This window comes from Micromonospora palythoicola, assembly GCF_036689795.1.
GTDB lineage: Bacteria > Actinomycetota > Actinomycetes > Mycobacteriales > Micromonosporaceae > Micromonospora > Micromonospora palythoicola.
This window is the reverse complement of record NZ_JBAGKI010000011.1, coordinates 57,672-113,665: the sequence shown is the minus strand read 5'-3', so window position 1 is coordinate 113,665 and position 55,994 is coordinate 57,672. Positions and strand designations below refer to the sequence as shown.

At 71.4% G+C, this 55,994-nt stretch carries 47 protein-coding genes, 2 pseudogenes and 1 riboswitch (1 of these 50 only partly in view); of the genes and pseudogenes, 26 read left to right on the top strand and 23 right to left on the bottom strand.

Annotated elements, in window-relative coordinates:
* Positions 1–279, top strand: a pseudogene (locus V5O40_RS07620) (hypothetical protein); the annotation flags it as partial.
* A gap of 10 nt (positions 280–289) precedes the next feature.
* Here the strand turns inward: V5O40_RS07620 and V5O40_RS07615 are convergent.
* From V5O40_RS07615 to V5O40_RS07595, 5 genes are all read right to left on the bottom strand, one after another.
* On the bottom strand, positions 290–1,237 hold the full coding sequence (locus V5O40_RS07615; RefSeq protein WP_332904812.1) for a TerC family protein: 948 nt from the start codon (positions 1,235–1,237) through the stop codon (positions 290–292).
* Positions 1,238–1,424: 187 nt separating this feature from the next.
* Complete coding sequence (locus V5O40_RS07610; protein WP_332904811.1) at positions 1,425–2,531, bottom strand: potassium channel family protein; 1,107 nt, start codon at positions 2,529–2,531, stop codon at positions 1,425–1,427.
* 52 nt (positions 2,532–2,583) lie between these two features.
* Entirely contained in the window at positions 2,584–3,636 is a 1,053-nt protein-coding gene (gene pseI, locus V5O40_RS07605; protein ID WP_332904820.1) for a pseudaminic acid synthase, read from the bottom strand.
* Positions 3,627–4,751: a glycosyltransferase family 2 protein gene (locus V5O40_RS07600; RefSeq protein WP_332904810.1), complete on the bottom strand. Its 1,125-nt coding sequence runs from the start codon at positions 4,749–4,751 to the stop codon at positions 3,627–3,629. The genes pseI and V5O40_RS07600 overlap by 10 nt, the downstream gene beginning before the upstream one ends.
* A gap of 127 nt (positions 4,752–4,878) precedes the next feature.
* Entirely contained in the window at positions 4,879–5,910 is a 1,032-nt protein-coding gene (locus V5O40_RS07595) for a hypothetical protein (RefSeq protein WP_332904809.1), read from the bottom strand.
* 293 nt (positions 5,911–6,203) lie between these two features.
* Here V5O40_RS07595 and V5O40_RS07590 point away from each other — a divergent pair, with 293 nt between their 5' ends.
* The 4 genes from V5O40_RS07590 to V5O40_RS07575 all read left to right on the top strand — a co-directional run bounded on the left by V5O40_RS07590 (position 6,204) and on the right by V5O40_RS07575 (position 10,664).
* On the top strand, positions 6,204–7,526 hold the full coding sequence (locus tag V5O40_RS07590; RefSeq protein WP_332904808.1) for an acyltransferase family protein: 1,323 nt from the start codon (positions 6,204–6,206) through the stop codon (positions 7,524–7,526).
* Between the two features lie 111 nt (positions 7,527–7,637).
* The gene (locus V5O40_RS07585; RefSeq protein ID WP_332904807.1) at positions 7,638–8,189 is read left to right on the top strand and encodes a hypothetical protein; all 552 of its coding nucleotides are present in this window, start codon (positions 7,638–7,640) and stop codon (positions 8,187–8,189) included.
* A 193-nt stretch (positions 8,190–8,382) separates the two neighbouring features.
* Positions 8,383–9,141 carry a hypothetical protein gene (locus V5O40_RS07580; protein WP_332904806.1) on the top strand — a complete coding sequence of 253 codons (759 nt, stop codon included), beginning with the start codon at positions 8,383–8,385 and terminating at the stop codon, positions 9,139–9,141.
* A 277-nt stretch (positions 9,142–9,418) separates the two neighbouring features.
* A riboswitch (cyclic di-AMP (ydaO/yuaA leader) is annotated at positions 9,419–9,559 on the top strand.
* 223 nt (positions 9,560–9,782) lie between these two features.
* A complete protein-coding gene (locus tag V5O40_RS07575) occupies positions 9,783–10,664 on the top strand; it encodes a C39 family peptidase (protein ID WP_332904805.1) in 882 nt (293 codons plus the stop codon).
* 264 nt (positions 10,665–10,928) lie between these two features.
* Here V5O40_RS07575 and V5O40_RS07570 read toward each other — a convergent pair whose 3' ends face one another.
* Both V5O40_RS07570 and V5O40_RS07565 read right to left on the bottom strand, forming a co-directional pair.
* Positions 10,929–11,129, bottom strand: a complete 201-nt coding sequence (locus tag V5O40_RS07570) for a DUF397 domain-containing protein (protein ID WP_332904804.1) — start codon at positions 11,127–11,129, stop codon at positions 10,929–10,931.
* Positions 11,120–11,932 carry a helix-turn-helix domain-containing protein gene (locus tag V5O40_RS07565; protein WP_332904803.1) on the bottom strand — a complete coding sequence of 271 codons (813 nt, stop codon included), beginning with the start codon at positions 11,930–11,932 and terminating at the stop codon, positions 11,120–11,122. Before V5O40_RS07565 ends, V5O40_RS07570 begins: the two co-directional genes overlap by 10 nt.
* A 261-nt stretch (positions 11,933–12,193) precedes the next feature.
* Between V5O40_RS07565 and V5O40_RS07560 the strand changes: the two genes are divergently transcribed.
* Positions 12,194–12,385: a hypothetical protein gene (locus tag V5O40_RS07560; RefSeq protein ID WP_332904802.1), complete on the top strand. Its 192-nt coding sequence runs from the start codon at positions 12,194–12,196 to the stop codon at positions 12,383–12,385.
* Between the two features lie 229 nt (positions 12,386–12,614).
* On the top strand, positions 12,615–13,424 hold the full coding sequence (locus tag V5O40_RS07555) for a class I SAM-dependent methyltransferase (RefSeq protein ID WP_332904801.1): 810 nt from the start codon (positions 12,615–12,617) through the stop codon (positions 13,422–13,424).
* A gap of 109 nt (positions 13,425–13,533) precedes the next feature.
* Here the strand turns inward: V5O40_RS07555 and V5O40_RS07550 are convergent, their stop codons facing one another.
* Positions 13,534–14,184: a DUF4360 domain-containing protein gene (locus tag V5O40_RS07550; protein WP_332904800.1), complete on the bottom strand. Its 651-nt coding sequence runs from the start codon at positions 14,182–14,184 to the stop codon at positions 13,534–13,536.
* A gap of 472 nt (positions 14,185–14,656) precedes the next feature.
* Here V5O40_RS07550 and V5O40_RS07545 point away from each other — a divergent pair, with 472 nt between their 5' ends.
* Positions 14,657–15,304, top strand: a complete 648-nt coding sequence (locus tag V5O40_RS07545) for a DUF4360 domain-containing protein (RefSeq protein ID WP_332904799.1) — start codon at positions 14,657–14,659, stop codon at positions 15,302–15,304.
* A 92-nt stretch (positions 15,305–15,396) separates the two neighbouring features.
* On the opposite strand, the gene V5O40_RS07540 is transcribed toward V5O40_RS07545, so the two are convergent.
* From V5O40_RS07540 to V5O40_RS07525, 4 genes are all read right to left on the bottom strand, one after another.
* Positions 15,397–17,094, bottom strand: a complete 1,698-nt coding sequence (locus V5O40_RS07540) for a CDP-glycerol glycerophosphotransferase family protein (RefSeq protein ID WP_332904798.1) — start codon at positions 17,092–17,094, stop codon at positions 15,397–15,399.
* A 33-nt stretch (positions 17,095–17,127) separates the two neighbouring features.
* The gene (locus V5O40_RS07535) at positions 17,128–18,633 is read right to left on the bottom strand and encodes a bifunctional cytidylyltransferase/SDR family oxidoreductase (protein ID WP_332904797.1); all 1,506 of its coding nucleotides are present in this window, start codon (positions 18,631–18,633) and stop codon (positions 17,128–17,130) included.
* Positions 18,634–18,783: 150 nt separating this feature from the next.
* Positions 18,784–19,584 (bottom strand): ABC transporter ATP-binding protein, encoded by an 801-nt coding sequence (locus tag V5O40_RS07530; RefSeq protein WP_332904819.1) that lies wholly within the window; start codon positions 19,582–19,584, stop codon positions 18,784–18,786.
* 7 nt (positions 19,585–19,591) lie between these two features.
* Positions 19,592–20,488, bottom strand: coding sequence for an ABC transporter permease (locus V5O40_RS07525; protein ID WP_332904796.1), 897 nt, complete (start codon positions 20,486–20,488; stop codon positions 19,592–19,594).
* A 219-nt stretch (positions 20,489–20,707) separates the two neighbouring features.
* On the opposite strand from V5O40_RS07525, the gene V5O40_RS07520 reads away from it, so the two are divergent.
* The 9 genes from V5O40_RS07520 to V5O40_RS07480 all read left to right on the top strand — a co-directional run bounded on the left by V5O40_RS07520 (position 20,708) and on the right by V5O40_RS07480 (position 30,690).
* Positions 20,708–21,307 carry a TetR/AcrR family transcriptional regulator gene (locus V5O40_RS07520; protein ID WP_332904818.1) on the top strand — a complete coding sequence of 200 codons (600 nt, stop codon included), beginning with the start codon at positions 20,708–20,710 and terminating at the stop codon, positions 21,305–21,307.
* A 191-nt stretch (positions 21,308–21,498) separates the two neighbouring features.
* Entirely contained in the window at positions 21,499–23,994 is a 2,496-nt protein-coding gene (locus V5O40_RS07515; RefSeq protein WP_332904795.1) for a DUF6077 domain-containing protein, read from the top strand.
* Between the two features lie 101 nt (positions 23,995–24,095).
* The gene (locus V5O40_RS07510; RefSeq protein WP_332904794.1) at positions 24,096–25,853 is read left to right on the top strand and encodes a CDP-glycerol glycerophosphotransferase family protein; all 1,758 of its coding nucleotides are present in this window, start codon (positions 24,096–24,098) and stop codon (positions 25,851–25,853) included.
* Positions 25,854–25,954: 101 nt separating this feature from the next.
* On the top strand, positions 25,955–26,302 hold the full coding sequence (locus V5O40_RS07505; protein WP_269738969.1) for a hypothetical protein: 348 nt from the start codon (positions 25,955–25,957) through the stop codon (positions 26,300–26,302).
* Positions 26,303–26,404: 102 nt separating this feature from the next.
* Positions 26,405–27,061 carry a response regulator transcription factor gene (locus V5O40_RS07500; RefSeq protein WP_210824448.1) on the top strand — a complete coding sequence of 219 codons (657 nt, stop codon included), beginning with the start codon at positions 26,405–26,407 and terminating at the stop codon, positions 27,059–27,061.
* A 10-nt stretch (positions 27,062–27,071) separates the two neighbouring features.
* On the top strand, positions 27,072–28,526 hold the full coding sequence (locus tag V5O40_RS07495; RefSeq protein WP_332904793.1) for a sensor histidine kinase: 1,455 nt from the start codon (positions 27,072–27,074) through the stop codon (positions 28,524–28,526).
* A 95-nt stretch (positions 28,527–28,621) separates the two neighbouring features.
* On the top strand, positions 28,622–29,587 hold the full coding sequence (locus tag V5O40_RS07490) for an ABC transporter ATP-binding protein (protein ID WP_332904792.1): 966 nt from the start codon (positions 28,622–28,624) through the stop codon (positions 29,585–29,587).
* The gene (locus V5O40_RS07485) at positions 29,584–30,435 is read left to right on the top strand and encodes an ABC transporter permease (protein WP_332904791.1); all 852 of its coding nucleotides are present in this window, start codon (positions 29,584–29,586) and stop codon (positions 30,433–30,435) included. Before V5O40_RS07490 ends, V5O40_RS07485 begins: the two co-directional genes overlap by 4 nt.
* A gap of 15 nt (positions 30,436–30,450) precedes the next feature.
* Entirely contained in the window at positions 30,451–30,690 is a 240-nt protein-coding gene (locus V5O40_RS07480; RefSeq protein ID WP_269738965.1) for a helix-turn-helix transcriptional regulator, read from the top strand.
* A 9-nt stretch (positions 30,691–30,699) separates the two neighbouring features.
* Here V5O40_RS07480 and V5O40_RS07475 read toward each other — a convergent pair whose 3' ends face one another.
* From V5O40_RS07475 to V5O40_RS07460, 4 genes are all read right to left on the bottom strand, one after another.
* Positions 30,700–31,662, bottom strand: coding sequence for a TAXI family TRAP transporter solute-binding subunit (locus V5O40_RS07475; protein ID WP_332904790.1), 963 nt, complete (start codon positions 31,660–31,662; stop codon positions 30,700–30,702).
* Between the two features lie 80 nt (positions 31,663–31,742).
* The gene (locus V5O40_RS07470; protein ID WP_332904817.1) at positions 31,743–32,399 is read right to left on the bottom strand and encodes a hypothetical protein; all 657 of its coding nucleotides are present in this window, start codon (positions 32,397–32,399) and stop codon (positions 31,743–31,745) included.
* Positions 32,400–32,560: 161 nt separating this feature from the next.
* On the bottom strand, positions 32,561–33,355 hold the full coding sequence (gene yaaA / locus V5O40_RS07465; RefSeq protein ID WP_332904789.1) for a peroxide stress protein YaaA: 795 nt from the start codon (positions 33,353–33,355) through the stop codon (positions 32,561–32,563).
* A gap of 8 nt (positions 33,356–33,363) precedes the next feature.
* Positions 33,364–34,989: an ArnT family glycosyltransferase gene (locus V5O40_RS07460; protein ID WP_332904788.1), complete on the bottom strand. Its 1,626-nt coding sequence runs from the start codon at positions 34,987–34,989 to the stop codon at positions 33,364–33,366.
* A gap of 114 nt (positions 34,990–35,103) precedes the next feature.
* Here V5O40_RS07460 and V5O40_RS07455 point away from each other — a divergent pair, with 114 nt between their 5' ends.
* Entirely contained in the window at positions 35,104–36,144 is a 1,041-nt protein-coding gene (locus V5O40_RS07455; protein ID WP_281580523.1) for an App1 family protein, read from the top strand.
* A 147-nt stretch (positions 36,145–36,291) separates the two neighbouring features.
* Here V5O40_RS07455 and V5O40_RS07450 read toward each other — a convergent pair whose 3' ends face one another.
* Entirely contained in the window at positions 36,292–36,828 is a 537-nt protein-coding gene (locus V5O40_RS07450; RefSeq protein ID WP_332904787.1) for a hypothetical protein, read from the bottom strand.
* A gap of 330 nt (positions 36,829–37,158) precedes the next feature.
* Here V5O40_RS07450 and V5O40_RS07445 point away from each other — a divergent pair, with 330 nt between their 5' ends.
* Positions 37,159–37,461: a hypothetical protein gene (locus V5O40_RS07445; protein ID WP_332904786.1), complete on the top strand. Its 303-nt coding sequence runs from the start codon at positions 37,159–37,161 to the stop codon at positions 37,459–37,461.
* A gap of 63 nt (positions 37,462–37,524) precedes the next feature.
* Here V5O40_RS07445 and glgB read toward each other — a convergent pair whose 3' ends face one another.
* The gene (gene glgB, locus V5O40_RS07440; protein ID WP_332904785.1) at positions 37,525–39,627 is read right to left on the bottom strand and encodes a 1,4-alpha-glucan branching protein GlgB; all 2,103 of its coding nucleotides are present in this window, start codon (positions 39,625–39,627) and stop codon (positions 37,525–37,527) included.
* Complete coding sequence (locus tag V5O40_RS07435; protein WP_332904784.1) at positions 39,615–41,753, bottom strand: alpha-1,4-glucan--maltose-1-phosphate maltosyltransferase; 2,139 nt, start codon at positions 41,751–41,753, stop codon at positions 39,615–39,617. Before V5O40_RS07435 ends, glgB begins: the two co-directional genes overlap by 13 nt.
* Before the next feature lie 177 nt (positions 41,754–41,930).
* Here V5O40_RS07435 and V5O40_RS07430 point away from each other — a divergent pair, with 177 nt between their 5' ends.
* From V5O40_RS07430 to V5O40_RS07415, 4 genes and pseudogenes are all read left to right on the top strand, one after another.
* Positions 41,931–42,602, top strand: a complete 672-nt coding sequence (locus V5O40_RS07430; RefSeq protein WP_332904783.1) for a nucleotidyltransferase domain-containing protein — start codon at positions 41,931–41,933, stop codon at positions 42,600–42,602.
* Positions 42,602–43,347: pseudogene (locus V5O40_RS07425) on the top strand (nucleotidyltransferase domain-containing protein). Before V5O40_RS07430 ends, V5O40_RS07425 begins: the two are co-directional and overlap by 1 nt.
* Positions 43,348–43,481: 134 nt before the next feature.
* On the top strand, positions 43,482–43,721 hold the full coding sequence (locus V5O40_RS07420; protein ID WP_281561905.1) for an AbrB/MazE/SpoVT family DNA-binding domain-containing protein: 240 nt from the start codon (positions 43,482–43,484) through the stop codon (positions 43,719–43,721).
* Positions 43,711–44,166 carry a type II toxin-antitoxin system VapC family toxin gene (locus tag V5O40_RS07415; protein WP_332904782.1) on the top strand — a complete coding sequence of 152 codons (456 nt, stop codon included), beginning with the start codon at positions 43,711–43,713 and terminating at the stop codon, positions 44,164–44,166. Before V5O40_RS07420 ends, V5O40_RS07415 begins: the two co-directional genes overlap by 11 nt.
* Before the next feature lie 5 nt (positions 44,167–44,171).
* Here V5O40_RS07415 and glgA read toward each other — a convergent pair whose 3' ends face one another.
* Positions 44,172–45,371, bottom strand: a complete 1,200-nt coding sequence (gene glgA, locus V5O40_RS07410; RefSeq protein ID WP_332904781.1) for a glycogen synthase — start codon at positions 45,369–45,371, stop codon at positions 44,172–44,174.
* Positions 45,372–45,466: 95 nt separating this feature from the next.
* On the opposite strand from glgA, the gene glgC reads away from it, so the two are divergent.
* Both glgC and pgm read left to right on the top strand, forming a co-directional pair.
* The gene (gene glgC / locus V5O40_RS07405; protein WP_332904780.1) at positions 45,467–46,699 is read left to right on the top strand and encodes a glucose-1-phosphate adenylyltransferase; all 1,233 of its coding nucleotides are present in this window, start codon (positions 45,467–45,469) and stop codon (positions 46,697–46,699) included.
* A 58-nt stretch (positions 46,700–46,757) separates the two neighbouring features.
* Positions 46,758–48,404 carry a phosphoglucomutase (alpha-D-glucose-1,6-bisphosphate-dependent) gene (pgm, locus tag V5O40_RS07400; RefSeq protein ID WP_332904779.1) on the top strand — a complete coding sequence of 549 codons (1,647 nt, stop codon included), beginning with the start codon at positions 46,758–46,760 and terminating at the stop codon, positions 48,402–48,404.
* Positions 48,405–48,422: 18 nt separating this feature from the next.
* Here pgm and V5O40_RS07395 read toward each other — a convergent pair whose 3' ends face one another.
* The 3 genes from V5O40_RS07395 to V5O40_RS07385 form a co-directional block, all read right to left on the bottom strand.
* The gene (locus tag V5O40_RS07395) at positions 48,423–49,352 is read right to left on the bottom strand and encodes an NAD(+)/NADH kinase (protein WP_332904778.1); all 930 of its coding nucleotides are present in this window, start codon (positions 49,350–49,352) and stop codon (positions 48,423–48,425) included.
* Positions 49,353–49,445: 93 nt separating this feature from the next.
* A complete protein-coding gene (locus tag V5O40_RS07390) occupies positions 49,446–52,550 on the bottom strand; it encodes a M14 family metallopeptidase (RefSeq protein ID WP_332904777.1) in 3,105 nt (1,034 codons plus the stop codon).
* A 144-nt stretch (positions 52,551–52,694) separates the two neighbouring features.
* Entirely contained in the window at positions 52,695–54,572 is a 1,878-nt protein-coding gene (locus V5O40_RS07385; RefSeq protein WP_332904776.1) for a polysaccharide biosynthesis protein, read from the bottom strand.
* A gap of 375 nt (positions 54,573–54,947) precedes the next feature.
* Here V5O40_RS07385 and V5O40_RS07380 point away from each other — a divergent pair, with 375 nt between their 5' ends.
* Positions 54,948–55,994: the 5' portion of a hypothetical protein gene (locus V5O40_RS07380; RefSeq protein ID WP_332904775.1), read on the top strand. The gene runs 228 nt beyond the window's last position; the window shows 1,047 of its 1,275 coding nt (coding positions 1–1,047); its start codon is at positions 54,948–54,950; its stop codon lies beyond the right edge, outside the window.

Below are 55,994 nucleotides of genomic sequence, written 5' to 3'. Positions count from 1 at the left end.
GGTTGCGGGCCCAGCGACTTCTGGGGCGGGTGGCCCGGGGTGGTGTGTGTGCCCAAGCCCCCCGCCGGGCGGGGGGCCACGTGGGGCCACCGGCACGGCCTGGAGGTGCCGCCCGGCACCGCCTGGCTGTGGCGCACCCTGCCGTTGGACGACCTGGTCGTCACCGTCGCCTTCACCCCCACCGCCCGCGCCGACCTGACCGCCCACGCCGACCGCGCCGGCCCCGCCCGCCGAGATCCGCGCACTTTCCCCGATGCTGCGGTGTCCGACGCCGGCTGAGACCGCACCATCACCGAAGTTGTGCGGGCTCCGGCGTTTCCGGGCGCGAGCTGGTGCTGCGCAGGCTCCAGGCGATCGACACCGCGATCGTCGCCACGATGACGCCCAGGGTGACCGGGATGGGCAGCTTGCCGACCGGGGTCTCGGACAGGATGAGCTTGACCCCGGCGAAGGCCAGCAGCACCGCCAGGCCGTAGTGCAGGTGCACGAAGCGGCGGAGCAGGCCGGCGAGGCAGAAGTACAGGCTGCGCAGCCCGAGGATCGCGAACGCGTTCGCGGTCCACACGATGAACGTGCTGGTGGTGATGGCCAGGATCGCCGCGACCGAGTCGATCGCGAAGATCAGATCGGTGGTCTCGACCGCGATCAGCACCACGAACAGCAGGGTCGCGGCCCGCCTGCCGTTGATCCGGGTGAAGAACCGGTCGCCGTGGTAGGCCGGATCGGTCGGCAGGAGACGGCGTACCAGGCGTACCACCGGGTTGCGGTCCGGCGGGGTCTGCTCGCCGTGCCGGAACGCCATCTTGTAGGCGGTCACGATGAGGAACGCACCGAACAGGTACGCGGTCCAGAAGAACGTCTCCAGCAGTTCCGCGCCGACGAAGATGAACACGAACCGGAACACCAGCGCACCGATGACGCCCCAGAACAGGACCTTGTGCTGGTACGCGGCGGGAACCGCGAAGTAGGCGAAGATCATCGCGAAGACGAACACGTTGTCGATGGACAGCGCCTTCTCGATCAGATAGCCGGCGAAGTAGGTGCCGGCCACGTCACCGCCCTGCCACGCCCACAGGATCACCCCGAACAGCAGGCCGGCGGCGATCCAGATGCCCGACCAGGTCGCGGCCTCGCGGAAGCCGATGACGTGGTTGTCACGGTGCAGGAACAGGTCGATCGCCAGCATCACGGCGATCGCCAGCATCAGCAGGGCCCAGACCCACCAGGAGACAGACACCGGGAAGACCTCTCGTCCGGCCGGACGCGGCGTCCGGCGTCGCAAGACGAAGGTCTCCCCGGCCACCGGTGTGGTGGCCGCGTCACCGGGGCCCGGATCGGCCGGGCCCGTACTGACGGTGGCGCGCAGTGCGTCGGGTACTCCCCCTCGAACTACGTACCATTATTCACGAAGCATGCTTCGTGCGTCAAGGCTGCTCCGGCTCGTCCGGTCGGGCCACCCCGATCGGTGGTCCCTCGCGGGTGGCCCCGAGCACCGACCAGCCGCGCAACGCCGCGAGGAAGGGCAGTGACCGGGAGAGCACCTCGTCGACGAACCGGTCGCCGTCCGGTGGCCGATCGAACCGGGGCCCCAACTCGTCCACCAGCCGCGCGTGCACGCGGCGGAGAACCTCGTCGGGATCCGCGTCGGCCGCCGCCGGCTCGCTGGCCGCCAGCAGCAGATGACGGCCCAGGTAACGGCTGGCGATGGTGTCCTGAAGGCGCAGCAGGGCATACGCCAGTTCCTCCGCCCGGGGGCGCAGGCCGCGCCAGGCATCGCACCTGGCGGCCAGCAGGGCCGCGACGGTGACCGCGGCGATCTGCTCCAGGGCGGGTTCGATGTCGTAGTCCCGGCGGCGGGGCCGGTAGGTGAGGGCGACAAGCGGATACCGACGGACGGTGTCGTCGACCTCGCGCAGGCTCGCCGCCCAGGCCGTACACCGCTCGCGGGCCACGTCGACCCCCTCGTCGGTCAGGCTCCGGGCGAGCAGGCCCACCCCGTCGGTGCCGCGAACCTGGTCGTGGATGGTCAGCGCGAACCGGTTACGGACCGTCAGCCCGGTGATCAGCTCGATGAGATAGGTGGCCAGCGCGGCGAAGAAGCCGAAGCCGAGGGCGGCGGCGGTCACCGCGAACAGCTTCTGCGCCCCGGTGTCCGGGGTGAGATCGCCGAAGCCGAGCACGGTCAGCAGCCCGGTGGCGTAGTAGAGGGCGTCGACGAAGCCGGCCGGTCCGTAACCGGTGACCCGGTGGTAGCCGTCCAGATTCGGCCAGACGACGAGCGCGACCCCGAGCACCAGCGGCCCGAGCCAGGCGAGGAACGTGCCGGTGACCAGGACCGGCCCCGCCCAGACCAGCGGCGTGCGGCGCGGCGTGCGGCGTCGGCCACTGGTCAGCGACGAGGCTCGCCAGACCAGCCGCCGGACCGTACGGGCGATCGGTCCCTCCGCGTCCGGGTGCAGCACGGTGAGCCAGACGTCGACCACCACCACGGCGATCAGTGCCAGGCCCGCCGCCACCGCTACCAAGGTCATACGCAGAGGTATACCCGTCCGCCGGTGATCGGCACGACGCGCCCCGGCACCGTCAGACGAGGTCCCAGCTCAGCGCGGTGCCACGGGCCACGTCGGCGGTGAACCGGCGGCCCAGCACCCGGTCGATCTCGACCGGGGGGAGCCCGCCGGCCGGCCGGATCGAGCGGACGTTGTGCACGGTCACCTCGTCTCCGGCCCGCACGTCCGCCACCACGTACAGCGAGCGCCGGAAACGCAGGCCCTCCTGCTCGGCGGGGGTCGGCCCGACCGCCGTGCCGCCCAGTGCCGCGTACGCCCGCTCCGACTCGACCACCAGAGCGGCCAGCTCGGTCGGGTTGAGGGAGAAGTCGGAGTCCACCCCGCCGTCGGCGCGGTCCAGCGTGACGTGCTTCTCGATGAAGCAGGCGCCGAGCGCCACCGAGGCGACCGGCACCCCGATGCCGGGGGTGTGGTCGGACAGGCCCACCGGGACGCCGAAGGCGTCGGCCAGCACCGGGATGCGGCGCAGGTTGCTGTCGGCCGGCGGCGCCGGGTAGGAGGCGGTGCAGGCCAACAGGACGATCCCGCCGGCGCCGCCGTCGCGGGCGGTGCGCACGGCGGCGTCGATCTCGGCGAGGGTGGCCATCCCGGTCGAGATGACCATCGGTTTGCCGGTGGCCGCGACCAGCCGGATCAGCGGCAGGTCGACCAGCTCCGACGAAGCGATCTTGTACGCCGAGGCGTCCAGTTCCTCCAGCAGGTCCACCGCGGTGGCGTCGAACGGGGAGGAGAAGACGGTCAGCCCCAGGGCGCGGGCCCGCTCGAAGATCGGGCGGTGCCACTCGTACGGGGTGTGCGCCTTCTCGTAGAGCCGGTACAGGTTCTGCCCACCCCACAGCTCGTGTCCGCCGGAGATGCGGAAGTCCGGCGTGTCCACGTCGATGGTGATGGTGTCCGGCCGGTACGTCTGGAGCTTCAGCGCGTGCGCCCCGCTGGCCGCCACCGCATCCACGATGGACAGTGCCCGGTCCAGGTCGCCGTTGTGGTTGCCGGACATCTCGGCCACCACGAAGGGGCGCTCCCCGGTGCCGACCAGATGCGATCCGATCTTGAACGTCATTCCGATCCGTTTCCGTGCGTGCTTACCAACGTGCGGTCTCGGGCCGGGCCGTCCGCTGCCGGGCCCGTTCCGTCCGTCAGGGGATCCCCACCGGTGCCGCCCCGCAACCGGCCGGCGAGCCGGTGGGCCCGGCGCAGCGCCGCGTACGCCAGGTAGCTGTCGCGGCCGACCAGCCGGTGCTTGAGCCCCGCCACCCCGCTCGGCCGGGGGTAGCCGCCACCGGGCAGGTACCTGCGGTAGTGCGCGGCGACCCGGCGGAAGAAGTCCCGGCGCAGGTGTGGATGCAGCCGGTCGTCGTTGCCGACGACCACCAGGAAGTGGTTCACCATCAGGTCGAACAGCTCGGCGTGCCAGCGCCCGTCGGGATGCCGGTGCCGCAGCCAGGCGAAGAGGCGGTCGTACTGCTCGAAGGAGTCGAAGTGCCGGCCGCTGCGCGTCGAGGTGATCGCGCCCTGGCGACCCTGGCGGTACAGATAACAGACCCGGTCCAGCACGCTGATCCGCTCCGCGCCGACCAGCAGCGGATGACTGAACGGGATGTCCTCGTACCAGCCGGGGTGGAAGCGCAGCCCCAGCTCGGCCATGAACTCCCGGCGTACCACCTTGTTCCAGGCGGTGTGCTGCACCCGCAGCAGTTGCGGTCGGTCGGCCAGCCGCACCACGCCGGGGGTGCCGCGCAGCAGCCGGCTGCTGGCGTCCACCTCCTCGCGTCCGCACTCGTGCACCCGCAGGTGGTCGACCATCATCACGTCGGGGCGGTCCACCCGCAGCCGGCCCAGCACCGCCGGGATCGTGCCGGCCGGCAGCCAGTCGTCGCTGTCGACGAACCAGACGTACCGGCCGGTGGCGACGTCCAGGCCCGCGTTGCGGGCCGGCCCGAGGCCGACGTTGCGGGCCAGGTGCAGCACGCGCAGCCCGGGATGCTCGGTGGCGTACCCGCGCAGCAGGTCACCGCACCGGTCCGGTGAGGCGTCGTCGACGGCGACGACCTCCACAGCCGTCGCCTCGTCGGCCGGGATGTCCGCATGGATGGAGTCCAGGCACTGCCGCAGATACGCCTCGACGCCGTAAACCGGTACGACGATGCTCAGCAGCGGCGTTGGCGTCGGCGGTGTGACCACCCGGAAACCTTCGGCCACCCGGGTTGACGCACCTGGAACCTGACGTGGCCGGACGCGGTGAAGTTTTTGAACAGCCGATGAGTGCCAGGTTAACGACGATGTGGCGCGATCCTGCGAGCCCGAAGGCTCAGTAGTTGATGAAGCCGTAGAGCGCCAGGTGGTTCGACTTGGTGCCGGAGACCGTGTGGTCGATGCTGGACTGCCGCACGTCACCCCGGATGAACAGGTAGTCGATCTTGCTGGAGTTCATCGTCGGCTTCGCACCGTAACCGGTCATGCCGAATCCGCTCAGGGTGTTCGCGGCGATGCCCGTACGGTTCGCGTCGATACCGACGATACGGATCGTCGAGGCGTTCATCAGGCTTGTCGCGTCGGCACCGATGTGGATGCCGCTGCTCGCGATGCCGGTGTGGCCGGCACCACCGCAGGCGTTCTGCCGGTTCTGCTCCGGAAGGTGCATGGTGGCGGCGAAGACCGTGGTCCCGGTCGCCTTGATGGTGAACCGGGCGGCGATGGCGCTGGTCCGCTTCCACTTGTGCTCGTTGGTGGTGCCGTCGTCGTTGCTCGGCGGCTTGTACAAGGTGCAACCCGCGCCGTTGTTGTAGGCCGTGCCCGGCTTCAGCCAGCCGGCGCTCCAGTACTTCGAGATGTCGCCCGACGCCAGACTCAGCGTCCGGGTGTTCCAGATAATGGCGTTCGTCTGCTTCTTCTTCAGGTCGCCCAGCGACTGGTCGCTGCACTTGTGCGTACTGCCCCAGGGCTCCGGGTCGGTCCAGACCACGATCGAGCCGTAAGTGCCGGCGGGGTAACCGAACTTGGCCGCCAGTTGGTTCGCGTACGCCTCGGCCTGGCCGGTGCCGCGTAGCTGCTGCACGATGAGGATGTCGGGCGCGACCACCCCGGCGGTGCCCGTCTGGCCGTTGTCGTCGACGAGTATCGAGGTGAGGTGGTCCGGCCCGGAGATGCGCGTGCACGTCCCGTCGGAGTTGTTCGTCACGAGGTTCTCGATGTTGTTGTTGTAGACGCGCAGAACCCCGGCCGCGGCGACTGTCGAATCGACGTCTGCCTCTCCGGCCGCAGCCGAGGCGGAACCCGGGAGGGCGAGCAGCGCTACCGCGAGGGCGACGGTTGCGGAACGTGGTCGATGCTTCAGACGCAAGGCGCATTCCTTCCACAAAGGTACGGCGTACCTGTGAACGGTGTCAGAGGATGCGCACTTTACATTGGTTTTGATAACTGGCCAGGGCCGTCTGGCCAGAACGGGCAAATGCCGCATAGTGGTCGCTGGAGTGCGGCAGGGGGTGGCAGAGGCAGCGCGTTCTGCGCCAGCTGCCCGGGGTAGGGTGCCTGGGCCACCAGACCGGTTACGCGAAAGATCGCATCCGGCTGCCGTCCGGGCGGCCGGCAGGAAATGGGTGCGCGTGTGACGTGGTCGGAAACCGGGAGGCGGGCATGACGAGCACTACCCTCGCGGCGTCGGCGACCACCCCGACCGGGCGGACGAACGCCGACCGCCTGCCGTCGCTCACCGGCCTGCGCTGGATCGCCGCGCTGCTGGTCTTCGGTTTCCACGCCGGCACCATGCGCATCATCGCCGACCCCGGCCCCCAGGCGGTGGTGGGGGAGATCTTCACCCTGGGCCTGTCCGGGGTGCAGTTCTTCTTCATCCTCAGCGGCTTCGTGCTGGTCTGGTCCATGCGGCCGGGCGCCTCCCGCCGCCGGTTCTGGCGGCGACGGTTCGCCAAGATCTATCCGAACCATCTGGTGCTGTGGGCGTTGGCCATGCTGGCGATGCTCTGGTTCGCCGACCCGATCAACCCGGTGGCGGCGCTGGAGAACCTCTTCCTCGTCCAGGCCTGGGATCCCCGGCCCGGCCACTTCTACAGCGTCAACAACGTCAGTTGGTCGCTCTCCTGCGAACTGTTCTTCTACCTGTGTCTGCCGCTGGTGCTGCCGGCGGTGCGGCGCGCCCGACCCTGGTTGCTGTGGGCCGTGGTGATCGCGGTGCCGCTGCTCATCCTGGCGCTGTGGCCCGGGCAGGCCCTGGTGCCGGAGGCGGACCGCTGGTGGTTCGCCCAGGTCTTCCCGCTGGTCCGTTCGCTGGAGTTCTGGATGGGCGTGGCCGCCGCCGAACTCATGCTGCGTGGTCGCTGGCGGGGGCCACGGCTACCGCTGGCCAGTCTGATCTTCGTGCTGACCTGGGTGGCGGCCTCCCGGTGGATCCCGGCCGAGTTCTGGACGGCACTGCTGTCGGCGGCGTACGTCCTGGTGATCGCGGCGGCGGCCGACGCGGACGTGCACGGGCGGCGCTCACCGCTGCGCTCCAGACCGATGGTCTGGCTGGGCGAGGTCTCGTTCGCCTTCTACCTGGTGCACGTCTTCGTGATCATGACGATCCTGCGGGTCAGCGGCGACTGGGGCACCGGCCTGCCCGGCTGGTGGGGCCCGGTCGCGGTGATCGGATTCCTGCTGCTCACCCTGGGACTGGCCGCGCTGTTGCAGCGGTACGTGGAGCAGCCGATGATGCGTCTCCTGGCCCCGTCCCGGCCACCACGACCCGGCCCGCAGGACGGCGGGCCCGCGACGCCGGATGGCGGGTGGTCCGCGACGTCCGGTGGCACGGCGCGAGTCACGGAGTCGAACGGTGTCCCGCGATCCGGTCCGCCGGGCGGACCGGTCGTGGACGGGCTGCCGCGCCAGCGGGTGTCCGGTGACGGCGATGCGGACCTCGCCACCGGCCCGGGGCAGGGCCGCTCCGTCCAGCAGGGACGGTAGGCGGCCGGCGGGCTGACCTGCGCAAATAGGCGTACGTACCCGACGCGCCGGACGGTACGACACGCCCGGTGACCGGTGCGTGCGGGCCGTCGGTGGCGGTAGCGTGACGAGGTGCTTCCCGCCGCGCCCGCCCGTCCGCTGTGGTGGTTGGCGCGCTGGGCCGCGCGGCTGCTGACCGGGCTCGCGGTCGCCGCCGCCTTCACCCTCGGCGCCTGGGCACTGCCCGACCGGCCCCCCGTCGCATCGCCGGCCGAGGCCGCCGCCGTCGCGCGTGACCTGGCCCGCGACGTCGCCGCACCCCCCGACCTGGCCGGTTTCGACCTGGCGAACGGTCTCGACCTGGTGGCCAGCCTCGACCTGGCGACCGGTCTCGACCGGGTCGGCCTGGCGATGCCGACCGTGCGCGGTGCCGGTGACGCCGACCTGGCCGGGGCGTCCGCGTCGTCGGCCGGGCCGCGCGCCGGTGACGCGGCGGAGGCGTCCGGGTCGCCGAGCGCGCGGGACGCCGCTGACTCCGCCGGGTCGGCGATGCCCGCGACGCCGCCGGCGGCCGGTGGCCAGCCCGGGCTGACGGCGCTCGGCAGCGGCACCGCCGGCGTCACGCGGGGGCCGGCGGCTCCGGTGGCGGGTGTCCGGGTCGCCCGCGCCCCACCGCACGCCTGATCCTGGCGACCCCTTCGTCGCCTCCGCGCCGCGCACCCGCGCCGAGCACGGGCCAGCCCGTTGCCGCCGATCGCGCCGTCGGTGCGCGCCACGACCGGCGGCACCGCCCGCCCGAACCCCGGCAACCGCGCCGCAACGCCGTCCGCTGCCGGTACGACCACCTTCGCCGTACCGATGTCCCTGAGGTGCCGACATGGAGAAAACCGTTCTCTACCAGTTCCTGATCGACGTGCCGCGCGCCGCCGCCATCTGGTCGGTCCTGCTGGTGCTCGCGCTGGGCGTGCTCACCGTGCTGGTCGCCCGCCCGGAGCCGTCCGGACCGGTGGAGAAGACCACCGACCGGGACGCGCTCCGCGCCGCGGCCGAGGAGACCGACCTGCGCCGATACGCCGGGGAGGTGGCGGTCGCGGCAGCCGGCGCCGGCCAGAACGCCGAGCGGCGGCGCACGGCGTGGCGGGTGGCCCAGGGGGAGCTGGACCGCGCCTGGGTCGCGTACGACGAGGCGGAGGCCGCCGCCCGTCGGCTGGCCGGTGTCACCGGACTGCCGGCCCCGCGCACCCCGCGCACCCCGGCCGAGTACGCGGCTCGGGAGCGCTGGCTGCACCGGGCCGCGATGGCTGCCCACTGGCGCGGTGACCTGACCGTCCGGCAGCTCACCGACGTACTGGCGCACCGGTCCGGCTGGGATCCCCGACGTCACCCGGCCGAGCAGGAGGCCGTCATCGCCCGGGTGGTACGCGACAACCGCCTGGCCGCCTATCGATCGGCCGCCGAGCGGGAGCGTGACCTGTGGCGGGCGGCGGAACTGGCCACCGAGGCGGCCCGCAGCCTCTCCGCCGAGGCGTACGCGGCCGCCGCGCGGCTCCGACCGAACCGAGCGCCCGCGTCCGGACGCGCCGTCGTCGAGCGGTCCGACCTGGTCCCGCGTTGGCGTCCGGCTCGGCTCGGCTGAAATTCCGTGAGCCGGGTCACATTGGTTCGAAATTCGGTCACTGTTCGTAGGTGAGACGTTTGCCGCAGTAATCCCCGTCGAGTTTTCTCCCTGCCGTCCGGTTGTCACCCGTTGGTACCCGGAATGCGGTCGGTCCCATTGAACGACGCCAGTTCCCGGATACCCGAAAATTGCCCCGCCCGATCATGTTTAAGCAGGTCAGAGCGGGTTGGCTTCAAGGTGACCGGCCAGTAGTGTCAGCGCGTCCGGTGCGGTAACCGATCGCAGGAAGCGACGCCGTACCGACCCGCTCAATCGTGAACTCACGAACCGGGGACCCACTGCACCACTGGGGTGAATCCGCGAGCCTCGGCCCGCGGTAGGGCGACTTCCCGCCCGAATCCGTCAGCTAACCCGGTCGGCGGTGACGGAAGGAGTACCAACCCTCGTGCAGTCCGATGTGATCTCCCCGTTCCCCCACCTTCACGGCACCGCGGTGCCCGTGCTCGCCGGCCCGACCGCCGCGAGCTGACCCCGGTCATCGCCACCGCCCGGCCCGCCGGGCGTACCCCTGAACGGTCTGTCCCGCTCACCCGGGTGGTCGTCGGCGTCCCGTCGCCGACCCGACCGCCGGAGCCGGTGCGCCGTTCTCCCCTCAGCCCGTGGAGGAATCAGTGAAGCACGCCCTCACCCGCCGGCTCCGCCGGCTGGTCAGCGAACGCCCCTATCAGCTCGTTGCCGGATCCGCCGTGGCGCTCGTCCTGGCCACCGGCACCGGCGCCGCCCTGGCCGGCACCGGGAACACCCCGGCCCCCACGCGGGCCACCACCGCCGCCGAACTACGCGGCGACACGGTGGCCGCGCCGAGCCAGGCGCAGGTCGCGCCGGCCACCGCCGCGCCGAGCAGCGCCGCGCCGGCAAGCGCCGCGCCGGCCAGTCCGGCACCGGCAAGCGCCGCCGCCTCGCCGTCGCCGAAGCCCAGCTCGGCCACCCCGGACCCGGACCTGACCAGCAAGAAAGCGGCACCGAAGCCGCCCGCCTCGAAGGTTCTGGACTACGACCACCAGGCCCAGATCAACGGCTACTACTGCGGTCCCGCCGCGGTGCGTAACGCGCTGAGCGCCGCCGGTGTCGCGCGCAGCCAGGACGCCCTGGCCAGCCAGCTCGGCACCACGTTCGCCGGCACCAACTCGGCCGAGGACACCACCCGCGTCCTCAACGCCGTCGTCAAGGGCGACCCGTACGAGACCACGATGATCCGTGGCGGTGCGGCCACCCCGGCCCAGATGGACCAGCTCCAGGCGGACGTCGTCGCCGCCGTCACCGACGGGCGGGGCGTCGTGGTGAACGTCGCCGGCTCCGTCACCGACACCGACGGCCGCTGGCACTCCTTCCCCGGCGGCCACTACATCGCCGTGGTCGGCTACGACGACTCCGGCCGGCTGGTGAAGATCGCCGACTCGGCCGACGCCTCCTACCCGTCGTACTGGCTCAGCACCATCGACCTGGCCAACTGGGCCGCCACCCGCGGCTACTCGGCCTGATCGCATCGTTCCGCCGCACCCGGAAGCCCTCGGCCCGCTGGCCGAGGGCTTCCGTTTCGGGTACGTCGAGCGGTGGGTCGTGCTGCGTTGTGGGGTCGACGTGGCTCGGGTTTCGTCAGGCGTGGGTCGAGCTGTGTCGACGGGTCGACGTGACTCGGGTCTCGTCAGGCGTGCGTCGTGCCCGTGTCGTCGGGTCGACGTGGCTCGGGGTTCGTCCGGCGTGCGTGCGGTGCGGTGTCGCCGGGGCGACGAAGTTCGGGCTCGTCAGGCGTGCGTGCGGTGCTGCTTCGCCAGGCCGACGAAGCTCGCCCAGGCGGCCGGGGTGAAGACCAGCGTGGCGGCGTCGCGGTTCTTGGTGTCGCGGACCAGCACGACGCCGGGCAGGTTGTCGGCGACCTCCACGCAGTCGCCACCGCCGGCGCCGCTGCGGGTGGACTTGCGCCAGGTCGCGCCGTTCAGATCCATGGCTTCACAACATCCTTCATGCGCTCGATCGACTGGCGGCCGGACAGTGCCTCGTTGCGTACCGTCTCCCACCGGGACAGCAGGTCACTCAGGTCGTCGTCCTTGTCGACCAGGACGCCGCCGAGTTGAGTTTCGAGATTACCCACCCAGCCGCCGTCCGCGCCCCGCGCCAGGATGAAGGGGCCGGTCAGTCCGATGTGCATGGCGATGCCGGTGGGCACCAGGTGCACGCTGATGTTGGGCCGGGTGGCCAGCGCCATCAGGTGGTGCACCTGCTCGACCAGCACGTCCTTCAGGTCCTCGTCGACCCGCCGCAGCACCACCTCGTCGATCACCGCGACGAGTTGCGGCGGGTCGTCCTGCTCCAGCACCGTCTGCCGGGCCATCCGGTTGGCCAGCCGACGCTCCACCCCCGCCTCGGTCAGCGCGGCGTCGGTCCGGATCACCGCGCGGGCGTAGCGCTCGGTCTGGAGCAGGCCCGGCACCAGCGTCGGCTGGTAACAGCGGAGCTGCCGGGCGTTGCGTTCCGCCTCCAGGTAGGGCAGGAACCACGCGGGTTGGCGCAGCACCTCGGCGGTGCGCAGCAACTCCTCGAACATGCCCCCGGTCTCCAGCACCTCGTCCGCCCGCTTCGCGTACGGCCGGTCGAGGGGGCGGGTGCCCACCTCCACAGCGGACACCAGGGACGCCGAATAGTTCGTCCGCCTACCGAACTCCTCCTGGTTCATGCCCGCGGCAGTACGCAGCCGGCGAAGCTGCGCGCGGATCAACTCATGCAGGTCGGAAGGCTGCTCGCGTTCCATGTCCCCTCCACCGGGTCTGTCAAGATCGCCAAGGGGCCGCCCAGGGCCGGATCGGGGCACCCGGACCCCACCGTGGCCAGCGTCGATGCCTTCCGACCGTAGTGCCGTCCTCACCAGACTGTCACGCAACGGGGCCGCTCCCATCCACAGGGCGGGGTGGTTCTGTCCCCGGGGTCGCCCGTGCGCCTTCCCCCGCGTCCGGGCGGCCCCTCCGATCGCTGACTGGGAGGTCGATGTGCGTACCCGGGTTGCCTGGTACCTGTGCCCGACGACGTTGCTGCCGGTGTACTCGCCGGGGCACCGCTGGTGACCGCCGCCGGCCCGGGCGCGATCACCAGCCGACTGTTCGCTCCCGAGCGGGGTCCACGTCCCCAGCGTCCGTACGCCTGTGGCGGCGAGGTGCCGCACACCCCGTTACGGCCGATGTGGTGCTGCCGCCACCAACCCGCCTAGCGACCCCCGCTGCCAGCACGCGAAATCTTGGACAGTTTCCGTCTTTCGCGAACGGATTCTGTCCAAGATCTCGGGGAATCGGTCCCCGGAGCGGACGGTGGGGGCGATCGATGGGTGGGGGTGGCGAGTAGGGGTGGCGGCTGAGGGACATGGGTCGGCACGACGGCTGTGGGATGCGACGATCAGGGTGACATCGGCCTCGACGTTTCGAGACGTGTGCGGGGGAGCCATGGGTAAGCAGGGGCCCTACGTGGGGCTGGCCACGACGTTCGACACCGCCGCCGAGCTGTACGAGCAGGCCCGGCCGGGCTACCCGGAGGCGTTGTTCGCCGACCTGGCCGAGACGACCGGCCTGTCGACCGGGCCGGCCCGGGTGCTGGAGCTCGGTACCGGCACCGGTAAGGCCACCCGTGGTCTGCTGGCGCGTGGCTGGCAGGTAGTCGGCCTGGAGCCGGGACGGGAACTGGCCACCGTGGCGCGTCGGGTCCTCGCCGGCCAGGGCGACGTGCGCGTGGTGGTGTCGCCCTTCGAGCGGTGGGAAGCTGACGAGAGCGTGCCGTTCGACCTGGTCTTCGCCGCCACGGCGTGGCACTGGCTGGACCCGGCGGTCGCCTACCGTCGGGCGGCCGAGCTGCTGCGTCCCGGCGGGCACCTGGCGATCGTGGCCACCGAGCACGTGTCACCGGCGGGTGGCGACGACTTCTTCCGGCAGGTCCAGCGGATCTACGCCGAGGTGGGCATGGGTGACGGGCTGGGCGGTCCGCAGCCACCCGAGGCGATCACGGCCCCCGATGCGGCGGCGATGGCGGGCAGCGGGTTCTTCGCCGGCCCGACCGTGCACCGCTACGTCTGGAGTCGCGACTACACCGCCGACGAGTACCTGGCGGTGCTGTCCACGTACTCCAATCACATCGCCGCCGAGCCCTGGCAGCGGCGAACCCTCTTCGCCGGGATCCGGCAGCTGATCGCCGCCCGTCCGGCCGGGACGATACGCAAGCACTACCTGAACACCCTCCAGGTCGCCGTACGCCTCGACTGACGTATCTGCCGCGCCCGTTTCCGCTCAGGTAACCAGGGCGGCGGGGCGGGTCGTTCGCCCGCGCCCGCCGCCGGGTGGCTCGGCGTGGTGACGCAGCCGGATCAGCAGTTCAGCAGCGTTCCCACTTGAGGTTGAACAGGGTGTCGACGTCGCCCTCGGTCGTCGTCATGGACATGCTGACGTTCGAGCCGGCCGTACCCGGATCCACTCTCAACTCGGTGTTGACGTTGAGCACCCGCTGTTGTCCGCAGGGCGTGTAGACCAGCACGGGGGCGACGTCCGAGGTGCCCCAGAAACCGTTGTAGGGGCCGGTGAAGGTCGCATCGGTGCGGCTGGTCTCGGACGAGCCCTGCCAGTAGTAGCTCGTCCGCTGGCGACCGGTCGCGCCGGTGGGGATCCGGGCCCGCCCCCGGTAGTCGGCGGCGGCGACGGCGATGGTCCAGCCGGCCGGCACGTTGACGAGCACGCCGAGCTGACAGTTCTTCCGGCTCTCGGTGACCTCGACGCCCCGGCCGGCGGTCGCGACGAAGTCGTAGTACCGGATCCGGAAGCCGGTGTTGTCGGGATGGGCCACCACGCGGGCGGTGCCGGGCGAACAGCCGGAGCCGTTGGCCGCCACCACCTCGACGGTGATCTCGCTGTCGGGGGCAGCCGTGGAACCGGCCGGGGCGGCGTGCGCCGGTGCGGACAGGGACAACGCGAGAACCGTGCCGAGTACGGCGAAGATCGCGGTTCTCGCGCCGACGAGGTTCTTGGTCATTCTGTTCCTCTCGGATGCAGTTGATGTTCACCGAATTCAACGCGTGTTTCTTCGCCGAACGGCCGTGGGACTCGTCGCCTACCGGCCCGGTGCAGGCGGTGGCGAGTGGTGGTGAAGAGCACTCGGATGGCGTTCTGCGAGAGGATGCTAGCGACGCGTAACAGAGCTTGCAAGCATCAGTCCACGTCTATGTGATCGATTGCGGGTGGGTGCTTGATCGGAATTGCCGGATGCGGAGATCAACCCCTGTAACTGTTGCTGCGTAACGGGTGTGTGCCCGATTGAACGGTCTTGAGGACCGATGTTTCTGGCGATCTTCACCCTGTGGGACGACGTAAGGCTGCCCGACTGAGTCGAATAAGATTCGGCTTGGTGTTCATCTTCAAAGAATGGTGATTACGTTGACAGTCATCTATGTCTGTACGTAGCTTGTTCCGCATGTTGCGTCGTTTCCTGTACCGGAGGAGGATTCATGCGTAAACTGCTGACGCGAGGCGGCGTGGTGCTTGCCCTACTCGCTTCGTCGTTGACCGTGGGGGCGCCGGCGTCCGCTCGGGGAGTCATGGATGATCCGCCCACCGACAAGGTCGTGATCGACCTTGTCGCGATGGCCGGCTCCGGATGCCGCCCGGGCACCGCCGACGTCGCGGTCTCCCCGGACAACACCGCCTTCACCACCATCTACAGCGACTACCTGGTCCAGGCGGGCCCGGGCATCCCGGTCACCGACGGGCGCCGGAACTGCCAGCTCAACGTGCTGGTGCACGCCCCGGCCGGTTACACCTTCGCGATCGTCAAGGTGGACTACCGCGGGTACGGGCTGCTCAACCCGGGCGCCGTCGCCTCGGCGCGGGCGAACTACTACTTCCAGGGCATGACGCAGAGCACCTTCAGCAACCACCCGATCCCCGCCCCGCTCGACGACAACTGGATGGTGACCGACGAGGTGCCGATCGCCTCCGTGGTCTGGCACCCCTGCGGCGAGCTGCGCAACCTGAACATCAACACCGAGCTGCGCCTGAGCCGGGGTAGGTCCACGGACACGAACTTCCTCACGATGGACTCGACCGACGGCAGCATCCAGACGATGTACCACCTCGCCTGGCAACCCTGCCCGTGACCTGACCCCGGCAGAACCGCGTGAGGGTGGTCGGCGATGCCGACCACCCTCACCGGGTGCCCAGGGTGCGGCGCACCGGGCCGCCCGTGAGCTCAGGTGGTGGAGGTGAAGGGTGCGGCGACCGCGGTGCGTTGCGCCGGTGCGGTCCAGGCCGGGTCCAGCTCGCGTCGGGCGGCGGCCAGGAAGACCTCGGCGTACGAGTCGACGGGGAAGTCACCCAGGTAGCGGTGGCGGGTGGCCCAGCGGGCCTCCGCGAGCGGATCGGTGTCGAGCAGTCGGGTCAGCACGTCGTCCAGGTCGGCCATGTCCCGGCGCAGCACGTAGCCGGTGGCGGCCAGCGGGAAACGCTCGACGAACCGGTCGCCGTCGGTGCCCATGTCGGTCACCGCGTACGGCTTGCCCGAGTAGAGCCAGTCGGAGACCACCCCGGACACGTCGGAGACCAGCGCGTCCGCGCGGTTGACGCAGTCGGTGAGCGTGAGCCGGCTCGCCGCGGCACCGTAGACGTGCGCCCGTCCGGTGCGGGTCCGGTCGGCGGCGAGCAGGTCGTGCAGCCGGGCCAGTTGCCGGGCCGAGGCCGGGTTCTGCGCGGTGTAGGGGTGGGCCCGCAGGATGACCGTGGCCCCTCGGTCCAGCAGCCGGCGCAGCAGCGGCTCCGCCACCGGCAGCGAGCAGTAGTCGGCGTCGGCGTTGTGCCCGGTCCAGGTGGGGGTGTAGAGGACCGTCGGGTTCGTCAGCCCCCGCGCCGGCCGTGAGCGCACCTCGATCGCCTCGACCTGGGGACGGCCGACCACCACGAACTTCTCGGCCGGGATGTCGATCCCGGCGCGGGCGTACCGCTCGATGGCCGCCTCACCGGCGACGAAGATCCGGTCGAAGATCGCCGAGACCGGGTTGGCGCTGGGGGCCTTGTCACTGTCACCGTGATGCAACTGCACGTGGGTGAGCTGGGTGAACCTGATGCAGTGGCTGTTCTTGGCGCCGTGGTTGACGTAGAACGCCACCCGCAGGCTCGGCACCAGCACCTCGTCCATGCTCCGGGTGGTGGGGCAGTAGATCACCGGGGCGGTGGTGGCCGCCGCGATCGGGGCCAGGAACTCCGGCTCCCGGACCATCACCACGAAGGGCCGGCCGATCCGGGCCAGGTACGGCAGCCACATGGTGACCTGATACTCGGAGCCGGGCGGGGCGGAGAAGTGCAGCACGAACTCGGGCTGGTGCCGGCGCAGCGCCCGAGCCACCGCCGACCCGGCCGGGGACGGCCGGAACCGACGCCGGGCCAGGTCGAGCGCGACCGCTGCGGCGACCCCACCGACCAGCAGCGTCGCCGCCAGGGCCACGGCGGCGGGCAGACCCGCCAGGGCGGCCAGGGCCAGCAGGCCGAGCAGCGCGGCCACGGCGTCGCCGAGCATCGCCGCGGCCTGCGGTACCCAGGCACGGACCGGCAGGTTGGCGACCCGGATCTCCAGGTTCCCGGCCTGGCGCAGCGGACCGGTCAGCAGCACCAGGCCCAGCAACACCAGGGCGGTCGCGGCCAGCGCCGGATCGAAGCCGGCGTCGAGCTGCCGGGCATAGCCGACGAGCACTCCCGCCGCGACCAGCGTGGTCTCCGCGACGTTGTCGGCACCGGGTCGTACCCGGCGCTCCCAGACGGTGGCGGCAAGGGCCGCCACCGCCAGGCAGAGCCCCCAGGCGGTCGCGCCGGTGAGGGCGAGCACCAGGAACGCCACGACCGCCCCACCGGTGGCCAGGCCCCGTGCGGTCAACTTGCGGACCAGCTCACCACGCATCTCGGTGTCGCCTTCGCGGTCGAGGGTCGGAGGTCAGCCGACGGGGGCGGCGCTGGCCGACCGGTCGGTCTGTGCGGGTACGGCGACGGCGACCGGTGCCTCGCCCGGCGGACGGCGAACGTCGATCACCTGGCCGGTGAGATCCGAGATCAGCACGTCCAGCGACGACTGGGCGACGGTCTCGGCGGCGAGCAGCGTGTGCTCGGGCTCCGCGCCGAAGGCCTTCGTCCGCATCGGGGTGGCGGTCCGCTCCGGGTTGATGACGTTGACCCGTACGCCGAACTCCGCCCACTCGTCGGCCAGTGCCTGGGTGAGGTTGACCAGGGCGGCCTTGGTGGCTGAGTAGAGGGCGTAGTCGGCCCGCCCACGGGTGTACGAGCTGGAGGTGTAGAGCAGCAGCTGGCCCTTGGTCTGCTGGAGGTAGGGCAGGGCCTGCCGGGCGACGGTGACCGGGCCGACGAAGTTGACCTGGAGCACCCGGTCGATGGTCTCCTGGTCCATCTCGGCGAGCGCGCCCTTCTCCAGGATCCCGGCGGTGACCACCACGTGGTCGATCCGGCCGGTGGCCTCGAAGGCGGTCCGCAACGCGGCCTCGACGTCCTCGGGGCGCTCCACGTGGGTGCCGGTGCTGGAGCGGCTGAACGGGAAGACCTGGGCACCGTAGCGGCGGGCCAGCTCCGTCAGGTCGTGCCCGATGCCGTAGCTGCCGCCGAAGACGACGATCGTCCGGCCGGAGACCTCCTCGCTGTAGGCGCGGTGGTCGGTCAGTCGGGGCACCTTGGCGGCGGCCAGTTGGAACAGCTTGTCGGCCAGGTGCACGTCGACCGGGTGGGTGACCTTGATGTTCTCGTCCGAGCCGTCGATCACCTTGATCGGGGTCTCCGGGAGGTAGCGCAGGACCACGCCGCAGTCGTCGGTGGCGGCGAAGTTGGGGTCGCCCTCGGCCCGGCGGTACGCCTCGCGGATGGTGCCGGAGCGGAACGCCTGCGGGGTCTGCCCCCGACGCAGCGTGGCCCGCACCGGAATGTCGGTGATGCACTCGTTCTCGTCGACCTGGATGATCGTGTCGGCCGACGGGATGGCCACGTCGACGGCCGAGTAGGTCCACAGGGCGTTCACGCACTCGCGGACGATGCGGCCGCTGAGCAGCGGGCGCACCGCGTCGTGGAAGAGGATGTTGCAGTCGCCCTCGCCGACCGCGTCCAGCGCGACGCGGGTGGTGGCGTTGCGGGTGTCGCCCCCCTCGATCACCTTGGTGACCTTGCGGAAGCCGGCCTTGTCGACGATCTTCTGCGCCTCGGCGACGTGCCCGGTGGCCATCAGCACGATGATCTCGTCGATCTCGGGCGCGGCCTCGAAGACGGCGAGCGTGTGCTCGATGATCGGCTTACCGGCGATCTTGAGCAACTGCTTGGGAATGCCCAGGCCCAACCGGGTGCCGGTGCCGCCGGCCAACACCACCGCCACCGTCCGTGAGGGTCGCCACGGCGCCCGGTCCTCCAACGTGGTACCCGGGTCGGTGGTCTGGTCCTGCGTCATTGCCGGTCCTCGCTCTCGGGGGTGCATGACAGTGGTGGGGTACGTGAACGGAAGGTGCCGCCGACACGGCGACGGAGTGAACCATAACGCGCGGGCCGCGTCGCCCCAACGGGACAACGCGGCCCAGGACGCCGCTGGTTCACCCAGACTCTACTTGCCGTTCGTGAATGCTTCGTAGGCCGCCAGCACCTCGGGAGTCGGACCGTCCATCCGGATTTCGCCCGACTCCAGCCAGATCGTCCGTTCGCAGGTGTCCCGTACGGAGGAGAGCTGGTGGCTGACCAGGAACACCGTGCCCGCGCTCTCCCGCAACTCCCGCACCCGCTGCTCGCTGCGCCTGCGGAACGCCTTGTCCCCGGTGGCCAGGGCCTCGTCGATCAGCAGCACGTCGTGCTGCTTCGCCGCGGCGATGGAGAAGCGCAGTCGGGCCGACATGCCGGAGGAGTAGGTGCGCATCGGCAGCGAGGCGAAGTCACCCCGCTGGTTGATGCCGGAGAACTCGATGATCTCCGGGAGCTTGCGCCGTACCTCCGCCGGTGACAAGCCCATGGCCAGGCAGCCGAGCGTGACGTTGCGCTCACCCGGCAGGTCGTTGAGCAGGGCGGCGTTCACCCCGAGCAGCGACGGCTGCCCCTGGGTGTAGACCGCGCCCTGCTCCACCGGCAGCAGGCCGGCGATGGCCCGCAGCAGCGTCGACTTGCCGGAGCCGTTGGTGCCGATCAGCCCGATGGCCTCGCCCCGGTACGCGGTGAAGGAGACCCCGCGCACGGCGTGCACCACGCGGACGTTCGGCGCGTTGGTGCGGGTGACCATCCGCTTGAAGGCGGCCACCGGGCTGGTGTTGCCGGCCGCGCCCTTGTGCACCCGGTAGACGACGTGCGCGTCGTCCACCACCACGGTGGGGATCCGCTCCTGGATCCGGGGGAGGGTCACCGTCACATCATTGGACATTTCCAGGTTAACCACGGCCGTACTCCTGTTCGCCGCGCCAGAAGTAGAGGTAACCGCCGAGCCCCGCGAGCGCCGCCCAGCCGAGCGCGATCAGCCAGGTCAGCGGCAGCGAGTCGTTGAGCAGGTGGGTGTTCTCCAGCAGGGAGATGCGGGCCAGCTCGATGTAGACCAGCATCGGGTTGAACTGCACCACCGCGGTCGCCCAGCCCGGCAGGTTCTCCGCGAACAGGTTGACGCTGTAGAGCACCCCGGAGCCGTACATCCAGGCCCGCAGAATGAACGGCATGACCTGCTTGAGGTCGGTGGCCTTGGCGCCCAGCCGGGCCACCACCATGGTCAACCCGGCGTTGAAGATCGTCTGCAGCAGCACCGCCGGCACCAGCATCAGCCACATCAGGGTGATCGGCTCGCCGGTGGCGAGCACGATGGCCAGCAGCACCACGATCGAGCCGAGCAGTTGCTGGAACTGGGTGGTGGTGATGGCCAGTGGCAGGGCGGCCCGGGGGAAGTGCAGGGCGCGGATCAGCCCGAGGTTGCCGCTTATCGCCTGGGTGCCCTGCTGCACGCTGACCTGGGTGAAGTTGAAGATGAACAGCCCGGTGGTCAGGTAGGCGATGAAGTTGTCCATGCCCCGGTTCTGTTCGAGCACCAGACCGAAGATCAGGTAGTAGACCGCCGCGTTGGTCAGCGGGGTGAGCACCTGCCACAGCTGCCCGAGCCGGGCGTTGCTGAACGAGGCGGTCAGCTTGGCATGGGCGTACGCGGAGATGAAGTGCCGGTAGCGCCAGAGTTGGCCGCTGTAGGCGCCGATCGAGGGCCGCTCGCCAGCCACCCGCAGCCCGTGTCGGGCGGCCAGCTGAGCTGGGGTGAGGCCGGAGTCGGGGTCGGCCAGCAGGTTGGCCATGGGGATTGGCGCTCCGATCTGTCGTGCCGGCGTGATGTCTCGCGACGGGAGAATCTAGCGTGGTGAGTGCGGGAGCGCCGCCCCCGGTCGCTGGCTGGACAGTAGTCCGAAATGCGTCGGGACGCAACCGTAGCGTCGTTGCGCTACGCTGTCCCTCGTGACAGTCGAGAAGAGTTCCAGGTGACGGCCGAGAAGAGACGCACACCAGCCGGTGCGGCGGTGCTCCGTGGGGAGATCACCACGGCCATCCGGCGCGCCCTCATGCAGGAACTCGCCGCGGTCGGGTACGGCCGGCTCTCGATCGAGGCGGTGGCCCGCCGCGCCGGGGTCAGCAAGACCGCGATCTACCGGCGCTGGAACTCGAAGCTGGATCTCGTGCTGGAGGTGGTGGCCGCCGCCGCCGGCCGCCGGCTGCCCGCGCTGGACACCGGCACCCTGCGCGGTGACCTGTCCCTGCTGTTCCAGGTCCTGGCGCACGCGTTGCGGCACCCGCTGGCCTCGCAGATCATCCCCGACCTGCTGGCCGAGGCGGCCCGCAACCCGACGATCGACGAGACCCTCCAACGCGTGCTGCGCGCCCGGCAGCAGGAGGTCGTCGGCCAGTTGATCACGCGTGCGGTACGGCGCGGCGAACTGCCCGCCGACACCGAACCGGACACAGCGGTCGACCTGATCGTCGGGCCGCTGTACTGGCGGATCGCCATCGCCCGCACCCCCGTCACCGACAGCTACCTGGAAACCCTGGTCGAGTCGGTGGCCCTCGGGCTGGGTGCGCAGGACGCGGTGCCACGGCAACGCTCGGCGTCCGGCCCTGGCTGAGCCCGGGTTGAGCGCCGGCCGCCCTGGGTACGGCTGATCGGACCGGCCGCCGCCCCGCGCGTCGGCTCGACTCGGTGACCCCGGCAGGACTACTACTCTCGGTGTGGATCGTGCCGCAGGAGTGCCGTAGCGCGGACGAAGCGCGCAGCCCAGCCGCACCCGCCCGTACGACGACAAGGACGCCCGTGTCGATGACCGACCAGACCGTCGCCGTCGCCGCTGCCGAGCCGGCGCCGGCCGATGAGGCGACCGTCCCCGAACCTGCCCGCCCCAGCCGGGCGCGGCTGGTGGCCGGCCGTGTCCGGGCGGGCTTCGCCGCGATACCCGCCGTCCTGACCGACGGTGCCGTGCTGGCCTTCGCGCTCTGGACGCTGCTCTACCACGTCGCGCTGCCGTTGGGGCTCGCGCCGTCCCTGACGCTGCGGATCTGGCTGGTGGCCGGGCCGGCGCTGGCCCTGCTCGCCGTCCTGGTCCGGTTCGCCCTGCGGTGGCGTCGACGCCACCGCGCCGCCCGGTCGCCCGGCCCGGCCGACGGCGCTCCCGCTGCCGCCGGCACGCCGGACGGAGACATGCCGGACGGAGACGTCGACGTCGGCTCCGGCCCGAACGGCGCGGCGACGCACCGGGAGACCGACGTCACGACAGCCCTCTCCGACGATGCGCCGGCTGCGGACCCCGACGCCGTCCCGACCGACCGCGAGGGTCTCCCGGCGGAACCCGACGCCACCTCGACGGACCGCGAGGCCGTCCCGGCGGACCGCGAGGCCGCCCTGGCGGACCCCGACGCCGTCCCGGCGTCGGGAAGGGAAAAGGACCGGGCGACCGTCGTCGTCGGGGCCCGGGCGGAGGACGCGGCGGGTGATGCCCCGGCGCTCGCGCACGAGGCGCGCCGGGCCGGCCGAATGCCTGTCGCGCAGCGCTGGTTGACCGCGCTGGTCCTGCTGGTCGCCACCGGGGCGGCGATCTCCGCCGGGGTCGCGGGCACGCCGGCCGGCGCCGGCCTGTCCTGGTGGGTACCGGCCTCCGCGGGAGCCGTGGCGGCCGTCGGCGCGGTGCTGCTGACCTGGCGGACGTGGCGGACCACCCCGGCAACCAGGCCGCCCGCACCCGCGCCGACGGCCTGGCAGTCGGCGTACGCGCTGTTGATCGCCGGCGGGGCCGCCGTCGCCTCGCTCTACCTGGCCCGCAGTACCCCGGACGACATCTACTACGTGGGGCGTTCGGTGTGGGTCGCGGAGCGGGACAACGTTCCGCTCAACGACTTCCTGTTCAGCGAGAACGTCCTGCCGGCGATGGCGTCCCAGCCACCGATCGCCAGCATCGAGGTGCTGGCCGGCGCGATCGCCCGTTTCTTCGGCCTGCCGGCCGCCTCGGCGACCTGGTACGTGCTGCTGCCGATCATGGCCGTGCTCGCCGTGCTGGCCCTGTGGCGGCTGGTGCAGCGCTGGGCGCCTCGCCGCCCGGTGCTCGCCTTCACCGTGGCCATCGCCTTCCTCGCCCTGGTCTGCGGCCCGGACGCCGCCCTGGGCACCTTCCATCTGCCCCGGCTCTACCAGGGCAAGGGCATGTTCGTCTCCGCGGTCGTGCCGTTGATGTGGCTCTACCTGACCCGATGGTTCGACGACCGCTCCCGGCGCGGGTTGGTGCTGATAGTCGCGTTGTCGATCGCCGCGACCGGGCTCACCACCACGGCCGCGATCATCCTGCCGTTGCTGGTGGGCGGGGCGGCCCTGATGATGCTGCTGGTGGGCCGTTGGAAGTCCGCGCTGGCCGCCGGTGTGGCCGCGTTGGCGTACCCGGTCGGGGCGGTGGTGATCACCCAGCTGATCCTCGGCTCGGCGAACGAGGGCGCCGCGGACGTCAACTTCTACGACGCCGCGTACACCTACCGGCGGACGTTCCAGATCGGCATCGTCGGGGTGATCGGCGGCCTCGCGCTGTGGTGCGGGCCCCTGCTGGCCCGCCGTCGCACCCCGGGACTGCTGGCGGCCGGCGGCACGCTCACGCTGAGCGTGCTGCTGGTACCCGGGGTCCTGGAATGGCTCAGCGCGGTCACCGGCATCTCGGTCGTGCTGTGGCGGGTGTCGTGGCTGCTCGCCCTACCGGTGCTGATCGGCCTGCTGTGCACCGTCTGGCTGCCGACCCGCCTGCGTACCGTGCGGGCGCTGGTCGGTGTGGTGCTGGCCGGGGCGATGGTGACCTCGTTCGCTGTCTACGCGGTGCCGATGTGGGACGAGCGCAGCGCGGTGCTGGTGCACGACGAGCCCACCTGGAAGATCCGGACGAAACAGCAGGCCATCGCACAGTTCATCGTCGACCTCGACCGGCCGGACGGTCTGGTGCTCGCACCGGCGAGCATCATGCGGACCATTCCGCTGATGACCACCGAGGCGCGGGTGGTCCTGCCCCGCGAGTTCTTCCTCGTCGAGTACGACATCGACTCGCAGTTCTCGCAGGACCGACTGCTGCTGACCCGGTTCGCCAACGGCGGTCCGGCCGCCGAGCGGCCCGCCCGGGACGACGTCGTGGCCGCGTTGGAGCGACTGGACGTGGGCACGATCTGCGTCTACAGCCAGAACCGTTTCGCCCAGCGAACCGGAGAGCGGTTCGGCTACACCCGGTTCGCCGAGCGCCCGGCCGACCCTCCCGTCCACCCCAACGCGGTCACCTGTCTGCGTCGCGAGTAGACCGGCACCCGGACGTCACCGCGTCGACGTTTCGCGTTAAGGTCGCAGCTGCGCTGGAGCCGAGCGGCCACCGGCCGTCGATCTCGCTAGGGAGCTGTCCCGTGTTCGGCACGTTGACTGGGCGCGTCGGTGTGGCCGCGCGCGGGGCCCTGCTGGTGGGGGCGTACCTGCTCCTGCTCACCACCGGCGCGCTCGGCTGGGTCGCCGGGTTCGCGGTCGCCGCCTTGGCGGCGGTGCTCGGCGAGTTCGCGGTGCAGCGATGGTCACCGGCCACCGCGACGCTGATGGAGAAGGCCGGTCTCGGCCTCGGCTACCGGCAGTTGGGCCGCGACGTGGCGGTCGTGCTCCTGACCGTCGCCGAGGTGCGGCCGGCCGGCGGCGAACTCACCCTGCTGCTCCTGCTGCCCGCCACGGTGTGGCTGATCGCCGTCTTCGCCGGAGCGTTCCACCGGATCATCGACCGGCGCAACCCCGGCGGATCGATGGTGCGCAACATCGACCTGGGTCGGCTCGGCGCCGGGTCGGGACTGCCACGGTGGGCTGCCGCCCTCGCCGGCGACCGGCTGCCCTGGGTGAACGTGCTGCTCGTGCCGGCGGCGGTGGCCACGGCGGTCGCCGGTACCGCGGCGCCACTCCTCGTGGCCGGCGGGATCGCCGTCGGGTTGGCCGGGGTGCTCGGCGGCATCGTCGCGTGGACCTGGCTGCGGGGCAGGGGCACCGGGTACGGCCCCCGGCTGTCGGCGGTGCAGCGGTGGCTCGACAGCCACCGCCCGGAGGTCGCGCTGTACTTCGCCGGTCCGGGCAAGGACATCTACCAGGCGAACATGTGGCTCGCGCCGATCGAGGCGCTGGGCCGGCGGACGGTGGTGTTCCTGCGCAACCTGGAGGCCCTGGCCGAGTTGGCCGAGACGCGGCTGCCGGTGGTCTGCGTCCCGCCCGGTGCGGACTTCATGAGCCTCGGCAAGGCCAGCGTGCGGGTGGCGCTGTATCCCGCCAACGCCGGGGAGAACATCCACATGCTGCGGGAGCCCGGCGTGCGCCACGTGTTCGTCGGGCACGGCGACAGCGACAAGGCGGCCAGCGTCAACCCGTTCTGCAAGGTCTACGACGAGGTCTGGGTGGCCGGCCCGGCCGGCCGGGAGCGGTTCGCCCGCGCCAGGACAGGCGTCCGCGACGAGGACGTGGTGGAGATCGGCCGGCCACAACTGGCCGGCGTGCGCGCCCCCGGTCAGCGGCCCACCGACCGTCCCTTCACCGTGCTCTACGCGCCCACCTGGGAGGGCTGGCTGGCCGACGATCCCTATCACAGCTCGGTCCTGCTGATGGGCGAACGGATCGTCGCCGGGTTGCTGGCGATCCGGCCGGAGGTCCGGCTGATCTACAAGCCGCATCCGCTCACCGGCAGCCGTTCCGGGCGGGCCCGAGCGGCACACGAGCGGATCGTGCAGCGCATCCGCAGCGCCGGTGGGGAGGTCGACGCGAGCACCCTGGACGGACCGGCCCACCGCGTCGTCACCGGGCGGGTGCCGGCGCTGTTCGACTGCTTCAACCAGACCGACCTGCTGGTCAGCGACGTGTCCAGCGTGGTGTCCGACTTCGTGCAGAGCCAGCGGCCGTACGTGGTCGCCAACTCCGCCGGCCTGCCCGAGGACGAGTTCCGGCGTTCCTTCCCGACCTCCCGCGGGGCGTACCTGCTGGCCGCCGACTGCGGGGAGCTGGAGAAGATCGTGGCGGTGATCCGGGCCGGTGACGACCCGATGACCGAGGCCCGCCGGGAGCTGAAGACCTATCTGCTCGGCCCGGCCGACGCCAACCCGATGGACCGGTTCGCCGAGGAGGTCGGCCGGCTCTGCCGCTGACGCCGCACCGCCTGACGTGCCCGGGACGAGCCCTCGTCCCGGGCACGTCGTCGTCGACCCGGTTTTGTCCGGTACCGGCCCGGTCCGCCGCCCCGGCGGGCATGCTCGAAGGGCAGGCCGCCGGCGAGGGGATGGGCATGGAGAGCTACCACGAGGACTGGACCGACAGCCAACGCGCGCTCTACGACGAGTGCTACCGCGCCGGCGCCGACTGGGCCGACGACCCCGACACGCCGTCCGAGGACGTCCAGCACGTGATCAACCTGGCGGAGGCCGACGACGACACCCTCGCCGACGCCGAGACCGACTTCGCGCCGCTGATCGACGCGGTCACCGAGGCCACCGGCGAGGTTGTCGCCACCGTGCCGGCCAGCCACGAGGACCCCGGATTCAAGGGCTTCGTGGACGGGGTGCGCGACGGCGCCTCCGACGAGACCTTCGGCCTCTGAGAGCCCGAGCCGTTCCCTGACCGCCCCCGGGCCTGTGCACCAGGCCGCTCGTCTGCCACCATCTGGGCGCAGGCAGTTGAGCGGACCGAACGGGGAGGCCGGGTGCGGATCCTGCTGGTCGAGGACGACCGACGGGTGGCCGCCGCGCTGTCGTCGGCCCTGACCCGTCGCGGCTACGAGGTGGAGCACGCCGCCACCGTCGCGGCCGCGCTCTCCGCCGCCCCCTGTGACCTGGTGCTGCTCGACCTCACCCTGCCCGACGGTGACGGCACCGACCTGTGCCGGCAGTTGCGGCGGCGTAGCAACCAGCTCGGCATCATCGCGGTGACCGCCCGGGGTGAGGAACGGGACCGGGTGCTCGGCCTGCGGCTCGGCGCGGACGACTACGTGGTCAAGCCCTTCTCGATGGTGGAACTCCAGGCCCGCATCGAGGCGGTGCTGCGGCGGGCCGCGCACGCGGCACCGGAGCGCAACCTGATCGAGGTCGGGCCGGTGTACATCGACGTGGCGGCCCGCACCGTGGCGGTGGCCGGCCGACCGGTGTCGCTGACCCGCAAGGAGTTCGACGTCCTGCTCTCCCTGGCCCGGCAACCCGGCGTCGCGGTGCCCCGCGACCGGATCCTGCTCGACGCCTGGGGCACCACCTTCACCGATCGGCACACCGTCGAGGTGCACGTCGGCTCCCTGCGCGGCAAGCTCGGCGACCCGCGTCTGGTGGAGACGGTCCGGGGCGTCGGTTACCGGCTCCGGGGCGAGTGAGGAGCCCGGCGTGCGACGGCGGCTGGTGATCAGCTATCTGCTGCTGATGGTGCTGGTGGTGGTGGCGCTGGGCACGCCGCTGGCGGTGACGCTGACCACCCGGGAGACCGACCGGGTACGGGCCGACCGGCTCGCCGACGCCACCCGGTTCGCGTCGTTGGCCGGGCCGGCGTTGCGTGACGGCACGCCCGGTCCGCTCGACCACGAGCTGGGCAGCTACGACGAGCTGTACGGCATCGGCGCGGCGGTGGTGGACCGGGACCGGCGGGAGGTGGTGGCCTCGGCGAGCTGGCGCCCGGCCCCGGGCACCCGCGAGGCGCTTGACGTCGCGCTGTCCGGGCAGCAGGCCAGTGGGCCCGACTCGGTCTGGCCGTGGGTCGAGGGGCCGATCGTGGTGGCGGTGCCGATCAACGACGGCGGTGAGGTCCTCGGTGCGGTGGTCACCGCGACCCCGGCCGACGGGGTCCGGCGTACCGTCGCCACCTGGTGGACGCTTGTCGCCGCGCTGGGCCTGCTGGCCGTGCTGGCCTGCGTGCTCACCGCGTTCGGGCTGGCCGGCTGGGTGCTGCGCCCGGTCACCGAGCTGGACGCGGTCACCCACGAGATCGCCGAGGGCGACCGCGGCGCCCGCGTGCAGCACCGGCTGGGACCGCCGGAGCTGCGCCGCCTGGCGGCGAGCTTCAACCACATGGCCGACGTCGTTTCCGACGTGATGGACCGGCAGCGGGCGTTCGTCGCGCACGCCAGCCACCAGCTCCGTAATCCGTTGACCGCGTTGCGGCTGCGGGTGGAGGAGCTGGGGCCGAGCGTCGCCGACGAGCAGGGCCGCGCCGAGCACCGGCTGGCGTTGGAGGAGACCGACCGGCTCGCGCTGCTGCTCGACGCGTTGCTCACCCTCGCCCGTGCGGAACGCCACGAGAACCAGCGGATCACCGTCGACGCGACGGCCGTGGCCGCGTCCCGGGTCGCGGCCTGGGAGCCGTTGGCCCGGCACCGGGCGGTCACCCTGCGGCTGGCGGCCGGTTCCGGCCCGGCCTACGCCAGTACCGTGCCGACCGCCATCGACCAGGCGCTCGACGCTCTGATCGACAACGCGGTGAAGTTCAGCGGCGCGGGCGGCGAGGTGACGGTGACCGTCGCGGCCCGCGACGGCGGGACGACCCTCGAGGTACGCGACACCGGCCCGGGGATGACCCGCAGCCAGCTCGGCCGGGCCACCGAACGGTTCTGGCGGGCACCGGAGGTGCAGAACGTCGACGGTGCCGGGCTGGGCCTGACCATCGCCGCCGTGCTTGTCGACGCCTCCGACGGCCGGCTCACCATGCACCCGAACTCGCCGCGCGGCCTGGTCGCCGCGCTGTGGTTCCCGCAGCCGGCGGAGCCGGCCGACCCCGCCGACCCGGGCGCCGAGGCCGGACCAGCGGCACCCATCGATCCGGCTTCATCCCAGGCAGCAGTGGCCTGAGCGCAGCGTGTGCACCTGGAGGCAGCCGAGGTTTGCTGCCATCCGTAGTATGAGTGCTATCTTTCACCGCACAGATCATATGGAGGTGGTGGTCCATGGCTGTCAGCGCCGAGGCGGACGCCCCGACCAGTGCCGCAGCGTCCACGGACCTGACCCTGGACGTGCACGACCTGCGGATGCGATACGGCTCGACCGACGTGCTCACCGGCGTGTCGTTCCGCGCGCGGCGCGGCGAGGTGCTGGCCCTGCTGGGCCCCAACGGTGCCGGCAAGACGACCACCATCGAGATCCTGGAGGGCTTCCGGATGCGCTCCGGCGGCCGGGTCGAGGTGCTGGGGATCGACCCGGCGCGCGGCGACGAACGTTGGCGGTCCCGGCTCGGTGTGGTGCTCCAGTCCTGGCGCGACCACAGCCGATGGCGGGTGCGGGAACTGCTGGCGCACCTCGGTTCCTACTACGCGCCCTACTCGACCGAGCGGACCAGCCGGCCGTGGCACGTCGACGAGCTGATCCAGGTGGTCGGGCTGACCGAGCACGCGGACAAGAAGGTCGGTCAGCTCTCGGGTGGTCAACGCCGCCGGGTCGACGTGGCCATCGGCATCGTCGGCCGGCCGGAGGTGCTCTTCCTCGACGAGCCGACCGCCGGGTTCGACCCGGCCGCCCGCCGCGAGTTCCACGACCTGGTGCACCGGCTCACCGACATCGACGACACCACCATCCTGCTCACCACCCACGACCTGGACGAGGCGGAGAAGCTGGCCGACCGGATCCTCATCCTGGCCGGTGGCCGCATCATCGCCAGCGGGTCCGCCGACGAGTTGTCCCGTCGCATCTCCGCCGACGCCGAGGTGCGTTGGAGCCGGGGCGGAACCCGCTTCGTGCACTCGACCGGCGACGCGACCGGCTTCGTCCGGGAGCTGTTCGCCCAGCACGGCGAGGACATCGCCGACCTGGAGGTGCGCCGGGCCAGCCTGGAGGACACCTACATGACGTTGGTACGCGAGCACGAGTCCGGCCGCGCCGACGGCGTGACCCGCGCGTTCGAGGAGGTGGCTCGATGAGCCCGCTGGTCGTGGCCGCCCGGGCCGGCCTGTCCCGGGGCCGGATCGAGCTGCGGCAGAGCTTCACCAACGCGGAGACCCTCTGGGGGTACCTCTTCCCGACGGTCGTCCTGCTGGTGGTGATGTTCTTCCTGCGGGGCGCCAAGGTGCCCGGCACCGATTTCTCGCTCGGCGCGCAGACGCTGCCCAGCACGCTCGGCATGACGGTGGCGTTCGGCGGGCTGGTCACCATGGCGTCGATCCTCACCGTGGAACGCGAGGACGGCACCCTGCTGCGGGCCAAGGCCACCCCGAACGGCATGTTCGGCTACCTCATCAGCAAGATCGCCCTGGTTTCGGGGATGACGCTGGTCAGCGTCGCGCTGCTGCTCGTACCGGGTCTCTTCCTCTTCGACGCCCTGGCGCTCGACCGCACGGCGGCCTGGCTGACCCTGGCCTGGGTGATGCTCGTCGGGATGGTGGCGACGATGCCGGTCGGCGCGGTCTTCGGCTCGCTGCTGTCGAACCCCCGGAACATGGGGCTGATCATGTTGCCGATGATGGGACTCATCGCGACGTCCGGCATCTTCTACCCGATCACCGCCATGCCCGGCTGGTTGCAGGCGGTCGCGCAGGTCTTCCCGATCTACTGGCTCGGTCTCGGCATGCGGTCGGCGTTGCTGCCCGAGGCGATGGCCGCCGTCGAGCTCGGCGAGTCGTGGCGGCACCTGGAGACGCTGCTGGTGCTCGGCGGCTGGGCGGTCGCCGGGCTGGTGCTGGCACCGGTGGTGCTGCGCCGGATGGCCCGCCGGGAGTCCGGGTCGAGCGTGGCGGCCCGCCGCGAGAAGGCCATGCAGCGGGTGACCTGAGGATGGACCGTCGAGATGAGTGAGCTGGTCCACAACCGCATCGCCATGCTCCGGGCGGAGCGGGGGATCTCCCGCCGGCAGCTGGCCGAGGCGCTGGGCGTCCACTACCAGACCATCGGCTACCTGGAACGCGGCGAGTTCAGCCCGAGCCTGCACCTGGCGCTGCGGATCGCCCGGCACTTCGAGGTGCCGGTGGAGGTGGTCTTCTCCACCGAACCGTTCCCCCGCCTCGGTGACTCCGCGCGGTCCGCCTGATCCGCCGGGTCAGGGTTTGCTGGCCCGGTAGTAGTCGACGGCACCGGGATGCAGGGGCAACGGTGAGGTGGCGATGGCCGAGCGAGGGCTCATCCGGCCGGCCGCCGGGTGCGCGGCACCCAGTTCGGAGCGGCGTTCCATCAGCAGCCGGGTCACCTCGCGTACCAGCGAATCCGGCAGGTTGGCCCGCACCACCAGGTAGTTCGGGTTGGCCACGGTGGTGACCGGATCGACGCCGTACACCGAGTGGGGTATGTCGCGTGGCACGTACACCTCCGGGTTGCCGCGCCGCAGCGGCGCCGTCCAGTCGCCGAGGTCGACGATGCGGGTGGGGGTGTCCTGGGCGAACTGGGCGACCGCGCGCACCGGCAGCCCGCCGGAGAAGAAGAACGCGTCGATCCGGCCGGCGCGCAGCGCCGCCACCGAGTCGTCCAGGCCGAGCTGTTCCTGCCGCACCTGAGCGCCGTCGAGGCCGGCGGCGGTCAGCAGCCGGTCCACAGTGATCTTGGTCCCGGAACCGGTCGCGCCGACCGAGACCCGCCGCCCGCGCAGGTCGGTCAGGGTCCGCACCGGGCTGTCGGCGGTGGTGACCAGGTGCAGCAGGTCGTCGTAGACCCGGGCCACCGCCACCACCGGCGGATCCGGACCCGGGTCGGCCTGCAACACGTCGGCCTGGGTGAAGCCGAGTTCGGCCTGTCCGGCGTTGAGCAGTTGCACGTTCTCCGCCGAGGCGGCGGTGACCAGCACCTCCGCCCGCACCTGCGGCAGTTCCCGGTTGAGGATGGCCGCCAGTGACGCGCCGAAGGCGTGGTAGACGGCGGTCGGACTGCCGGTGGCGATCCGGACGACCACCGGTTCGCCCGGATCGTCGCGGCAGCCGACGAGACCGGGCAGGGCGAGCAGCACGCTCAACGCCACCGCCACGCGGGCGCCGCGCCACCGGGCTCGGGCGGGGTACCGGGTACGGGTCACGGGCAGCACTGTGCGCCGCCGGACCCCGATGACGCAACCCCGGGGGGCGCAGCGTGGCGCGGCGTGGGATGACCGCCGGGTCAGGCCACCGGCCGCGGCACCGCCTCCTCCGCCGCGTACCGCAGGATCCGGTCCCGGTCCCGACCGTGCGCCACACTGACCAGGTAGCAGCCGGTGCTCGGCCGCAGCAGCGCCGGCACGTCGAGCAGGGCGGCGCCGCGTACCAGCACCGCACCGAGTTCCCGGTCGGTGATCCGCACCCCGAGGATGTGCCGCCGGACATGCCGACCACCGGCCAGCAGCGCGGCCCGCCAGGCGGCGGCGGCCAACCGGGTGCGCCACAACCGCCGCGCCGTCGAGGCACCCGGCACCGGGCCGCCGAGCAGTTCCCGCCGACCGCGCCGCCAGCCGTTCTCCACGATCGCCCCGTACGCCGGCCGGTGTTCCCGCTCGACGTGCAGCCGGTGCAGTTCGTAGCGGCGGCGCAGCCCACCGACCGCCACCTCGTGCCGCACCGGAACGTCGAGTCGATCGAGCAGTTGCCGGGTCCGCCGGGCCGCCTCCTCCCGGTTGAACTCGATCGTGGTCGGCCGGACGGGTTGCTGCCCGGCCTGCCGGTGCGCGGGGGTCGCCGGCGGCGGCATGCAGCGCAGCAGGCAGGCCGTCTCGAAGGCGTCGGCCAGGGTCGTCCAGTCCAGCGGTGGCGGTGCCGACGCGGGTCGGACCGGCGCCGGCATGCTTGACGCCGGCAGGACCGATGACGGGCGGGACCGGTCGAGCAGGATCGGTTCGGCAACCACCGGAGGGCCTCCTCGTCGCGTCGGGTCCTCTTACGGTGACCCGGGACACCGACCGGTGGTACCGATCCGGTCCAGCCTTGAGGAAATCTTGCGCCTGGTTACAGCTCCGAAACGACAACGTCGACCTGACGCGGCCGGCCGGGCGCGCTGGCCTGCTCGCACACCTGGTACTTCAGGTCCCGCAGCGCCGTCACCAGCGCGGCCACGGAACGCGGCCGGGCACCGGCGAGCAGCAGATCCCGCACCAGCCGCCCTTTCGTGGCCTTGTTGAAGTGGCTGACCACCGAACGCACCGGCACCCCGTCGACCTCCCGCTCGTGCAGCACCCGCACGGTGAGGGTGCGCTCGGCCAACTCGCCACGCGGTGTCCAGGCCGCCGCGTACGCCCCGGAACGCAGGTCCAGCACCGGGCCGCGCCCGGCCGCCGCGGTCAGCGCGGCACCCAGATCCCGACGCCACAGCGCCGGCAACGCGCCGACGCCGGGCAGCCGGGCCCCGATCGGGCACCGGTACGGCGGAATCCGGTCGGTCAGCCGCACCGCGCCCCACAGGCCGGAGCTGACCAGCACCTGACGTGCCGCCGCCCGCTGCGCCGTCGCCGGCAGGCCGGCCAGGTCGAGGGCCTCGTAGAGCACGCCGGTGTAGATCCGGCCGGCGGGCGCGGTGGCGGCCTGCCGCAGCCGGGCGTTGCGCCGTAGCTCGCCGTGCTGCCCGCCACCGAGGCCCAGCGCGGTCAGCGCCGTCTCCGGCGGCCCGGCGCTGAGGGCGACCAGGGCGGACAGCACCTCCTCCCGCCGTGGGTTCAGCTCCGGCAGGGAGAGGCGGTCCAGGTCCAGTCGGCGGCCCGAGCCGGCCTCGGCCTTGCCCTCCGAGGGCGGCAGCAGGATGAGCATGGGTGACTCTAACGCCACGGCCGCAGCGGCTCCGGCGGGTGGTACACCCGGAAACCGCCGACCTCGGCGAGCAGCGCCGCGTCGGCCCGGCCGCCGAGCAGTTCCCGCAGTCGCCGGTCCGCCGGGGCGTCGGCCGCCAGCACGTACCCGGGCCGCTGCGCCCGGGCCAGCCGCCACCAGTACGCCGGGTACCGGTTCTGCCCCGGGCGCAGACCGCCGTCGACCACCCCGCAGACCACCTCCTCGGCCGTGTTGAAGACCAGCCGGTTGCAGGTCCAGTACTCGCCGTACACCTCACGCAGGCCGGCCGCGCGTACCGTGTCGGCCAACTCCCGGGCCTGCCGTTCCTCCACGCGCCCGGGATCCGCGCCGGTGGTGGCGAACAGCACGGTCACCACGAGCGAACCGGCCGCCAGCGCGCCCAGCACGGCGGTCGCCGCCGCCCCCGCCACCCGGCCCGCCACGCCGGCGGTGCCCCGTCGGGCGGCGACCGCCGCCACCCACAACGGCCAGAGCACCGCCGGCAGCGACAGTTGCAGCACCGACAGGTAGCGGGCGTTGCCCAGCGGATCCGTCGCCGCCAACGGGCTGCGCACGTACGCCAGCAGGGTCAGCGCCGCGCCGGCCAGCAGCGCGAGGTGCACCACCGGGCCGACCCGGTCGCCACGCCCGCTCGCCCGCCGGTACGCGAGCCCGGCGAGCGCCGCCGCCACCACCAGCAGCAGCGGGTAGAGCAGGCCGAACCACGCCTGCCACCGGGCGCAGCCGTCGACCGGGCAGAGCCCGGCGGCCAGCGGTACGCCCTCCAGCAGCCCACCGCCGAGCCGCTGCGACCACGGTGGCACCGGCCCGTTCTCGCCGCTGACGCCACGCAACACCGACAGGGAGTCCTGCCCTGGTGGGGCCACCAGGTTGTCCCGGATCATCGGGGCGAGCCCGACGGCGAAGCCGACGACCAGCAGCAGCCCCGCCCAGCCGAACAGTTCCCGACGCAGCGTCCACGCCAGTGCCAGTCCGGCCACCGCCAGGTACGGCACGATCAGCCAGTCCGACCAGAGCGCCACCCCGGCGAGCAGCCCGAAGCCGCCCACGGCCAGCGTCCGGTGCCGCACCGTGCCGCGGGCCAGCGCCACCACGACCAGCAGCATCGCCAGCACCGCCACCTTGACCTCCGGTCGACCGCCGACCGCGGTCACCTGGTCCCGGACGACCCGCTCGGAACCGAGGGCGAGCAGCCCGACGACGACGGTGGCGAACCACGGCGCGCCGATCCGCCGGGTCAGCCGGTGGATCAGCCAGAGGAACAGCGCGTAGAGGGCGAGCACCGGCAGCCGCAGCGCCGGCCAGCTCGGCCCGGTCACCGCGAGCAGTGGCGCGGCCAGGTACGACTCCAGGGTGCCCATGTACCGCTGGCCGTACAGGAAGATCGGCTGCTCACGGCCCTGCGCGATGTGCAGCGCGGCCAGCCCGAAGGTCGCCTCGTCGCTGTTGGAGACCGGCACGGTGGTCAGCACCAGGACCAGCCGGTAACCGACGCCGACGATCCCGAACAGCAGCGCGACCAGCGCCGGCCGGTCGAGCCGTGGCCGCCACCGCCCCCGCTGTCGCCCTGGATCCGCCGTTGCTCGTGGCACGACCTCGCCCCCGTCGTCGTCCCGACCGGAGTGTGTCACGGCGGCCACGCCGGGCGTGGCGGTTCGGCTCAGCTCGCGTGGCCGAGGTGGCTGGTCTGTGGCAGGGTTGCTGGCGTGCCACCGACTCCCGCAGGCCAGCTGGCCATACCGAACCTGCACCGGGCCGCGCGGATCGAGGACGCCGTGCACGCCCTGGTGGAACGCCGGCTGCGCCGTACCGGCTGGCGGACCAACATCATCGCGTACACCGGCTACGGCGGGCCCGGTTGGGTGCGGGTGATGTGCCGGGTGCTGCTGGGGCGGCCGGACACCCGCCAGCGTGGCCGGCTGGAGAAGGTCCGGGGCTGGCGCAGCTTCACCACCCTGCCGGCCAAGCACGTCACGGTGACAATCGAGACCGGCGGGGTGGTGCACGAGGCGCAGGCCGACCGCAGCGGCTTCATCGACACGGTGGTCGAGGCGGGTCTGCCACCCGGCTGGGGTTCGGTGCGGTTGAGCATGCCCGACGCCGAACCGGTCGAGGCGCCGGTGCGCATCCTCGACCCGGAGGTGCGCTTCGGCATCATCTCCGACATCGACGACACGGTCATGGTGACCGCGCTGCCCCGGCCGCTGCTCGCCGCGTGGAACACCTTCGTCCTCGACGAGCACGCCCGCGCCGCGGTGCCCGGTATGGCGGTGCTCTACGAGCGGCTGGTCACCGCTCACCCGGGCGCGCCGGTGTTCTACCTGTCCACCGGCGCCTGGAACGTCGCCCCGACGTTGACCCGGTTCCTGTCCCGGCACCTCTACCCGGCCGGGGCGCTGCTGCTGACCGACTGGGGGCCGACCCAGGACCGTTGGTTCCGCAGCGGCCGGGAACACAAGCGCGCCACCCTGGCCCGGCTGGCCAAGGAGTTCCCGGACGTACGCTGGCTGCTCGTCGGCGACGACGGCCAGCACGACCAGGAGATCTACCGCGAGTTCGCGGTCGCCCACCCGGACAGCGTCGCCGGGGTGGCGATCCGCCGGCTGTCACCCACCCAGGCGGTGCTCGCCGGTAGCCTGCCCGTCCCGCACGACAGTCCCACCGAGGGGCCGGCGGGGCAGAAGTGGCTCTCCGCACCCGACGGCGCCGGCCTGTGGACCCTGCTACGCGGCGCGGGCCTGGTCTGAGCCGGCCCACGGATTCGCCGGCCTCGGTCAGCCGACCGGGCCCACGGATTCGCCGGTCTCGGTCAGCCGACCGGGCCGGCCGGGGGAGCGGGTGGGCAGGTGGGCGGAGCCGATCACCCGGCCCAGCCCACCCACCGTCCGTCGGCGTCAGCCGCCCGGTGTGAGCGTGACCTCGTCGGTGCAGCCGGCCAGGGTCCGCCGGTCTTCGAGCAGGTCGATGACGGCCTGCCGGTTGGCGATCCGCGCCTCGGACTGCGCGTCCGGGTTGCGGCGTTGGCCGTCGATGAAGGCGAGGTTGTTGCGGACCGCGCCGTCGAGGCCGGCGCAGTTCTCCGCCGCACCACCGTTGAGTGCCGCGTTCGGGTCCGCGTCGGGCACCTCGACCTCACCGGTGCACCCGGCCGCCGCGCGCCGCTGTTCGAGCTGGTCGATCACCGCCTGCCGGTTGGCGATCCGGGCCTCCGTCAACTCGTCGGGGAACACCAACTGGTCGGCGATGAACGCGAGGTTGTTGCCCACGGCGGCGTCGAGGCCGTCGCAGTTCTCACTTGCCTGACTGGTCCCGGTCGCCACCGCGAAGGCCACCGCCAGGGTCACCCCGACCGCCGCGAACCCCGCGATCCTCCGCTGCCCCGGCGAGGGTTCGCTGCCCCGGTCCCGGGCCGTACCCCTGCTGCTCGCCATCGATCCTCCGCCTCGTCGTCCACCTGGAACCGGGAGTACGGGCGCGGAGGCGGGCGAAGTTCACCGTCCGATGATCTACGTGCCGATCCGGCGGATTGTTCTATGCCCAGTAAGCGCGATGTCACTCAGACATGAACATGCCGGGTGACACCACGGCTTCGAGGACGCCTCGTGCCTGCCTTCAACGGGTAACCCGGAGCGGGCTACGGTTTCCGGTCCAGATCTTGGACAGTTTCCGTTCGGCGTGAACGGAAACTGTCCAAGATCTCGCATCCGCCTCTCATCCTCTGAGAGAGAGGTGCCAGGTCGTGGGGAGGTGCGCGCTACCGGGTGAACGCGTCGCCCCTGACCGCGCCGGTTAAAGGCCGCCCAGGCGACCGGCGCGAACATCAGCACCGTCTAAGCCCCGTTGCCCTCTTGTTGGTGGTCGCCGCAGCCGCCGCGCTACTGTTGCCGGAAGCGTTGACAAGCTTCTATAAGGGGACGAAGGCTCCGGCGAGCCCGATCGACCCCGGCGCGCTCGTGGCACTGGGCGAGCAGTGGGCGACGGGCTACTCCACCATCAGGATGCTCAGTCTGCTGGCGCTGATCGCGGTGCTCCTGATAGCCGTCTTCGTGATTCTTGCCGGATAGGCTGACCGAGGGGCGGGATCAAAGGTTCCATCCCGTGACCCTCGCCGCCCTGGCTCCCGCGTGTCAGGCGGGGCGGAGCCAGAGAGCGCCCAGGGGCGGCACGCGCAGCGCCACCGAGGCGGGTTGGCCGTGCCACGGCACGTTCTCGGCGTGCACGGTGCCCAGGTTGCCGACCCCGGAGCCGCCGTAGTGGTGGGCGTCGGTGTTGACCACCTCCGCCCAGGCACCCGCGGCCGGCAACCCGATCCGGTAGTCCTCAAGCGGCAGCGCGGAGAAGTTGGCCACGCAGACCAGCATCGCCCCGTCGGGCGCGATCCGGACGAACGAGATGGTGTTGTTGGCGACGTCGTCACCGGCGAGCCAGCGGAAACCGGCGGGGGAGGTGTCCTGCGCCCACAGGGCGGGGGTGTCCCGGTAGACCCGGTTCAGGTCACCGACGAGGCGTTGCACGCCGGCCCGCGCCGGATCGTGCAACAGGTACCAGTCGAGGCCGCGTTCCTCGCTCCACTCCCGGTCGTCGGCCAGCTCACACCCCATGAACAACAACTGCTTGCCCGGGTGCGCCCACATGTACGCCAGCAGCACCCGGACGTTCGCCAGCCGCTGCCACGTGTCGCCGGGCATCTTGCTCGCCAGCGAGCCCTTGCCGTGCACCACCTCGTCGTGGCTGATCGGCAGCGTGTAGTTCTCGCTCCAGGCGTACGCCAGGGAGAAGGTGAGCTGATGGTGGTGGTGCTGCCGGTAGATCGGATCCTTCGAGGTGTAGAGCAGGGTGTCGTGCATCCAGCCCATGTTCCACTTGAACCCGAAGCCGAGCCCGCCGTCGCTGGTCGCCCGGGTCACCCCCGGCCAGGCGGTGGACTCCTCGGCGATCATCATGGCCCCGGCGTGGTGCTTGTAGACCGTCGCGTTGACCTCCTGCATGAACGCGATGGCTTCCAGGTTCTCCCGGCCGCCGTGCACGTTCGGCGTCCACTGCCCGTCCTGGCGGGAGTAGTCCAGGTAGAGCATCGAGGCGACCGCGTCCACCCGCAATCCGTCGACGTGGAACTCGTCCAGCCAGTAGAGCGCGTTGGCGACCAGGAAGTTGCGTACCTCCCGGCGACCGAAGTCGAAGACGTAGGTGCCCCAGTCGGGATGCTCGCCCCGGCGCGGATCGGAGTGCTCGTAGAGCGGCGTGCCGTCGAACCGCGCGAGGGCCCACTCGTCCTTCGGGAAGTGCGCGGGTACCCAGTCCAGGATCACCCCGATGCCGGCGGCGTGCAGCCGGTCCACCAGGTATCGGAAGTCGTCGGGATCGCCGAACCGGGCGGTCGGGGCGAAGTAGCCGGTCACCTGGTAGCCCCACGAGCCGCCGAACGGGTGCTCCATCACCGGCAGGAACTCCACGTGGGTGAAGCCCAGTTCCACCACGTACGCGGTCAGCTGCTCGGCCAGCTCCCGGTAGCCCAGGCCGGGCCGCCACGAGCCGAGATGCACCTCGTACACGCTCATCGGCTCCTGGTGCGGCTGCCGCCGCGACCGCTGGCTGATCCACTGGGCGTCCGACCACTCGAATGTCGACCGGTGCACCACCGACGCGGTGGCCGGCGGCACCTCCGCGTACGCCGCGAGGGGGTCGGCCTTGTCCCGCCAGTGTCCGTCCGCGCCCAGCACGCGGTACTTGTACCGGCTGCCGGCGGTGGCCCCGGGCACGAAGATCTCCCAGACGCCGGTCGAGCCGAGCGACCGCATCGGCCAGCCGTCGTCGGGTGCCCAGCCGGTGAGGTCACCGACCAGCCGCACGCCCCGGGCGTTGGGCGCCCACACCGCGAACGCCACCCCGCCGTCGAGCACCCGGGCACCGAGCGCCTCCCACAGCCGCTCGTGCCGGCCCTCCGCGATCAGGTGCAGGTCCAGCTCGCCGAGGGTCGGCGGGAATCGGTACGGGTCGTCGTGGCGTACCCCGTCGACGTCGAGCCGGTAGTCGAGCACCTCGCCGGGCACGGTGGCCTCGAAGACGCCGACGTCGTGCACCCGCTTCATCGGGTGCCGTTCCTCGCCGACCAGCACGCTCACGTCGCCCGCGCCCCGGCGCAGGGCGCGGATCACCGTACGCCCGCCGGCCGGGTGCGCGCCGAGCACGGCGTGCGGGTCGTGGATCTCCCCGGAGATCAGCTGGTCCATCGGGTGTCGTCCTTCTGGGCGGGAACGGTCGGTGCGGTGCCGCCCGACAGGTCGGCGGGCACGTTCTCAACGGTCAGGGTGGCCGGCTCGGTGCCGCCCTGACCCGGTGACCCGGCGTCGGCCGGCCGGGACGCGCCCGGCCCGGTCGACGGCGACGCCGCCGCGACCGGGCGCAGGGTGAGCACGTGCGCGGGTTGCAGGTACGGGTCGAGCCGGACCGCGTTGCGCTGCCCCCAGTCGTAGCGGGCACCGGTCAGCTCGTCGTGCACGGTGAACCGGTCGTGCCAGTCCAGGCCCAGCGCCGGCATGTCCAGGGTGGTGTTGCCCCACTGCACGGTGTGCGAGTCGAACGAGCAGATCACCAGCACCGTGTTGCCGGTCTCCGGATCACGTTTGGACCAGCACAGCAGGGCCGGGTTGTCGATGTCGTGGAAGACCAGGTTCCGCAGCCGGCGCAGGGCCGGGTTCTCCAGGCGTACCCGGTTCAGCGTGGTGATGAACGGCGCCAGCGAGCGGCCCCGCGCCTCGGCGCCGGACCAGTCCCGCGGCCGCAGCTGGTACTTCTCGTTGTCGAGGTACTCCTCCGCCCCGGGGCGCGCCACGTGCTCGAACAGCTCGTAGCCGGCGTACATGCCCCAGGAGGGGGAGAGCAACGCGGCCAGCACCGCCCGGATCTTGAACATCGGCGGCCCGCCGTGCTGCAACGAGGCGTGCAGGATGTCCGGCGTGTTGGGCCAGAAGTTCGGCCGCATGTAGTCGGCCGCCGCCACCAGCTCCGTGCAGTACTCGCGCATCTCGGCGGCCGAGGTCCGCCAGGTGAAGTACGTGTACGACTGGGTGAAGCCGACCTTGGCCAGCCCGTGCATCATCGCCGGTCGGGTGAACGCCTCGGCGAGGAAGAGCACGTCCGGGTCGACCCGCTTGACCTCCCAGATCAGCCAGTGCCAGAAGTCGACCGGCTTGGTGTGCGGGTTGTCCACCCGGAAGATCCGCACGCCCGCGCCGACCCAGTGCCGCACCACCCGCAGCACCTCGGCGCGGATGCCCTCCGGGTCGTTGTCGAAGTTCAGGGGGTAGATGTCCTGGTACTTCTTCGGCGGGTTCTCCGCGTACGCGATGCTGCCGTCGGCCCGGGTGGTGAACCACTCCGGGTGCTCGGTCACCCACGGGTGATCCGGCGCGCACTGCAACGCCAGGTCCATCGCCACCTCAAGGCCCGCTTCGGCGGCGGCGGCGACGAAGTCGCGGAAGTCCTCCGGCGTACCCAGATCGGGGTGGATGGCGTCGTGCCCGCCCTCGGCCGCGCCGATCGCCCACGGCGAACCCACGTCGTCCGGGCCGGCGAGCAGGCTGTTGTTCGGGCCCTTGCGGTTGACCCGGCCGATCGGGTGGATCGGCGGCAGGTAGAGCACGTCGAACCCCATCGCCGCGACACCCGGCAGCCGCTCGGTGGCGGTGGCGAAGGTGCCGGAGCGGGCCGGCGCGTCGACGGTCGCCGGGATCGCCCCCTCGGAGCGGGGGAAGAACTCGTACCAGGCGGAGAAGAGGGCCCGCTCGCGGTCCACCCAGAGGCGGTACTCCTCGCCGGTGGTGACCAGCTCCCGCACCGGATGCGCCCAGAGCAGGTCGGCCAGCTCCAACGCCGGACTCACCCGCTGCGGCAGCGGCCGGGCGGTGTCGGCCAGCGCCTTCGCGGCCGTCTTGAGGCGGGCCCGCTCGCCCTTCGGCACCAGCTTGGTGGCGGCGCTCAGCACGCGTACGCCCTCGGCGAGGTCGTTTGCCAGCTCGGCCGGCCCCTGGCCGGCGGCGATCTTCTTGGTGACTGCGTTGTGCCAGGTCAGGTAGGGGTCGCTGAACGCCTCGACGGTGAACTTCCACTCGCCCACCGCGTCCGGCACGATGCTGGCGTGCCACCGGTCCTGGCCGGGTTCACCCGGACGCATCCGGGTGAACGGGCGGGCCACCCCGTCCGGGCCGAGCCACACCACGTTGCAGCCGAGCGCGTCGTGCCCCTCGCGGTAGGCGCGCGCCGACACCGGCACCACCTCGCCGACCACCGCACGGGCCGGGTAACGACCGCAGGAGACGACGGGGGAGACGTCTTCGATCGGGAACCGTCCGCTCACCGCCCCAACCTACTGCCCGAGATCGCTTCGCGCTCGGCTGACAACCGACGAGAACCTTGATCCCGGTCCCTCGCCGGAGGGCCGGTAGCGTGCCTCGATCCATGGCAGTGGAAGTGCCCGACACGCCGAGGCGGAGACAGCAGAACTGCCACAGATCGGGGCGGGTAGCGTGCCGGCATGATCGAACTGGTCGAGCGGCACACGGTGCTGGCCGTCATGGTCGGGTCGCGGGCGTACGGGCTGCACGGCCCGGACTCCGACCACGACCGGCGCGGTGTGTACGTGGCGCCGACCCGTGCCTTCTGGCATCTGGAGAAGCCACCCACCCACCTCGACGGGCCTGCGGCGGAGCAGTTCTCCTGGGAGTTCGAACGCCTCTGCGAGCTGGCACTACAGAGCAACCCGACGGTGCTGGAGGTGCTCTGGTCCCCGCTTGTCGAGACGATCACCGAGGACGGGCGACAGTTGCTGGCCACCCGGCGGGCGTTCCTGTCGCGGCGGGTGGCCCAGACGTACGGCGGCTACGCCCGGGATCAGCTCGACCGGGTGGCGGCCCGCCGCGAGCGTACCGGCGAGACCACCCACAAGCAGGCCATGCACATGATCCGGCTGCTGGTCGCCGGGGTGCACGTCCTGCGCACCGGCGAGATCCTGGTGGACGTGCGGCACCTGCGTGACCGGTTGCTCGCGGTGCGCCGAGGGGAGCTGACCTGGGAGTCGGTCACCGACTGGGCCGAGGACCTGCAAGCGGAACTCGCCGACGCGGCCGCCACCACTACGCTGCCGGAACAACCCGACCGGCATGCCGTGGACCGGCTGCTCACCGCCGTACGGGAAAGGAACCTGTAGTGACAGTCGACGTGCCGGCGTGGGCCGCCGAGGCCGCCCGGGAGCTACCCCGCCCACTGCTGTTCGCCACCGTCAGCGGCGCCACCTGTACGGCTTCGCCTCCGTCGACTCCGACCTGGACCTTCGCGCCGCGCACCTGCTGCCGGCGACGGAGGTCGTCGGGTTGCGCACCGGACCGGACACCTTGCAGCACACCGGCGTACGCGACGGCGTCGAACTGGACGTGGTCAGCCACGATCTGCTGAAGTTCGCCCGGCTGCTGAACAGCCGCAACGGGTACGTGCTGGAACAGGTGTTGTCGCCGTTGGTGGTCGTGACCACCCCGGTGCACGCCGAACTCGTGTCCCTGGCACCGCGACTTGTCACCCGTCACCACGCGCACCACTACCTCGGCTTCGCGGCCACCCAGGAGCGGATGTACGCGCAGACCGGAAAGCTCAAGCCTGCGCTGTACACGTTGCGGGTCCTGCTCACCGGGATCCACCTGATGCGCACCGGCCGCCTGGAGACGGACCTCGGCGTGCTGGGTAAGAGCCTGGCGTACGTGCCGGATCTCATCGCCGCCAAGCGGGAGGCCGAGCACGGGCCACTGCCCCCGGGCACCGCCGAGCGACTCGCCGTCGACGTATCTCGGCTGCGCGCCGACCTGGAGGAGACCAGGAACGCCTCGGCCCTGCCCGACCAACCCGACCTGGCCGCCGTGGACGCCCTGCACGACCTGGTCGTACGCACCCGCCTGGCCTGATCCGCGCCACCGGCCCCTGATCCTTGCTCGCTCAAGCAGCGGTCCGCCCGGGTTGTACGTGCTGTTCGGATGCTCGAAGGACGTATCCGTCGGCTGACACGTATCGTTTGTATTACGTGATACGCGGAGGCGCCATGAGGCTCAACAGCAAGGGGCAGGTCACAATTCCGGCCGCGCTGCGCGCCCGGTACGGGCTGCACGAGGGTGACGAGGTCGACGTGATCGAGGACGGCGGTGCGCTCCGAATCGTCCGGGTGAGCGGCGCGGAGAGTCGAGGGCAGCGCCTGGTGCGGCACATGCGCGGGCGCGGTGGCACGAAGCAGACCGCCGGCATGTCCACCGACGACCTCATGGAGTTGCTGCGTGGGGATTGATCGACTCCGCGCCGTCGCGCACCGGCCCGTCGACTCGGCCACGACCCTGGTCGACACGAACGTGCTGCTCGACATCCTCACCGACGACGCCCGGTGGGCGAACTGGTCCAGCGAGTCACTGGCCGAGGCACGGGACAACGGGGCCCTGGTGATCAACCCCATTGTGTACGCCGAGGTGTCGGTCCGTTTCGACCGCATCGAGGACCTCGACGAGGCGCTGCCGGCTGGTGACTTCCTTCGTGAGGAACTCCCGTATGCGGCCGGCTTCCTCGCGGGCAAGGCGTACGGGAGTTACCGAGCGCAGGGCGGCACCAAGAGGTCGCCGATAGCCGACTTCTACATCGGGGCACATGCGGCCGTGTGCGGATACCGTCTGCTGACCCGCGACGGGACACGCTACCGGACGTACTTCCCGAAGCTGGAGTTGATCAGCCCGGCCGGTTGATCGCCCTACTTGAGCAGGGAGCGGTAGAGGTCGAGGGTGCGGGCGGCGACGGCGTCCCAGGAGAAGTGTTCGACGGCGCGGTGCCGCCCGGCCCGGCCCAGCGCGGCGGCGCGCTCGGGAGCGGCCAGCAGCTCGTTCAGGCGGGCCGCCAGGTCGGCCTCGAAGCGTGCCGGGTCGACGGGTGTGCCGTCGAGGCCGGCCTGGTCGAGCGGGACCAGCAGGCCGGTCTCGCCGTCGGCGACCACCTCGGGGATGCCGCCGGTGGCGGTGGCCACCACCGCCGTCTCGCAGGCCATCGCCTCCAGGTTGACGATGCCCATCGGCTCGTACACCGACGGGCAGACGAAGACGGTGGCGTGGGTGAGCACCTGGATCACCTCGGACTTGGGCAGCATCTCGGCCACCCAGACCACCCCGGAGCGGCTCGCCCGCAGCTCGGCGACCAGACCCTCCACCTCGGCGGCGATCTCCGGGGTGTCCGGCGCGCCGGCCAGCAGCACCAGCTGGGTGTCCGCCGGCAGCTCGCGGGCGGCGCGCAGCAGGTGCGGCAGGCCCTTCTGCCGGGTGATCCGCCCGACGTAGACCACGCTGGGCAGGGCCGGGTCGATGCCGAGTCGCGCCAGCACGTCCGTGCCCGGATCCGGGGCGTACTGCGCGGTGTCGATGCCGTTGTAGATCACGTGCACCCGGTCCGGGTCCACCGACGGGTACGCGGCCAGCACGTCCCGCCGCATCCCCGCGCTGACCGCCACGATCGCGTCGGCCGCCTCGTACGCGGTGCGCTCACACCACGAGGAGAGCGCGTAGCCGCCGCCGAGCTGGTCGGCCTTCCACGGCCGCAGCGGCTCCAGGCTGTGCGCGGTCGCCACGTGCGGCACCCCGTACAGCAGCTTCGCGGTGTGTCCGGCCAGGTTCGCGTACCAGGTGTGGCTGTGCACCACGTCTGCGCCGGCACACCCGGCGGCCATCTCCAGGTCCACGCCCATGGTGCGCAGCGCGGCGTTCGTCCCGGTCAGGGCCGGCGGGTCGGCGTACGCCCGAACTCCCGGCTCGGTACGCGGCGCGCCGAAGCAGTGCACCCGCACGTCGGTGATCCGGCGCAGCTCCCGGGCCAGGTACTCGACGTGCACCCCGGCGCCGCCGTAGACCTCCGGCGGGTACTCCCGGGTCAGCAGGTCCACGCGCAGCCGTGCGGAGTCGGTCATGCCCGGCACCCTAGTGCAGAATCCGGTGCCGCACCCGGCCGCGGAACTGTCCCGTACGAGTGGTGAACCGGCAGCGGTATGGATAGCGTCTGTTCATGGCTGCCAAGGTGCTCGCGATCGTCCTGGCCGGCGGAGAGGGCAAGCGCCTGATGCCGCTGACCACGGACCGGGCCAAGCCGGCCGTCCCGTTCGGCGGGATGTACCGCATGGTCGACTTCGTCCTCTCCAACCTGGCCAACGCCGGCTATCTGAAGATCGTCGTGTTGACCCAGTACAAATCCCACTCCCTCGACCGACACATCACCAAGACCTGGCGGATGTCGACGCTGCTCGGCAACTACGTCACCCCGGTGCCCGCGCAGCAGCGCCGTGGCCCCTGGTGGTTCGCCGGCTCCGCCGACGCGATCTACCAGAGCTTCAACCTGATCTACGACGAGCAGCCCGACTACGTGATCGTCTTCGGCGCCGACCACATCTACCGGATGGACCCCCGGCAGATGGTGGAGGACCACATCGCCTCCGGCGCCGGGGTGACCGTCGCCGGCATCCGGCAGCCGCTGTCGACGGCCGACCAGTTCGGCGTCATCGAGGTCGGCGAGGACGGCCGGCGGATCCGCGCCTTCCGGGAGAAGCCCACCGACGCCGTCGGCCTGCCCGACGCGCCCGACGAGATCTACGCCTCGATGGGCAACTACGTCTTCACCACCCGGGCGCTCATCGACGCGGTCGAACACGACGCCGACGACAAGACCAGCAAGCACGACATGGGCGGCAGCATCATCCCGACGCTCGTCGAGCGCGGCGAGGCGAACGTCTACGACTTCCGCGACAACGAGGTGCCCGGCAGCACCGACCGGGACCGCGGCTACTGGCGCGACGTGGGGACCCTCGACTCGTTCTACGACGCGCACATGGATCTGATCAACGTCCACCCGGTGTTCAACCTCTACAACTTCGACTGGCCGATCTACACCGAGCAGCCGCCGTTCCCGCCGGCCAAGTTCGTGCACCAGTGGGGGGAGCGGGTCGGCCGGGCGGTCGCCTCGATGGTCTCGCCCGGCGCGGTGATCTCCGGCTCGCTCGTGGAGAACTCGGTCGTCTCGCCGAAGGTGAAGGTCCACTCCTGGGCCCACGTGGACGGCTCGGTACTCATGGAAGGTGTCGAGATCGGCCGGCACGCGGTCATCCGCCGGGCCATCCTCGACAAGAACGTCTACGTGCCCGAGGGCGCCGAGATCGGGGTGGACCTGGAACGGGACCGGCAGCGTTACACGGTCTCCGACAACGGCATCGTGGTCATCGGCAAAGGACAGAAGGTGGAGCCGTGAGCGCGAGGAGTGCAGCGCAGCGGAGCCCGGCAGTCGCGAACGAAAGGTCAGTACAGCCTTGAGCAGTCATCCCCGTGCCGGCCAGCCCGCCGAGCCCGCCGACCTGGTCGACGTACCACGGCTGGTGACCGCCTACTACAGCGAGCATCCCGACCCGGCCGACCCGGCGCAGCAGGTCTCCTTCGGCACCTCCGGGCACCGCGGGTCGAGCCTGCGCAACGCCTTCAACTCCGACCACATCCTCGCCGTCACCCAGGCGCTCTGCGACTACCGCCGGGAGCAGGGCGTCGACGGCCCGCTCTTCCTCGGCCGGGACACCCACGCGCTGTCCACCCCGGCGGCGGTCGACGCCCTGGAGGTGCTCGCCGCCAACGACGTCACCGTGCTGCTGGACAGCCGCGACGGCTACACCCCCACCCCGGCGGTGTCGCACGCCATCCTCACCCACAACCGGGGACGCACCGGGGCGCTCGCCGACGGCATCGTGATCACCCCGTCGCACAACCCGCCGGACGACGGCGGGTTCAAGTACAACCCCACCCACGGCGGTCCGGCCGACTCCGACGTCACGAAGTGGATCCAGGACCGCGCGAACGCGATCCTCGCCGCCGGGCTCAAGGAGGTGCGCCGCGTCCCGTACGCGCGGGCCCGCGCCGCCGACACCACCGACACGTACGACTTCCTCGGCCGCTACGTCGACGACCTGCCGGCGGTGCTCGACCTCGACGCGGTCCGCACCGCCGGGGTGCGCGTCGGTGCCGACCCGCTCGGCGGCGCCAGCGTCGACTACTGGGGCGAGATCGCCGACCGGCACCGGCTCGACCTGACCGTGGTCAACCCGACGGTCGACCCGACCTGGCGGTTCATGACCCTCGACGGCGACGGCAAGATCCGGATGGACTGCTCGTCGCCGAACGCGATGGCCTCGCTCATCGCCCGCCGCGCCGAGTACCAGGTGGCCACCGGCAACGACGCCGACGCCGACCGGCACGGCATCGTCACCCCCGACGCCGGGTTGATGAACCCGAACCACTACCTGGCCGTCGCCATCGCCCACCTGTTCCGTACCCGCGGGAACTGGGGCCCGGACGCGGCGGTCGGCAAGACCCTGGTCTCCTCCTCGATGATCGACCGGGTGGCCGCCGACCTCGGCCGACCGCTGCTGGAGGTGCCGGTCGGCTTCAAGTGGTTCGTGCCCGGGCTGCTGGACGGCGCGGTCGGCTTCGGCGGCGAGGAGAGCGCCGGCGCGTCCTTCCTGCGCCGCGACGGCGGCACCTGGACCACCGACAAGGACGGCATCCTGCTCTGCCTGCTCGCCGCCGAGATCATCGGCAGCACCGGACGGACGCCGAGCGAGCACTGGGCCGAGCTGGCCGATCGCTTCGGCGCACCCGCGTACGCCCGCATCGACGCGCCCGCCACCCGGGAGCAGAAGGCCGTGCTCGGCAAGCTCTCCCCGGAGCAGGTACGCGCCACCGAACTGGCCGGCGAACCGATCACCGCCACGCTGACCACCGCACCCGGCAACGGCGCCCCGATCGGCGGGCTGAAGGTGACCACCGAGTCGGGCTGGTTCGCCGCCCGCCCGTCCGGCACCGAGGACGTCTACAAGATCTACGCCGAGTCCTTCCAGGGACCCGAGCACCTGGCTCGGGTGCAGCAGGAGGCCCAGGCCCTGGTCACCGACGTCCTCGACAACGCCTGACCGCATCACACCGGCAGCTCAGCGCGGTGGGGGCTGTTCGCGGCGGCCGAGCTGGCGGCGCAGATTCTCGGGGAGCAACTCGCGGAGCTGCTCCGGCAGCAGCGGCAGGTCGAGCAGGCTCAGCTTGAGCTGACTGCGTTCCTGGTAGCGGGCCGGGTCGAGGCGGACCACCAGGCCCGCGTCGGTGCGGTAGCCGATGTCCACCGCACCGGAGGTCGACCCGTCCCGGATCACCTGGCCGTCCACCTCGATCGCGACCGGGGCGGACCCGGGGCGCAGCTCCAACCGGACCCGTTCGTCGGAGGAGAGCACCACCGATCGCGAGATGCCGGACATCGGCGCGCTCGGGGTGACCACCACGGCGCGCGTCGCGGGGGAGATCAGCGGCCCGCCGGCGGCGTAACTGTAGGCGGTCGACCCGCTGGGGGTGCTCACCACCAGCGCGTCACAGCGGTAGTAGCCGTACTGCTGCTCGTTCACCGCCAGGGTCGCGGTGACGAAGCCCTGACCGGGGCGGCGGATCAGCGCGATGTCGTTGAACGCGACCACGTCGTCGCCGCACACGTCGCAGGCCAGACAGCTGTGCGACTCGACGGTGTACTCGCCGGCCAGCAGCCGGTCCAGCGCCGCCGGCAGCTCCGGCGGCTCCACCTCCACCAGAAACCCCAGCTTGCCGAGATGTACGCCGAGCACCGGCTTCGGGTCCGGTACGGCCGCCCGCAGCGCGCCCAGCATGGTGCCGTCCCCGCCGATGCTGACCAGCAGGTCCGCTCCGGTGGTGAGCTGGTCCTCCGGTACCGGGCGGACCGACTCGGGCACCCGTTGCCGGTCCTGCTCGCGTACCGTCAGCTCCACCTGGTGCCGTTCGGCCCAGGCGGCGATGGTGTCCACCACCGGGGACACGTCCCGGGTGGGGTGCAGCACCAGCCCGAGCCGGATGCGGTCCATACCCACAGCTCATCACAGTCCGCACGCCCGTCATGCCGGTACGCGGCAAGGCGCGCCGGCGGAGTCCCACCGCCGGCGCGCCCTGGACCGCGGTTACCGGCGCGGTCGACCGGTCAGGTGGCTCAGCGACCGGGCGACCAGGTCGTCGCGGGCCGCCGGTGCCAGCCCTTCCAGCCCGAAGCCCAGGTAGACGGTGTCCGGGGTGACCACCGCCGACCCCTCCTCGAACGCCTGCTGACTACGCGACCAGTCGTTGGCCGCCGGGGCGGACCCGGCCGGCGGGCCGGCCACCGTCCAGCCACCGAGGTCCGTCTCGAATGACGTCTCGGCGACGGTGGCTCCGTCGACCACGACCCGGGTGTCGTCGACGAACAGGCCGAGACCCTGGGTGGCCCAGTCGCTGGCGTAGCTGATGGAGACCTCCACCTGCCCGCCCGCGTACCCGGACAGGTCGGCCACGAACTCCTTCCAGCCGTTGGAGCTGCCGGTCGCCGCGTGCCACTGGCCGGTGCTGCCGGTCGGTGAGCAGTCCTCGCCCTGGTAGTGGGCCAGGAACGGGTGCAGTTGAGCCACCCAGCCGGAGGCGCAACTGTCCCCGGTCTCCTGGGTGGTCAGGCCCCCGGCGTCCGGCAGCGTGGTCCAGTCGTCGGTGCCGACCGCACGCGCCTCGACGAACATGAAGTCCCAGTTCGTCTCGATGTCGAACGAGGTGTAGAAGCGCAGCTCACCGCTGCTCGCCCCGGTCAGGTCCACCGTCCGGGTGAGTCGCTTGTACGACTCGTCGGACTGCCCGCTGAACAGGTACCACTCGCCGGTACGCGGATCGAACGGCGCCCCGCCCGGACGCCCCCAGCCCACCGGAGCGGAGCTGGTGAACTGTGGGAACTGGGCCGGCGGCAGGAAACTCGACGTGGTCAGGAACGACGCGGTGTGGTCCTGGTTGCCCGCCGAGCCGTCGGCGTTGAGCGTGCCGGTGAACCCCGCGAACCGGCCCTCCTCGCCGAGGACCGGGTACGGCTGCCCGTCGGGCGACGTGCCGCCGTCGCTGACGTAGTTGTACGCCCCCAGCCAGTACTGCTGGAAGTCGTTCAGCAGCGGCAGGCAGGTCGGATCGTCGGCGTCGGTGCACTCCGGCGGGGCGTCCGGCAGGTAGCCGTACGATCCGTTGGCCGCCTGGGCGTAGAGCGCGTACTTGCCGCTGACCAGCAGGTTGCCGCCCTCGTTGAGGTAGTCCCGGACGGACAGCTCGATGTCCACCGCCGCCTTCGCCACGGTGCCCGGCACCTGACCCGGCTCGCGCAGGATGATGTCGTCGCCGGTCTCCCAGACCACCGCGTCGTAGTGCGACAGCACCCCCAGGTGGTGCGGGGCGGTACGCCCCATCGCGTCGAAGTCGTACACGTCGCTGCTGCGCCCGGCCGCCGTCAGCGAGGCGGTGATCTCGTCGGCGTACTTCGCCGTGGTGGTGTCCTGGGCCGGGCTCAGCCCGGTCACGTCCTCCACCGCCAGCACCAGCACGTCCCCGCCGATGTCGTCGTGCACCCGGTAGCTGAAGCGTTCGCTGCTGACCTTGCCCCGGCCCGGTCTGGTCGCGGTGAACCACACCTGCACCCGGTCGCCGGGCCGGGCACCGGTGACCTTGCCGCGCAGCTCGGCGTAGTAGTCGTCGTGGGTGTCGCCGTAGCGTTCACCGCCGCGCCACTCGCGGACCCGGGTGGACTTCGTCCGGCCCCCGTTTATCGACCAGTTCAGCTTGACGTTCTTCAACGAGCGGCGGGTGATCGCGGCGACGTGCTGGGTCCGGCCGTACGACACGTCGAAGGCGTCCACCACGAAGTCCGGGGTGCTGCGGCCGACCACCGAGACCGGGTCGTCCGGCTGGTGGGCCGACTTCGCCACCGACAGCGCGAACGGGATGTTCTTGGCCACCTCGGCGGCGATCAGCTTCTCGTCGTCGGGGAAGATGAAGCCGCTGACGCAGTCCTCCGGCAGCCACTGGTCGTCCGGGTCCGACTCGGCCGCCGCCTGGCAGGTGGACATCTCCGGAGTGAAGCCCAGCGTGCCGTAGCGCACCGTGGCGTGGCTGTCCGTGTCGCCGTTCGTGGTGTACAGCTCGGCCGAGATGTCCGGGTCGTAGCCGGGCACCGCCGGGTTGGCGTCGTCGCCGACCATCGCCTCGTAGATCACGTCGTCCGGGGTGGGCGTGGCCACCTGCCAGCCGACGCCGTAGAGCAGCAACTGGGCAGCCGAGTGGTAGTTGACGAAGAACTCGAACCTGATCCGCTTGAACAGGCCGTCGAGCGCCTTCGTCTCCGGCTCCGAGTTCGGACCGGGACCGCGATAGGTGTCACTGGCCGGATCCGGCGAGGAACCCTCGTTGTCGTAGCCCCACTTGTAGCTGAAGTTACGGTTCAGGTCGACGCCGTCGGCCCCGGTGATCTGGCCGTCGCCGTTGTTGTCGCGCAGGTTCTTGCGCCACAGCCGGTTGCCGGGCGTGAAGGTGTGGTCGTAGCCGTCCGGGTTGAGCACCGGAATGAACCACAGCTCGGTGGTGTCCACCAACCGGGTGATCTCCCGGTCGGAGCCGTAGCTGGTCAGCACGTGGTGCATCAACCGGCGGGTCATCTCCGGCGTGATCCACTCCCGGGCGTGCTGGGTGCCGCCGTAGAGCACCGCCGGCCGCTTGCCGTCCCTGGTCTTCGTCGCGTTCTTGGTGACCTTGATCGCGAGGATCGGCTTGCCCTGGGCCGACCGACCGATGCTCTGCACCTTCGTCAGCTTCGGATAGCGGGCCGCGGTAGCGGTGATCTCGTCGCGGATGCCGCCGGGTTCGCTGTACGACCGGAAGGCCCGCCAGCCCGCCGCGCTCTGCTCCCGCAGCACCCGCGAGGCGTCCTTGCCGCGTACCTTCTTGACCTTCAGATCGACGCCCTTGCGGGCCAGCCGGTCGGCCTGCGCCCGGCTGAGTACCGTCTCGATCTCCGTCTTACCGGACTGGTCGGGCGTTGTGCCGTGCCCGACGTCGACACCGGCCTCCCGCAACTGGTGCAACTGCGCGGGATCGACCGTGCCGACATACACCTCCATGCCGTCGCCGCCGCCCGGGTCGGACGGCGGCCGTGCGCTCGCCGGTGCGGTCAGCACCAGCGCACCGACCAGAGTGAACACGCCGGCGATCGCCAGCGGTGTGCGCCTCATCCTGCCCCCTCGATCGAAGGACTACTGGGCGCGAGCCTCGCCGGGTGTGCGATAGGTGTCAATAGATAGATCATCCTGATGTCGTCAGACGGTCGGACCGCCGGTCCGTTCTCTGGCCGGAAAGGGCCGGCGGTGCGGCCGTGGTCAACGGGCGAGCGGTATCCCCGCCTTCTGGTTGACCGTCGTGCCGGGAAGGATGCCGCAGAGGCGGGCGAGCTGGTCGATGACCTTGGCGGGCTCGTCGAACGGGTCCAGTCCGCTGACCTCGAAGGGGTCCAGAACGGGGACCTTGACGTGCGAGATCAGTGGGTGCAGCGGCCGGTGGTCGGACTCGCCGCGACCCAGCAGGTCCTCGTGCAGCTTCTCGCCGGGCCGCAGCCCGGTGTAGATGATCTCGACAGGACTGGCCGCCTGTTCGACCATCCGGCGCGCGATGTCGTCTATGCGTACCGGTTCGCCCATGTCCAGCACCAGGGCCTCACCGTCCCGGCCGATGTTCGCCGCCTGCAGGACCAGGTGCACGGCCTCCTGCACCGTCATCAGGTACCGGGTCACGTCGGGGTGGGTGACGGTCAGCGGCTGCCCGGCCTCGATCTGTCGTTGGAAGGCGGTCACCACCGATCCCCGGCTGCTCAGCACGTTGCCGAACCGGACACTGAGGAAGGTGCCCGGGTAGGCGGCCGCGGCATGTGCGGTCAACATCTCCGTGATGCGTTTCGAGTAGCCGAGCACGCTGATCGGGTCGGCCGCCTTGTCGGTGGAGATGTTGACGAAGCGCGCCACGTCGCGGCAGGCGTCCAGAACGGTGAGCGTTCCCCAGACATTGGTCTTGACCGCCTCGCCGGGGTGGCGTTCCAGCAGCGTCAGGTGCTTCAACGCGGCGGCGTGAAAGACGATCTCGGGGCGACGTTCCCGCATGATGCGCCGGACGCGTTCGTCATCACGCAGGTCGGCGAGGATCAGTTCGGGACCGTCCAACAAGGCGCGGCCGGTCAGCGACATCTGCAGGCCGTGCAACGCCGACTCGTCGCGATCCAGCATCATCAGCTCACCGGGGTTGGCCCGCATGATCTGGCGGCACAACTCCGAGCCGATGGAGCCACCGGCGCCGGTGACCAGCACCCGCCGATTGGTGAGTCCGTTGTCGTCCAGGGTCAGATCGTCAGTGACCTGGCGCCGGCCAAGCAGGTCACTGATCTGTACGTCGCGTACGTCCCGGACGGTGATGCGGTGGTCCACCAGTTCCCGTACCGGTGGAAGGATCTTGAATGCGGCGCCGGTACGGAGGGTGGCCTCCCGGATCTCCCGGATCAACATGGCGTCGGCATTCGCCACCGAGAAGATCAGCGCGGTCGCCCCGGTCCGGTTGACCGCGTCGGCGAGGTCGTGCCGACCGCCGAGGACCGGAACACCGGCGATACGCAGGTCCCGCTTGTCCGGGTCGTCGTCAAGCGCGCCGACCGGCAGGTAGCGGCCCTTGGGATCGCTGAGCATCGCGCGTACGAGCCCCTGGCCGGCCTCGCCCAACCCGAAGAGCAGCACCGGAGTCGCCGAACGGGCATCCGGGCGCATCGCCCGGTCCCGTCGGTGCCGGTGCAGGAGACGGAAGCTGAGCATCAGCAGCAGGGCCAGGGCCCCGCCCACCACGGGAGTGCTGGCGGGTACCGGACGCTGGCTGAGCGCCAGCAGGGCGACCAGGACCGCGGCCGCCGTCGTGGCCGTGGTGCCCGCGAGGCCACGGACCTCCTCCAGGCTACCGAGTGGCTGTCGGCCGGAGTGGATCCGTCGCAGGGCGCTGACCCCGATGTGCAGCACGGCGGCCGCGACACCGAGGACCACCGCGTTCGTCGTCTGTTCCGCGGTGAGAACCTGCTCGTACCTCGCCCACCCGGCGACCGTGAACCCGCCGACCCAGGCGAGGGTGTCGGCGCCGAGGAAAATTGCGGTACGACGCCTGCTCACCCTAGCGCGTCCCGGGGATGGCGAATTCGTCGGCTCGGCGCGCTGAATTTCAGGTGGCATGTACGGCTCCCCTGTCCTGTTCGTGGCCGAGGGTGACCTACGGCAGGTCAAGGGCCACGCACGTCCCCTAACTACTTAGCGGAACAGGAGGACTCGGATTTTGTTTTTCACGTTTTTGGATCCGCTCGATCGGCTCCGGTATCCGCATCCGGGAAAGGCTCGCATTTCTGTTTCGAGCGGAATTCGGATCTGTCCTGGAGGCGGTGCGTACCGGGGCGACCGCGGCCGCCCCCCCGGAACGCCTGCTCCTGTTGGTGCCGATTTTCCCGTCGAGGCGTTTCGCCAGTGTGCGTCGCTCGTTGCCCATGAGGCGGGCGACGACGACGAGGGGGGCAAACCGATGGTCAGCTCCTGGGTCCTGCTCTCGGGGGCGGCGTGATCGAGGAGCGGGTCGGCCCGTCGGCGTGGACTTCTCCTTCGCGTGGTGGGCGGGAACTGATCGGTCGGCTGCTGCGCTGCTATCCGGTCACCGCCTTCGTCCTCGTCCCCTATGCGATCTTCATCCTGCCGATGGCGGCGTTCCACGAGAACCCGCAGACCGGATTCATCGTGTCGCTGGTCGGGCTCGCCGTGCTCGGCAGCGCCTCGGTGGAGACGGTCGGTCTGCTGTTCGGTCGTCCGGCCCCGCGCTGGCGCGAGGGCATCTCGCGATCCTGCGTCCGTTACCCGCACATCTACCCGGTGGCTCGGCTGGTCGCCATCACCAGCGTCCTGGCCAATCTGCTCGGTGCCTACCTCGGCCGGGGCACGATCACCGCCCAGGTGGCCGGGGATCTGCCCAGCACCCCGCTCGCCGCGCTGACCACGCTCTTCACCGGCTGGGGTGCGATCGGCTTCGCGTTGCTTGTCGCCAGTCACCTCAGCGGGCGCCTGTCGAAGGCGAAGTTGTACGGCTGGCTCGCCGTGCTGGTCGCCGCGCAGGTGCTGGTCGTCGCGCTGACCGCCGTCACGGCGCCGCTGTTCGCCCTCGTGTTCTTCGTGGCCGGCGCCGGGGCGCTCTGCGGGATCTTCCGCATGCGGAACCTGGCCGCCTGCGCGGTGGTGCTGTTCCTCGCCTGGCCGGCCACCTTCGAGTACCGCAACGCCCTGCGGGAGGAGCGGGGCATCGCGGTGGACAGCCACATCAGCGCCGCCGACCGGCTGCGGGTGGACAGCCAGCTCACCGTCGTGGCGGACATCGAGGTACCGGTCGACCTCGGCCAGCCGGGGCCCGCGGACTACCTGCGGTACGGGCTGGTTCCCCGGCTGCTGGATCCGGACCGGCCCGCCATCTCCACCGGCCAGCAGATCAACCAGTTTCTCGGCGGCGGTCCCACCTCGGCCTACACATTTCTGCTGCTCGGCAACATCTGGTTCTTCAACGGCGCGATCGGTGTGGTGGTCGTGCACGCCTTCTGGGCCGCCGTGGCGGCGGTGCTGCTG

What these genes read in the sequence shown, in the direction of transcription:
- V5O40_RS07570 (WP_332904804.1), bottom strand. Translation starts at nt 11,129, where the DNA reads ATGGATCTGAACGGCGCGACCTGGCGCAAGTCCACCCGCAGCGGCGCC.
- V5O40_RS07480 (WP_269738965.1), top strand. Translation starts at nt 30,451, where the DNA reads ATGAGTGAGCTGGTCCACAACCGCATCGCCATGCTCCGGGCGGAGCGG.
- V5O40_RS07540 (WP_332904798.1), bottom strand. Translation starts at nt 17,094, where the DNA reads ATGCGTGGTGAGCTGGTCCGCAAGTTGACCGCACGGGGCCTGGCCACC.
- V5O40_RS07430 (WP_332904783.1), top strand. Translation starts at nt 41,931, where the DNA reads ATGATCGAACTGGTCGAGCGGCACACGGTGCTGGCCGTCATGGTCGGG.
- V5O40_RS07580 (WP_332904806.1), top strand. Translation starts at nt 8,383, where the DNA reads ATGGAGAAAACCGTTCTCTACCAGTTCCTGATCGACGTGCCGCGCGCC.
- V5O40_RS07470 (WP_332904817.1), bottom strand. Translation starts at nt 32,399, where the DNA reads ATGCCGGCGCCGGTCCGACCCGCGTCGGCACCGCCACCGCTGGACTGG.
- V5O40_RS07550 (WP_332904800.1), bottom strand. Translation starts at nt 14,184, where the DNA reads ATGACCAAGAACCTCGTCGGCGCGAGAACCGCGATCTTCGCCGTACTC.
- yaaA (WP_332904789.1), bottom strand. Translation starts at nt 33,355, where the DNA reads ATGCTCATCCTGCTGCCGCCCTCGGAGGGCAAGGCCGAGGCCGGCTCG.
- V5O40_RS07395 (WP_332904778.1), bottom strand. Translation starts at nt 49,352, where the DNA reads ATGGACCGCATCCGGCTCGGGCTGGTGCTGCACCCCACCCGGGACGTG.
- glgA (WP_332904781.1), bottom strand. Translation starts at nt 45,371, where the DNA reads ATGACCGACTCCGCACGGCTGCGCGTGGACCTGCTGACCCGGGAGTAC.
- V5O40_RS07555 (WP_332904801.1), top strand. Translation starts at nt 12,615, where the DNA reads ATGGGTAAGCAGGGGCCCTACGTGGGGCTGGCCACGACGTTCGACACC.
- V5O40_RS07450 (WP_332904787.1), bottom strand. Translation starts at nt 36,828, where the DNA reads ATGGCGAGCAGCAGGGGTACGGCCCGGGACCGGGGCAGCGAACCCTCG.
- V5O40_RS07590 (WP_332904808.1), top strand. Translation starts at nt 6,204, where the DNA reads ATGACGAGCACTACCCTCGCGGCGTCGGCGACCACCCCGACCGGGCGG.
- V5O40_RS07490 (WP_332904792.1), top strand. Translation starts at nt 28,622, where the DNA reads ATGGCTGTCAGCGCCGAGGCGGACGCCCCGACCAGTGCCGCAGCGTCC.
- glgB (WP_332904785.1), bottom strand. Translation starts at nt 39,627, where the DNA reads ATGGACCAGCTGATCTCCGGGGAGATCCACGACCCGCACGCCGTGCTC.
- V5O40_RS07390 (WP_332904777.1), bottom strand. Translation starts at nt 52,550, where the DNA reads ATGAGGCGCACACCGCTGGCGATCGCCGGCGTGTTCACTCTGGTCGGT.
- glgC (WP_332904780.1), top strand. Translation starts at nt 45,467, where the DNA reads ATGGCTGCCAAGGTGCTCGCGATCGTCCTGGCCGGCGGAGAGGGCAAG.
- V5O40_RS07530 (WP_332904819.1), bottom strand. Translation starts at nt 19,584, where the DNA reads ATGTCCAATGATGTGACGGTGACCCTCCCCCGGATCCAGGAGCGGATC.
- V5O40_RS07525 (WP_332904796.1), bottom strand. Translation starts at nt 20,488, where the DNA reads ATGGCCAACCTGCTGGCCGACCCCGACTCCGGCCTCACCCCAGCTCAG.
- V5O40_RS07505 (WP_269738969.1), top strand. Translation starts at nt 25,955, where the DNA reads ATGCTCGAAGGGCAGGCCGCCGGCGAGGGGATGGGCATGGAGAGCTAC.
- V5O40_RS07385 (WP_332904776.1), bottom strand. Translation starts at nt 54,572, where the DNA reads ATGCCACCTGAAATTCAGCGCGCCGAGCCGACGAATTCGCCATCCCCG.
- V5O40_RS07535 (WP_332904797.1), bottom strand. Translation starts at nt 18,633, where the DNA reads ATGACGCAGGACCAGACCACCGACCCGGGTACCACGTTGGAGGACCGG.
- V5O40_RS07485 (WP_332904791.1), top strand. Translation starts at nt 29,584, where the DNA reads ATGAGCCCGCTGGTCGTGGCCGCCCGGGCCGGCCTGTCCCGGGGCCGG.
- V5O40_RS07545 (WP_332904799.1), top strand. Translation starts at nt 14,657, where the DNA reads ATGCGTAAACTGCTGACGCGAGGCGGCGTGGTGCTTGCCCTACTCGCT.
- V5O40_RS07565 (WP_332904803.1), bottom strand. Translation starts at nt 11,932, where the DNA reads ATGGAACGCGAGCAGCCTTCCGACCTGCATGAGTTGATCCGCGCGCAG.
- V5O40_RS07420 (WP_281561905.1), top strand. Translation starts at nt 43,482, where the DNA reads ATGAGGCTCAACAGCAAGGGGCAGGTCACAATTCCGGCCGCGCTGCGC.
- V5O40_RS07610 (WP_332904811.1), bottom strand. Translation starts at nt 2,531, where the DNA reads ATGACCTTGGTAGCGGTGGCGGCGGGCCTGGCACTGATCGCCGTGGTG.
- V5O40_RS07515 (WP_332904795.1), top strand. Translation starts at nt 21,499, where the DNA reads ATGACCGACCAGACCGTCGCCGTCGCCGCTGCCGAGCCGGCGCCGGCC.